Below are 56834 nucleotides of genomic sequence, written 5' to 3'. Positions count from 1 at the left end.
TCGGCGGGCAACGCCTTCGGATTGATGCTGCCTTTGTCGCTGGTGATCAGCGCCTGCGGCATCAGGCCGAGGATATTGCCTTCCAGCTCGCGCTCGAAGCCGTTCATCACCGATAACACGGTGACCAGCGCCAGCACGCCGAGCGTGATGCCGATAGTTGAGAGCCAGGAGACGAAGCGACCAAAGCGGTCTGAGGCACGTCCACGCATGTAGCGTAAACCGATGAATAACGCGACTGGTTGATACATGAGATCCGTCTTGGCAGTTGCCTGAAAATAAGTAGTGGGATGATAAAGGAGGCGTCCCCTTTATGAAACCTCTAACCCTCTGAGTCTGCGGCAAAGTTGTGTCAAAAACCGTCCCAGCCAACGCTTATGCATAAAATTGCGACAAATTAATGATGTTATTTGTACGTTTATTCGTCATTGGCTGGCGTAGACTTAAAGGTGAATTACCGTAGGCGACGAGGAGTACACCATGTTCAAGTTCCCCAAAAGCAGCATTGTTAAGCATAAATCGGGTGAAATTAAAGGCGAGATCGTCAACGTTTTTGAACAGGGAGATGCGCCAACCGGCTATTACGTGAAGTGGGACGACGGCAACCACAGCTACCATCTGGAGAAAGAGCTGTCCTGGGCCAATGTCGACCGCCCACGTATGCACTACACACAGCAATCGAGTAAGTAGCTCAACCGGCAAAAGTGTGAGAAATCGCACCACGACAGATGATCCTCAGGGCGGATTATGGAATGATGACGCCCTGTAATCCAAGGAGAGAATGTCGAGATCCCATGTCGGAACAGAGTCGTTATACCCTGCCAGTCAAAGCCGGCGACCATCGCCAGCTCGGCCAGCTCGTCGGCGCCGCGCAAGCGCTTGAGTGCGCCAGCATCACCGAACGCCACAGCGGTCCGGTGTTGATGATTACCCCGGATATGCAATCTGCCCTGCGTCTGCAGGAGGAGATTCGCCAGTTCACCGATCTGCCGGTTACCCATCTCGCTGACTGGGAAACGCTGCCCTACGACAGCTTCTCGCCGCATCAGGACATCATCTCAGCTCGCCTCTCCACGCTGTATCAACTGCCCAACTTAACGCGCGGTATGCTGATTATGCCGGTCAACACGCTGATGCAGCGCGTATGTCCGCACAGCTTCCTGCACGGCCATGCGCTGGTGATGCAGCAAGGGCAAAAGCTGTCGCGCGATGCGCTGCGCGATCAGCTGGAGCAGGCCGGTTATCGCCACGTCGATCAGGTGATGGAGCACGGTGAATACGCCACGCGCGGTGCGCTGCTCGATCTGTTCCCGATGGGCAGCGACCAACCTTATCGCATCGACTTCTTTGACGATGAGATCGACAGCCTGCGTCTGTTTGACGTCGATACGCAGCGCACGCTGGAGGCGGTCAACGCCATCAACCTGTTGCCGGCGCATGAATTCCCCACGGATAAAGCCGCCATCGAGCTGTTCCGCAGCCGCTGGCGCGAAACCTTTGACGTACGGCGCGAGCCGGAGCATGTCTATCAGCAGGTGAGCAAAGGCACGCTGCCCGCCGGTATCGAATACTGGCAGCCGCTGTTCTTTGAGCAGGCGTTGCCGACGCTGTTCAGCTATCTGCCCGCCAATACGCTGCTGCTCAACAGCGGCGATTTGCTGGCCAGCGCCGAGCGCTTCTGGCTTGACGCCAACGCGCGCTTTGAGAATCGCCGTATCGATCCGATGCGCCCGCTGCTGGAGCCGGTCACGCTGTGGCTGCGTCCCGACACGCTGATGAGCGAACTGAAAGCCTGGCCGCGCATGCAGTTAAGCAGCGAGACGCTGCCAGAAAAAGCAGCGAATACCAATCTCGGTTATCAGCCGCTGCCGGAATTGACGGTGCAGGCGCAGGCCAAAGCGCCACTCGATCTGCTGCGTCAGTTCCTTGAACAATTCAGCGGTCAGGTGATTTTCTCGGTTGAGAGTGAAGGCCGGCGTGAAAGCCTGCAAGAGCTGTTGGCGCGCATTAAACTGCGTCCACAGGCTATCGATCACTTTGATCAGGCCGCCAATCAGCCGCTTAGCCTGATGATTGGCGCCAGCGAGCGCGGCTTTATCGATACGCAACGCCAGCTGGCGTTGATTTGCGAAAGCGATCTGCTTGGCGAGCGCGTCAGTCGTCGTCGCCAGGATAATCGCCGCACCATCAATCCTGATGTGCTGATCCGCAACCTCGCCGAGCTGCATCCCGGCCAGCCGGTGGTGCATCTGGAGCACGGCGTGGGGCGTTATATCGGCCTGACCACGCTGGAAGCTGGCGGCATCGTCGCTGAATATCTGATGCTCTCCTATGCGGGCGACGCCAAGCTGTACGTGCCGGTTTCATCACTGCATCTGATTAGCCGCTATGCCGGTGGCGCGGATGAAAACGCGCCGCTGCATAAACTTGGCAGCGATGCCTGGTCACGCGCGCGGCAGAAAGCCGCTGAGAAAGTGCGCGACGTGGCGGCAGAGCTGCTGGATATTTACGCTCAGCGCGCAGCCAAAACCGGCTTTGCCTTTAAGCACGATCGCGATCAGTATCAGCTGTTCTGCGAAGGCTTCCCGTTTGAAACCACGCCGGATCAAGGCCAGGCGATCAACGCGGTGCTGAGCGACATGTGTCAGCCGCTGGCGATGGATCGTCTGGTGTGCGGCGACGTCGGCTTTGGTAAAACCGAAGTGGCGATGCGCGCTGCGTTTCTGGCGGTTGAGAACGCCAAACAGGTCGCGGTGCTGGTGCCCACCACGCTGCTGGCGCAGCAGCATTACGACAACTTCCGCGATCGTTTCGCTAACTGGCCGGTGCGCATTGAAATGCTGTCGCGCTTCCGCACCGCCAAAGAGCAGAGTCAGGTGCTGGAACAGGCGCGCGAGGGCAAAGTCGATATTCTGATTGGCACCCATAAGCTGCTGTCGAGCGACCTGAAGTGGCACGATCTCGGCCTGCTAATTGTCGATGAAGAGCACCGCTTTGGCGTGCGTCATAAAGAGCGGATCAAGGCGATGCGCGCCGATGTCGATATCCTGACGCTCACCGCCACCCCGATTCCGCGTACCCTGAATATGGCGATGAGCGGCATGCGCGATCTGTCGATTATTGCCACGCCACCGGCACGACGCATGGCGGTGAAAACCTTTGTGCGTGAGTACGACAGCCTGGTGGTGCGCGAGGCAATCCTGCGTGAAGTGCTGCGCGGCGGCCAGGTTTACTATCTCTACAATGACGTAGAGAACATCGAGAAAGCGGCGCAGCGATTGGCCGATCTGGTGCCGGAAGCGCGCATTGCCATTGGTCACGGTCAGATGCGCGAACGCGATCTCGAGCGGGTGATGAATGATTTCCACCATCAGCGCTTTAACGTGCTGGTGTGTACCACCATCATCGAAACCGGTATCGACGTACCCAGCGCCAACACCATTATCATCGAACGCGCTGACCACTTTGGTCTGGCGCAGCTGCATCAGCTGCGTGGCCGCGTGGGACGTTCGCACCATCAGGCCTATGCGTGGCTGCTGACGCCGCATCCAAAAGCGATGACCACTGATGCGCAAAAACGTCTGGAAGCTATCGCGTCGCTGGAAGATCTTGGCGCCGGTTTTGCGCTGGCAACCCACGATCTGGAGATCCGCGGCGCGGGTGAGCTGCTCGGCGAGGATCAGAGCGGCCAAATGGAAACCATCGGCTTCACGCTGTATATGGAGCTGCTGGAGAACGCGGTCGATGCGCTGAAGGCGGGCCGCGAGCCGTCGCTGGAAGATCTCACCAGCAATCAAACCGAAATTGAACTGCGTATGCCTGCCCTGCTGCCAGATGATTTTATCCCGGATGTGAATACTCGCTTGTCGCTCTACAAGCGCGTGGCCAGCGCCGCCGATGAGCAGGATTTGGCGGAACTGAAGGTTGAGATGATTGACCGCTTCGGCAAGCTGCCGGATGCAGCGCGTAATCTGCTGGATGTTGCCGGGCTGCGTTTAGTGGCACGCGAGTTGGGGATTCGTAAGATTGAAGCCAGCGACAAAGGCGGATTCTTCGAGTTTGCGCCGCAGAATCGGGTTAATCCGGGCTGGCTGATTGGCCTGCTGCAGAAAGATCCTCAGCAATGGAAGCTGGATGGCCCAACGCGATTGAAGTTCACCCGCGATATGGCGGACCGGAAAATACGTATGGAGTGGGTGCAGGGATTTGTCAGCGAGCTGGCGAAAAACCGGGTTTAGTGGATATCCGCACGGAATCGTAGCGGCGCGATTCATCGCGCGCCTTTGACTCCGTGCGCCATTGATGATGCGCAACAAATTGCGCCGCTACGAATCCATGCGCGTTGAGGATCTCACACATAAAAAAAGCGCCTTGCGGCGCTTTTTTCGTTACTGCTGCTGTGATGCATCTTTGCCCAATTAGGCCTGATTTGAATTGAGGATCAGCTGACCATTACGGTCGAGCGGAATGCGGGTACCAGGGTCGTTTTCCATGCGGATTTTGCCCTGCTGGTCGCCTATTTTATAGGTCACGTCATAACCCAGCATTTTTTCCTGTTTGTCATATACCGTTTTGCAACGCTGCTCGTTGGTGGTGTACGTGTCGCGATCCTGCAGCGCACCCTGCACCTGATTACCACCGTAACCGCCAGCTAACGCGCCCGCTACCGTAGCCACATCGCGTCCGCGTCCGCCACCAAACTGATGGCCCAACACGCCGCCGGCTACCGCGCCCAGCACCGAACCGGCAATGCGATTCTCATCCTGGACCGCACGACGATGGGTCAGCGTCACATTGCGACACTCCTGTCGCGGCTGCTTGATGCTCTCTTTAATCGGCGTCGCCGACAGAACTTGTGCAAACTGCGGGCCGCGATCGAAAACATCCATGCTGGCGACTGCGGCAACACCTAACGCTGCTGCCACGCCGATACCGATACCCGCTAACATTGATTTATTCACAGGAATATCCTCCTGAAGGTTGTTACCGCGCATTCCTGCCGCTACCAGATCCTGTGTAGCCGAGGCATAACCGGCGTGCGCGCCGCGCCGTGTTTGTTGGTGATAAGTTTTACAGATGGACCGTAATTGCAACATCAGATTAATGGAGGAAACGCAGCGGAAACCCATCAGGGCCAGCTTTTAGGAGAGTTCTGAGAGCGGGTGAAATAGTGCCGTAACCTTAAGCTGAACGTGCAGTTTTCAGCGGGTTACGGCAGCTGGTGTGGCGTAGGGCGGCATTCACCGCCCGAAAATTATTAGTGCAGCTTGAGGCGCGGACGCAGGACGCGGTTAAGACTGCCGACCAGCATCATAAGACCGGTCTTGAAGTATCCGTGGAGCGCAATCTGGTGCATACGATATAGAGAGATGTAGACAAAACGTGCAATGCGCCCTTCCACCATCATCGATCCGCGCATCAGGTTACCCATCAAGCTGCCGACGGTGCTGAAGCGCGACAGCGACACCAGCGAACCGTGATCTTTATAAACATAGGCTTTCAACGGTTTGTCTTTACGCTGTGCAAGGATGTTCTCCAGCGCGCGCGACGCCATTTGATGCGCTGACTGCGCGCGCGGCGGTACAAATCCGCCCCCCGGCAGCGCACAGGAGGCGCAATCACCAATGGCGTAGATGTCGTCATCCAGCGTGGTTTGCAGCGTCTCTTTTACCACCAGCTGATTGATGCGGTTGGTTTCCAGACCGCCAATCTCTTTCAGGAAGTCTGGCGCCTTGATACCGGCCGCCCACACCATCAGATCGGCATCAATGAATTCGCCGCCTTTGGTATTCAAGCCGTTTTCGGTGGCGCTGGTGACCATGGTTTGCGTCAACACGCGTACGCCAAGTTTGGTCAGCTCCTGATGCGCCGCCGCCGAGATACGCGGTGGCAGCGCCGGCAGAATGCGTTCACCGGCTTCCACAAGCGTGACGTTCAGCGAGCTGCTATCAAGACCTTTGTAGCCGTAGCTGTGCAGCTGTTTCACCGCGTTATACAGCTCTGCAGAGAGTTCCACGCCGGTGGCGCCGCCGCCGACAATGGCGATGTTGACTTTTTCCAGGCTGCCTTCGCTGGCCGAGAAACGCAGGAACAGGTTGAGCATTTCGTTGTGGAAACGACGCGCCTGATGCGGGTTGTCGAGGAAGATGCAGTGATCTTTTACGCCCGGCGTGCCGAAGTCATTTGAGGTGCTGCCAAGCGCGATGACCAGGCGGTCGTAGGCCAGCTCACGCTGCGGCACTAACAGTGCGCCTTCCGCATCGCGGATTTCGGCCAGCTCAAGGGTTTTGTTTTCACGATTGATTTGCGTCAGCGATCCCAGCTGGAACTGGAAACCGTGATTACGCGCGTGCGCCAGATAGCTTAGCGCATCAATCCCTTCGTCCATCGAACCGGTTGCCACTTCATGCAGCAGCGGTTTCCACAGATGACTGTGGTTACGATCGACCAGGATGATCTCGGCTTTCTTCTTGCGTCCCAGCTTGTGACCGAGCTGCGTTGCCAGCTCTAAGCCGCCAGCACCACCGCCGATGATAACGATTTTTTCCATAGATGTAGTCAACAAAGACCCCCTCAAAGTTGTAAACCAATAGTTAATTAATGGTTAATAAAAACCTTAATAAACATAGGGTTGGCGACGTTAAATCGCGAGCTGAGGGCAGAATATCACGGCGTCAGAGACATCACATAAGAAAATTGATGTACATCAATCTTTCAGCTGCATTATCAGAATGTTACACATTTTATGCGCCGCATCACACGGCGCGCGGACGGTCAGGCGAGGAGTTTGAAGGCTTTGATGCGCTGCAAATGCGGCGCGATGTTCTTGAATTTGTGGCTGGCTGCGTCATCCCAGATGATTTCATAGAACGGCTGCAGGTACGTCGCGCTGCGCTGATTATCCAGCGCTTCGTCCTGACGAGACAAAATCGCCAGACACTTTTCGCGGTTCTTTTCGCGGAAATCGTTGACGCACTTAGTGGCGATATCGAGATACTCTTCCGGGCGATCGATTTTGCCTTCCATGTTCTCAAACGGGAACAGATTTGGATTGAAGATCACCTGACGCATGCCGCACAGGAAGCCAATGCGTTCGGCCCAATAACCCCCCAGCCCAACCCCGCAAATCAGCGGATGCCATCGTCGCCCTGTTGCAGCAGCTTGTCGCACTCTTTCAGCAGAAACTGCATGTCGTGTTTGGGGTGGCGGGTGCTGTAGCTGACTAATCTGACGTCCGGGTCAATAAACTGCAGCTGCAGCACCTTTTCATGGTTGCCCGGACTGTTGGAATCAAAACCGTGCAGATAGATGATCATGATTATCCTCAGCGTGGAGTGAAATCCGGGCAGCGATGCTTATCTGCCCGAGGCTTTGTGCGCCAGCCAGCGCTCTTGCAACGCGCTTAACTGACGCTGATTTTGCCGCCAGCGCTCGCTTGCCAGCAGGCTTTGACGGGTAAAACGCCCTTGATGGTATAACTGAGTCACGCGCTCTGCCCCGATCGGCGTCAAGTTATCCAGCACGCTCACCGCGCCCGCGCGTTGATTGCACACCAGGATCATATCGCAACCGGCATTCAGCGACTGCTGCGCGCGTTCGGCGTAGCTGCCCATCACCGCGGCACCTTCCATCGACAGGTCGTCGGAGAAAATCACGCCGTTAAAGCTGAGCTCCTCGCGCAATACGGTTTGCAGCCAATACGGCGAACCGCTGGCAGGTAACGGATCCACCTCAGTATAGATAACGTGCGCCGGCATCACCGCATCAAGCAGCTGCTCGTCGATCAACTGCTTAAAGATCGCCATGTCATGCTGACGCAGCGTGGCGGCATCGCGGTTGTCGCGCGGCGTCTCTTTATGCGAATCGGCACAGACCGCACCGTGACCGGGGAAGTGTTTGCCGGTAGTTTTCATGCCGGCTTCATGCATGCCGTTGATAAAACGTCGCGCGACCTGTAGGGCGATGGCCGGATCTTCATGGAATGAACGATCGCCGATCGCCGCGCTGATGTGGCCAATATCGAGCACCGGCGCGAAACTGATGTCGATGTCCATGGCGATCATTTCCGACGCCATCTGCCAGCCCGCCTGCTGCGCCAGTTCACCCGCGCTATTGAGATCGTGCAGCGCGGCGAAGGATTGCATCGCCGGCAGCTGCGTGAAGCCGTCGCGGAAACGCTGCACGCGACCGCCTTCCTGATCCACCGCTACCACCAGACGATTGCGCGAAGCGGCGCGAATCTGGCGCACCAGCTCTGCCAACTGCTCGACATCGTGGAAGTTGCGGGCAAACAGAATCAGTCCGCCCACCAGCGGATGCTGCAGAATTTCGCGTTCTTCGGCGTCCAGCTCATAGCTTTCGACGTCGAGCATCAGCGGTCCGGGTGTGTTCATGGTCATGATTAAAATCCTGAGTTAAAGGTCGTGCCAGCTAGCCTGCGCCAGCTGCAGTAAGGTGTCATCCTGGCTCTGCTCGGCACGCAGCTGATACCAGCTGGCCATCAACAGCTGCAGCCACGGTTGCCAGCGCTGCATCTGGCATGCCAGTGATGGCTCATCAAGCTGCGCGCGCGCGGCGTAATCGGCAATCCACGCGGAACGCGTATCGCCATCAACCGCACACACCGCCGCCAGCTCCAGCGCCACATCGCCGTCGGCGGCATATTCCCAGTCGATCAGGCGTAACCCTTCCGGCGTGGCAATCAGGTTGCCGGCGTGGACATCCATATGCAGCGGCGCCAGGCGCAGCGGCTGCGGTTCGCCCTGCTGTAATAAGCGTTGCAGACGACGCTGCCAGCGCCAGTGACGCTGCCGGCAAAGCTGCCAATAGCGCTGTAGCAGCGGGGCGAATTGTAAACGGTAGCCGGTGAGCGGCTGTTGATGCAGACGCTGCAGCAGCGCCACAATCGCCTGCCGCTGCGCGTTAAACTGCGCGGAGGTGAGCACCTCGCCCGGCAGCCAGCTTTGCAGCAGCCAGGGATAGCGCCACGCCAGCGGCTGCGGCCCCAGCTGTGCATGCCGGAACTGCTGCAGAATGCGGTATTCGCGCTGGCGATCGACAAACGGGATCGGCTGCGGCGGCGCTCGTCGCGCCAGCATTTCGCCCTGCGGCATCTGCACGCGCACGCTTTGCCCGCTCAGTCCCGGCAGCGCGAAAAAATGACCGGCAGCTTGCGCCGTCGGCCATTGTTGCTGAAGCAGGTTTTGCAGCTGGGGATCAGGGTTGAGCAACACCGTTTCCTGACCAGATGATTTCACCGGTTTGTACCAGCATCAGCTGCATTTGCAGCGTCGGTGATTTCACATCGCCCTGCGCATTGCTGTAGAGCACATACTGCGCGTTAACGTTGCGCGCCAGGCCAATCGCTTTACTGCGCGAGTTGAGGCTGTCATCCGGCGACAAGCCCAGCGTTTGCTTGGCCTGCGCCAGCTGTTCTGGGGTGATCAGCGTGAACTTGCCGTTGTTAGCCAGCGCATTCTGAATTGCATCGGTGGCTTTGTCGGTTTGCAGCGCGCCATTAGTACTGTTCTTGATGCGATCCACCAGCAGCACGCTGCCCGGATTCACGCCTGAAGATTGCACCATCTTGCCGACCAACGGCTGGACGCTGGCATCCCAGTTAATGGTTTTCAGCTTTGGTGGCTGCGGCACGGTTTGCGGCGGCGGCACTGGCTGCGGCGTAGGTTCAACCGGCTGAGTGGGCGTAGTCGGCTGCGTGGGTTCTACCGGTGCCGGCGTCTGTTGTTGCACCACACAACCGGTGAGCATTAGCGCAAATAACAACGCGCCCGAACGTTTTACACTGCGAATCACAGCTTACTCCTCAAAGATAAAGATAGAGACGCACCTTACTGGCGGTCGGATTGCCCATTTGTGAGGCCACTTCTACGCTGCCGTGCGCCGGAACGATTTGGCTTTGCGCCGGCTCTTCCGGCGTGATTTCCAATCCTTTGTCGTCGTACCAATAGAAACGATAGTGCACTTTCACCGGCGTTTCACGCTGGTTGTACAACATGCTCATGGCACGCTGCTGACCATCTTGTTCGGTCAACTTCGGATCATCGGTAATAATGCCCGCGGATAACACCGCCGATTCCATCACCAGCGACTGCGAGGTATTAATCATCGGCTTATCGCTGCTGCAACCTGCAAGGGTCAGCAACAGCAAGCCACTCAGCCATTGACGCATCACGTTGTCCGCCTGAGTTAGCTGGCCAGCATCGGGCCCAGCGGCTGACCGCCAACCAAATGCATATGGATGTGATAAACCTCCTGACCGCCATGGCTGTTGCAGTTGATGATCAGACGATAGCCATCTTCGGCAATGCCTTCTTCACGGGCAATTTTGGCGGCCACGATGATCATCCGGCCCAGCGCCTGCTCGTGTGCGGGCTGCGCATCATTGGCGGTGGGAATCAATACGTTGGGGATGATCAAGATATGGGTAGGCGCTTTGGGCGCGATATCACGGAAGGCGGTGACCAGTTCGTCCTGATAAACCACGTCGGCGGGAATCTCGCGACGGATGATTTTACTGAAAATGGTTTCTTCAGCCATGGTGCATTTCCTTAAGCCTGAGTTCAGTCAGGCAGTATGCGTGAGGAATTCCATTTCTTTCAACCTCAGGACCACAATTCCTGCATTAAATGGCTGCCTTTAAGCCGTTTTCTCACTTCGCCACGCATTGTGCTGCAGCTCGCATTTCTAACCTCTCATTAACCACAAAAATGAAACGCTGTTTTATAAATTAGAGATATCACGCCTTTTTCTTTGTGATTTTGCCACTCACCTGCAGGTCATTGCGAAATCACGAAGGTTTGCCAGCTTAAGCCGCTCTACTTTCAATCCAATCCGCGCAAGTTGTACGGAGTGATGAGGGATGTGTTTACCGACTAATTCAAGGAGAACCTGCCATGCGCTCTCGTAAGATTGGCCTGGGCCATTATCTGGCCTATGGGTCCGGGGATTTCCTCGGTGCAGGCACCACGGCGCTAACCGCCGCCTGGCTGCTCTACTTTTACACCACCTTTTGTGGGCTCTCGCCGATTCAGGCGACCTTCATTTTCGCCGCCGCCCGCGTGCTGGATGCGGTGGTGAGCCCGCTAATGGGTTTCCTGACCGATAACTTCGGTTCGACCTGGCTCGGCAAGCGCTTTGGCCGCCGCAAATTTTTTATCCTGCTCGGTATTCCGTGCGTGTTCAGCTACAGCCTGATGTGGGTTGGCGACATGAGTTTTTGGTGGTATCTGCTGACTTATCTGCTGTTCGATATGGTCTACACCATGATTCTGGTGCCTTACGAAACGCTGGTGCCGGAGATGACCGATGATTTCAAACAGAAAACCCGCTTCTCTGGCGCGCGTATTGGCCTGGCGCAGCTGTCGGCCATTCTGGCAGCGTTCCTGCCGGGCATACTGATTGGCTGGTTTGGCAAAGAGAATCCGATCTCCTTCTTCTACGCCAGCCTGGTGTTCTCGGTGATTTGTGCGCTGGTGTTAACGTTGGTGTGGCTGTTTACCTGGGAACGCGATCCCGACGATTTCTCTGCCGAATCGCGCCGCGCCGAGCAGGAAAAATCACAGCTGACCTTGCTGCAGAGCCTGAAGCGCCTCTACACCGAGCTGGCCTCAACGCTGCGCATTCGTATTTTCCGCCAGCATCTGGGCATGTATCTCGGCGGCTATATCGCGCAGGACGTGTTTAACGCGGTGTTCACCTGGTATGTGGTGTTTGTGCTGATGCAAAGCGCGCAGATCGCCTCCAGCCTGATGGGCACCATGGCGGTGATGCAGTTTATTGCGGTGATGGCGATGATTCCGCTGTGTATCCGCCTTGGACCAGCACCCGCGTATCGTATGGTGGTGGTGCTGTTTGGTCTTAGCGCCCTCTCCTACGCCGGATTGTGGTACACCAGCATGAACGATAATTTCGCCCTGCTGGTACTGATTTCTGGCCTTGCTGGACTCGGTCGCGGCGGCATCAACTATGTGCCGTGGAATACTTACACCTATATCGCTGACGTCGATGAAGTGATTACCGGCCAACGTCGCGAAGGCATTTTTGCCGGCATCATGACGCTGACGCGCAAAGCCTCGCAAGCGGGTGCGGTGATGTTCGTCGGTATCGTGTTGCAGCTGGCGGGCTTCTCTTCCGGCCAGGCCACGCAGGTGCCGGCTGTCGGCCATACCATTCTGGCGATCCTCAGCGTGGGCACGCTCTGTGTGCTGGCCTGCGGCTTCATTATTTCACTGCGCTTTAAACTCAATCTGCAAACCCACACCGTGCTGCGCGAAGAGACGTTGAAAATGCGCGAAGCCGGACGCGTGGTGCCAGAGCGTATTTCGCCACAGGCGCGTGAAGTGGTCGAAATGCTGGCGGGCATGCCGTATGAAAATCTGTGGGGCAATAACAACGTCGGCTATCTCAACCGTCATAAGCCTGCCGCACCGCCGCTGCCGACGCAGCGACGATCTTTACCTTCTCTCTCTACCCTGATTAACGATAGGAATGAACCATGACTGTATTTCCTGTAAAGCACAGCGCGTTACTGCGCCAGCCTGAATATCTGTTGCCACGTACTGAGCTGGTGCAGTTGATTAAGCGGCTAACCCATAATCTGGTGAATATTACCGATCACAGCGGCGAGTTTTTGCTGCGCCTTGATGATGGCCGCGTGATCGATACCAAAGGCTGGGCCGGTTGGGAGTGGACGCACGGCATCGGCCTGTACGGCATGCTGCACTACTATCAGCAAACCGGCGATCAAGCGACGCTGAAGATTATCGATGACTGGTTCAGCACGCGCCTGGCGGAAGGTACGCCAACCAAGAACGTCAATACCGTCTGCCCGTTCCTGACGCTGGCGTATCGCTATGAAGAGACGCGCAATGCCGCATGGCGACCGGTGCTGGAGCGTTGGGCTGAATGGGTGATGTATGAGATGCCGCGCACCGAGCAAGGCGGCTTGCAGCATATCGTCTACAACAACGAAAACACCCAACAGCTGTGGGATGACACCTTGATGATGAGCGTGATGGCGCTGGCGAAGATTGGCCAGCTGCTGGATCGTCCTGAGTTTGTCGAAGAAGCCAGTTATCAGTTCCTGATTCATACCCAATATTTGATGGATCGCCAAACCGGTTTGTGGTTCCACGGCTGGACGTTTGAGGGGCGGCACAATTTTGCCAATGCACGTTGGGCGCGCGGCAACAGCTGGCTGACTATCGTTATTCCTGATTTCCTCGAGATGATGAACTGGCCGGAACAGCACGCCACGCGGCGTTTCCTGCAGCAGGTGCTGGAGAGTCAGGTGAAGGCGCTGAGCGCCTGTCAGCATAGTAGCGGTTTGTGGCACACCTTGCTCGACGATCCCAACAGTTATCCGGAAGCCTCCGCCACCGCCGGTTTCGCCTATGGCATTCTTAAAGCGGTGCGCAAACATTATCTTTCGCCCGAATATTTGCCGCTGGCGGAGAAAGCGTTGCGCGGCGTGATCGGCAATATCGATGAGGATGGGGAATTGAAGCAGGTGTCGTTCGGAACAGCGATGGGCAGCGATCTCGAGTATTACCGCCAAATCCCGCTCACCTCAATGCCGTATGGTCAGGCCATGGCGCTGCTGTGTTTGACGGAGTATTTGCGGGTTTATCTGTAAATAAAAAAATGCCCTCATTTGAGGGCATTTTTACGCACAGTAAGTAATGTGCGTTGAAGCGGCGGCAGAGGAGTAAAGCGTCCCAAGCCATGGATGGCTTGGGCCGAGCCCCAGGGATGATTTATGGCGTCTTTACGATCTGACGCCGCTTCATCGCACCGGCTCTGCCCGCCTTTTTCCGTTACATGCTGCGGATATAATCATCCATTTCGGTTTTCAGGTTATCGGACTTGGTGCCGAAAATCGCCTGAACGCCTGAACCTGCTACCACCACACCACGTGCGCCGAGGCTTTTCAGTTCAGCCTGATCAACCTTGCCGACATCCGCCACGCTGACACGCAGACGCGTGATACAGGCATCAAGGTTAGTGATGTTCTCTTTACCACCAAACGCGGTAACCAGTTTACCCGCCATTTCGCTGCCGGTTGCGCTGCTCTGCTCCATCGCGGTCTCCTCACGGCCAGGGGTTTTCAGATTCAGTTTCACAATCAGGAAACGGAATACGGTGTAGTAAATCAGGCCGTAGATGATACCCACAATCGGGAACAACCAGATTTTGCTGCTGTTACCGCTCAGCACGATAAAGTCGATCAAACCGTGTGAGAAGCTGGTGCCATCACGCATACCCAGCAGAATACAGATTGGGAAGGCCAGACCTGCCAGAATCGCGTGGATCACATACAGAATCGGCGCCACGAACATAAAGGCAAACTCGATTGGCTCGGTGATACCGGTCAGGAACGAGGTCAATGCGGCGGAGATCATAATACCGCCCACTTTGGCGCGGTTTTCTGGTTTAGCTGTATGCCAAATCGCAATCGCTGCCGCTGGCAAACCGTACATTTTGAACAGGAAGCCGCCAGACAGTTTACCTGCGGTTGGGTCGCCTGCCATGTAACGTGGGATATCACCGTGGAATACCTGACCTGCGGCATTGGTGAACTCACCAATTTGCATCTGGAAAGGGACGTTCCAGATATGGTGCAGACCAAACGGCACCAGCGAACGCTCAATCAGACCGTACAGTCCAAAGGCGACGACGGGGTTTTGATAAGCTGCCCACTGTGAGAATTCCTGAATCGCGGTACCGATTGGCGGCCAAATGAATGACAGCACCACACCGGTGAAAATCGCCGCCAGACCGGAGATGATCGGCACAAAGCGCTTGCCGGCAAAAAAGCCGAGATACTCAGGCAGTTTGATGCGATAGAAGCGGTTAAACATATACGCCGCGATGGAACCGGCGATGATTCCGCCGAGCACACCGGTATCTGCAAGATGCTTAGCCTCAATTTCTCCGGCAGGCATATGCAGCACCAGCGGTGCAACCACCGCCATGGTTTTAACCATGATGCCGTAGGCAACCACGGCCGCCAGCGCGGAAACGCCGTCGTTATTGGTAAAGCCAAGCGCCACACCGATCGCAAAGATCAGCGGCATATTGGCAAACACCGAACCACCCGCTTCGGCCATGACGTGGGAAACCACTTCCGGCAGCCAGCTGAAGTTTGCAGAACCAACACCTAACAAAATACCGGCAATCGGCAGAACCGATACCGGCAACATCAGCGATTTACCTACTTTCTGCAGGTTCGCAAATGCGTTCTTGAACATAGAAACTCCTGAGTATGAGTGCAATTTTTTTGCGCAGTGCGCATGGCTTAGGGGGAGGATCCTTCGCCGGGGTGACGCTGAGCGTCTTTTGATTTATTACGAAGAGTAAAATAAATCGCTAATTGTTAAATTGACGGCCATCACATTTCGCTAAGGAGGCCCCTTTCCTTTCAGTCATTTCTTACTGACTTGCGCTAATAAACAGCAATAAATCACTGCCTGCGTCCCGTAAGACGCAGTGCAGTTGAATGATTTCTGATTAATTACAGCGTTTGAAATAAAGCGTTTAGCCGCCGAGAAGACTCATCGGGATGTGGAACAGGCGGGAGAAATTTTCGGTGGTAGTAGCGGCGAGGGTTTCGATATCAACGCCTTTTAACACTGCCATGTAATCCGCCACATCACGCGTAAACGCTGGCTGATTCTCTTTACCACGGTGCGGTACCGGCGCCAGATACGGCGAATCGGTTTCCACCAGCATACGATCAAGCGGCACGTAGCGCGCCGCATCGCGGATCTGTTCGGCGTTGCGGAAAGTCAGAATGCCGGAGAAAGAGATATAAAAACCGAGATCGAGCAATTTGGCTGCGGTCTCTTTATCTTCGGTAAAACAGTGCAGCACGCCGCCGCACTTCTCTACCTGCTCTTCGCGCAGAATCGCCAGCGTGTCTTCACGCGCATCACGCGTGTGCACGATGATCGGTTTATTCAACGCAATGCCGGTAAGAATGTGCTCACGAAACGAAGCTTGTTGCTGCGCTTTGGTTTCCTGCTGATAGAAATAGTCCAGCCCGGTTTCACCCAGCGCGACCACGCGATCCTCTGCGGCCAGACGGCGGAACTCCTCGACATCGTACGGCGCTTCCTGATTAAGCGGATGGACGCCACAAGCCAGCGCGACGTTTTCACGATCGCCCACCAGCTGCTTGATTTTGTAGTAATCCGGCAAGGTGGTGGCAATCGCCAGCATAAACTTCACATCGCGCGCTGCCGCTTTGGCGATGACATCATCCAGATCGCGATGGTGCTTTTCATAATCGAGGCCATCGAGATGGCAGTGGGAATCGACAATAAACATAGAGTTCTCTTTTGCTTAGCCGACCGTTGCCGGAGTCAGTAAACGTCCCCAGGCGAGTAAACGATCGGTCAACATTAATTCACGGTTGAGTGCGGCGACATGCAACAGCTGTTCGCGACACTGCATCCATTGCTGCGCGCTGCTGTTAAGCGCACTGCTGTTCATTCTTTGCGCCAACTGTGTGACCACATCCGGATGATCACCGTTGCTCAGCCACTGACTTGCGCCCTGCTGCACTTTCATCGCATCCACCAGCAGTGAAATCAGCCAGCTGAGACGTACGGCCACATCTTCGCTGTTTAGCGCGGGTAACAGCTGCAGCACATCGCCGTTGAGCGCTTTAATCAGCGTTTCGCACAACGTTTCACGCGCCTGCCAGCGCTCGGGCTGCAACAGCGTCAAGGCGGCGGCAGGTGCGCCATTACTCAAACGCAAGGCAGCGCGCAGCTTCTCTTCCGGCTGCGGTTGCTGTTTCTGCAGCCATTGCAGGCTATGCGCCTCTTCCGGCGGCGACAGATGCCACGTCATGCAGCGACTGCGCAACGTAGGCAGCAGGCGTGAAGGTTCGCGCACGCTGAGGAAAAACCAGCAATTGGCCGGTGGTTCTTCCAGCGTTTTCAATAATGCGTTGGCGGCGGCTTCCGTCAGCTGCGCGGCATCGGGCAACCAAACGATTTTTGCGCCGCCCTGCTGGGCAAAGTGATACAGCTTTTCAGTGACGTCACGCACCGCATCAATACCGAGCGAAGATTTCCCCTTTTCGGCTTCCAGGCGATACCAATCGGGATGCGTGTGCGCCTGCATCAACTGGCAGCCGTGGCAATGGCCGCAACTTTTCAATCCTTCCAGCTGTAAACACATCAACCAACGGCTCACGCCCCAAATCAGCGCATCGTCACCCATGCCTGCAATGGCTTGTACCAGCAAGGCGTGATGCGCCTGGCCGCTTTGATGACGGGCGATGATTTGTCGATAAGGCTGATTCAACCACGGATACCAATTCATGCGGATTGGCCTGCCAGCCAGCTACGCAAGGTGCGTTGAAGTGACGATGTCACGTTTGCAATGTTTTGCGTCGCATCAATGGTGAGTATCGAGGGATCCTGAGCGGCTAAGGTCAGATAGCGTTCACGCGTGCGCTCGAAGAAGCGCAATGATTCCTGCTCAATGCGATCCAGCTCACCGCGTGCGCGGGCGCGCTGCAATCCAATTTCTGGCGTGACGTCGAGATAGAGTGTGAGATCGGGACGGAAATCGCCCAGCACCGCATCACGCAGCGTGGTCATCAGTTGCGCATCCAGTCCGCGTCCGCCGCCCTGATAGGCTTGGGAAGAGAGATCGTGACGATCGCCCACCACCCAGGCACCGCGTGCCAGCGCCGGTTTAATGACGTTCTCTACCAGCTGCACGCGTGCCGCGTACAGCATCAGCAGCTCGGCTTTATCGGTCACCTGCTCGCCATCTATGCCCTGCTTGACCAATATACGCAATTGTTCCGCCAGCGGCGTACCGCCGGGCTCGCGCGTGAAGACGACATCATTAATGCCGTGCTCATACAGCACGGCAACCAGCGCATCGCGCGCAGTGGTTTTGCCTGCACCTTCCAGGCCTTCAATGACGATAAACTTACTTTTCATTTTTTTCCTTCATTGCCAGCCGGTAAACCTGCACCGCTTTGTTGTGGCTGGCCAGATTGGTGGTAAAGGTGTGTCCACCTTTGCCATCCGCGACAAAATAGAGGTAATTGGTTTTTTCCGGATGCGCAGCCGCTTCCAGTGAAGCACGGCCCGGCATCGCGATCGGCCCCGGCGGTAAACCGCTAATGGTGTAAGTGTTATAGTCGGTCGGCGTTTCCAGATTTTTACGCGTTAGCGTGCCGGTGTAGCTGTCGCCCATGCCGTAAATCACCGTGGGATCGGTCTGCAGCTTCATTCCGGTCCGCAGTCGATTGATGAACACCGACGCCACGCGCGCGCGCTCTTCGCTCACGCCGGTCTCTTTCTCAATGATCGACGCCATGGTGACCATGTCCTGCTCTTTCTTATAAGGCAGATTTTCCATGCGTCCTTGCCAAATCTCATCGACCAGCTTGTTCATGCGCGCGTGGGCACGCTCCAGCAGCGCCACATCGCTGGTATTGGCGGTATAGAGATAGGTATCCGGATAGAAACCGCCTTCCAGCTGGCTAACATCAAGCTTAAGCGCGGCGGCAACGGTGGCAAATTGATCGTCGCTCAGCGTGTGTTTCAGGTATGGCGCTTTGCGTAGCTCGGCTAACCACTCGGTAAGACGCGAACCTTCAATAAAACGCACCGGGAACTGCGCTTCTTTACCGCTGGCCAACAGTTGCAGTAGCTGGCGCACCGTCATGCCGGTTTCCAGGCGATAGGTACCGGCTTTGAAACGTGCCAGTTCCGGTTCCAGTTTCAGCAGCGGCCCAAACCAGATACTTTGCGGAATGATCTTCTGATTTTCCAGTTGCGCTTCCAGTACCACGCGACCGCTGCCAGCGGGCAAGGTGTAAATGGTTTCTTGCTGCAGTGTTAAGGGCGTATCAGCTAAACGTTCAATCTGCCAATAGCCAAAGGCGGCGGTGAGTCCTGCGACAATTACAACGCCTGCGAGAATTTTTTTCATTCGAGTCATGATACTTCCATCGTCGGGCAACTGGCGCGCAGTTGCTGATACAGCGAGCGTGCGGTAAATGAAACGTCGTCAATTTGTCGCACGGGTAAAACGGGCATCAGGGCGTTACATATCACCACTTCATCGGCGTTCAATACGTCGTCCCTGCTGCCATCAATCAGCTGACAAGTCTGGCCATTTGCGGCCATCTGCGCCATCAGATAACGACGCATAATGCCATCCACGCCAGCCTGATCAAGCTGCGGCGTAAAAACATTGTTGCCCTTACGCCAGAACAAATTGGCCGCACAGCATTCCACCACCGTCCCGCCAGTGTCAAGCACCAGCGCCTCGTCACCGCCCGTCTGGTCAAGATGCTGGCGAATCAGCACTTGCTCAAGGCGATTTAGGTGTTTTACGCCGGCCAGCAACGGATTGCGCGCCAGACGTATTGGGCTGGTGTGGAGCACAGCGCCCTGCTGTTGCAACGTGGCGTAATGCTGCGGCCACGGCGAGAGCGAAAGAATGCGCGTAGGTGAGTGGCAGCCTGCACGGCTGTAACCGCGTCCGCCTGCGCCCGGCGTCACGATCACCTTCAGCACCGCCTGTGTGTGTCCCGCAGCGGCATTATGCATTTCTGTAGCGAGCTGAACTAAATCCGGCGCATCCATCATTAGCCTTGCACAGCCCTCTTTGAGCCGCTGCAGATGCGCATCCAGCATCACAACATGGCCGTTAATCACCGCGGCGGTGGTAAAGCAGCCATCACCAAATTGCACTGCGCGATCGCGTGCTGAAAGCTCGGTTTGCGGTATGCCGTTTATCCACATGCTGGCCGCCTTGATTAGCCCGGTAGAAAATATAAAAAAGGCCCGCATTGCGGGCCTCTGTATGGCTGAGGAGCGATTAAACCTTGCGGAAGATCAGCGAGCCGTTAGTGCCGCCAAATCCGAAGGAGTTACACAAGGTGTACTCCAGTCCGCTGACCTGGCGCGCCGTATGCGGCACGAAGTCCAGATCGCAACCTTCGTCAGGATTGTCGAGGTTGATGGTCGGTGGAATCGCCTGGTCGCGCAGCGCCAGAATCGAATAAATCGCTTCTACTGCACCCGCCGCACCCAACAGGTGGCCAGTCATCGACTTGGTAGAGCTGACCATCACACTGTGAGCTGCCGCACCAAACACCGATTTCACCGCCTGCGCTTCCGCTTTGTCACCGGCTGGCGTCGAGGTGCCATGCGCGTTGACATAACCGATCTGCTCAGCGTTCAGCTGCGCGTCACGTAGCGCGTTAACCATCGCCGCGGCTGCACCTGAACCGTCTTCCGGAGGTGACGTCATGTGGTAAGCATCGCTGCTCATGCCGAAACCAATGATCTCAGCATAAATCTTCGCACCACGTTTCTTAGCGTGTTCGTACTCTTCCAGTACGACAATGCCAGCACCGTCACCCAACACGAAACCGTCACGATCTTTATCCCACGGACGGCTTGCCGCCTGAGGATTGTCATTACGCGTGGAGAGCGCACGAGCAGCACCAAAACCACCGACACCAAGTGGCGTACTGGCTTTCTCCGCACCACCGGCCAACATTACATCAGCATCGTTATACGCAATGATACGCGCTGCATGACCAATGTTATGCACACCGGACGTACAGGCAGTTGCGATAGAGATGCTTGGACCTTTCAGGCCGTACATGATGGTGAGATGACCAGCAACCATGTTGACGATGGTTGAAGGCACGAAGAATGGGCTGATTTTGCGCGGTCCACCGTTGACCAGCGAGCTGTGGTTATCTTCGATTAAACCCAGTCCGCCAATACCAGAACCGATTGCCGCACCAATGCGACCAGCATTCTCATCGGTTACGACCAGACCGGAGTCTGCCATAGCCTGAATACCAGCAACGATGCCGTATTGGATGAAGTCATCCATCTTGCGCTGATCTTTGCGCGAGATGAAATCATCGCAATTAAAATCTCTTACTAAGCCCGCAAAACGCGTTGCGTAGGCACTAGTATCAAAATGGTCGATCAGGCTAATGCCGCTCTGACCGGCAAGGAGAGCACTCCAGGTAGACTCTACGGTATTGCCGACAGGAGACAACATGCCAAGACCAGTCACAACTACACGACGCTTAGACACGCACGTCCTCCAGGGAGGGAAAAAATAACGCTATGTGGGGCAAACATAAAACTCAGGCGGTCGAGGTGACCGCCTGAAGATATTCATTAACCTTGATGGCTAGTGATGTAGTCGATCGCTGCCTGAACGGTAGTGATTTTCTCAGCTTCTTCGTCTGGAATTTCAGTATCAAACTCTTCTTCCAGAGCCATTACCAGCTCAACGGTGTCAAGAGAATCTGCACCAAGGTCTTCAACGAAAGAAGCAGTGTTAATCACTTCGTCTTCTTTAACACCCAGCTGCTCAGCTACGATTTTCTTAACGCGTTGTTCGATATCGCTCATACTATTTAATTTCCTATCAAAACTCGCTTTCGCGATGGTTTTCGTAGTGTATAAAATGTTGAAAAAGATGCAACAAAATCCCGGCTGGTCGAACCACGATTTTGCGTTATTCTGCGGTGTTTACCGTAGATAAAGCAAATGTTTTCGTGATTATCAGACCATGTACATGCCGCCATTGACATGAAGCGTTTCACCCGTGATGTAGGCTGCTTCGTCAGAGGCTAAGAATGCAACAGCATTGGCAATCTCCTGCGGGTCACCTAAACGACCTGCGGGAACTTCTGCCAAAATACCCGAACGTTGATCTTCGTTCAGTGCACGCGTCATGTCCGTCTCGATAAAGCCCGGGGCCACGACGTTTACAGTAATGCCACGTGACGCAATTTCTCGCGCCAGTGATTTGCTAAAGCCAATCAAACCTGCTTTTGCTGCCGCATAGTTTGCCTGACCCGCGTTACCCATGGTCCCAACTACAGAACCGATGGTAATGATACGGCCCACGCGTTTTTTCATCATGGCACGCATAACCGCCTTAGAAAGACGGAAGACAGATGTCAGGTTGGTATCAAGGATATCCGCCCACTCATCGTCTTTCATGCGCATCAACAGATTGTCACGCGTAATGCCTGCATTATTGACTAAAATGTCCACTTCGCCAAATTCGGCGCGAACTTGTTCGAGGACGCTCTCAATTGAGGCGGCATCAGTAACGTTCAGCAGTAGGCCTTTGCCCTTGTCGCCGAGGTAAGCACTGATTGCTTCCGCACCGCTTGCACTGGTGGCGGTTCCCACCACTTTGGCACCGCGCGCAGCCAGCGTTTCCGCAATGGCGCGCCCAATTCCACGGCTTGCACCGGTAACCAGCGCTACTTTACCTTCAAAGCTCATGTTTTTCCTCTTATTCCTGGGTAAGTGCAGCGCTCAGTGAAGCAGAATCGTTCACCGCAGCGGCACTCAGGCTATCCACAATACGTTTGGTCAGACCGGTCAGAACTTTACCTGGACCGACTTCCAGCAGCTGCTCAACGCCCTGCGCAGCAATAAATTCGACCGATTCGGTCCAGCGCACGGGGCTATACAGCTGACGGACCAGCGCACTTCGAATCGCAGCACCTTCAGTTTCACACTTCACGTCGACGTTATTCACAACCGGCACCGAAGGCGCACTAAAGGTGATCGCTTCGAGCGCTACTGCCAGCTTATCGGCAGCAGGTTTCATCAACGCACAGTGCGATGGCACGCTGACTGGCAGCGGCAATGCACGTTTGGCACCGGCAGCTTTACAGGCTGCACCGGCACGCTCAACCGCTTCTTTGTTGCCCGCGATAACCACCTGACCCGGCGAGTTGAAGTTAACCGGTGAAACCACCTGGCCTTGAGCGCTCTCTTCGCAGGCTTTACGGATGGATGCATCATCCAGACCGATAATCGCCTGCATAGCGCCAGTACCTTCCGGTACCGCTTCCTGCATCAGTTTGCCGCGCAGCTCAACCAATTTAATGGCGTCAGCGAAATTCAGCACACCGGCACAAACCAGCGCCGAGTATTCACCAAGGCTGTGACCGGCCATCATGGTTGGCTGCACCGCATTTTGGCTCTGCAATACGCGATAGATGGCAACAGAAGCCGCCAGCAGCGCAGGCTGTGTCTGCCAGGTTTTATTCAATTCTTCAACCGGTCCCTGCTGGACCAGCTGCCATAAGTCATAGCCCAGTGCGTCAGAAGCTTCACGGAAAGTGGCTTCAACCTGCGGGTTTTCAGCGGCCAGCTCGGCTAACATGCCGACGGTCTGCGATCCCTGTCCTGGGAAAACATAAGCAAATTGCGTCATCTTTCGTTCCTGTCAATCAAAAGCGAACCAGCGCAGAACCCCAGGTGAAACCGCCACCAAAGGCTTCCAGCAGAATCAGTTGTCCCGGCTTGATACGGCCATCGCGCACCGCTTCGTCAAGTGCACTTGGCACTGACGCGGCCGAGGTATTACCGTGACGATCCAGCGTGACCACAACTTTCTCCATGCCCATACCGAGCTTTTTGGCGGTTGCGCTAATAATGCGCAGATTCGCCTGATGCGGCACCAGCCAGTCGAGCATTTCACGATCAAGATTGTTGGCTTGCAGAGTTTCATCCACAATGTGCGCCAGTTCAGTCACGGCCACTTTGAAGACTTCATTCCCCGCCATCGTCAGATAAGCAGGCTCATCCTGATGGGCACGATCCTGATACGGCAGCGTCAGCAGTTTGCTGTAACGGCCGTCGGCGTGCAGATGGGTAGAAAGGATGCCTGGCTCTTCGCTTTGACTCAGCACCACCGCGCCCGCGCCATCACCAAACAGAATGATGGTGCCGCGATCGTTAGGATCGAGCGTACGTGCCAGCACGTCTGCACCGATCACCAGCGCATGTTTTACCGCACCATTTTTGATGTATTGATCGGCAACGCTCAGTGCATAGGTGAAGCCCGCACAAGCAGCGGCCAAATCGAAGGCAGCGCAATCGTTAATCTCCAGCATTTGCTGGATCATGCATGCTGAACTTGGGAAGGCATGGCTGGAAGAGGTGGTCGCCACAATGATCAGGCCAATGTCGCTCGCATTCACACCCGCCATTTCCAACGCGCGCTGTGCTGCGGTGAAGCCCATAGTAGCAACGGTTTCTTCCGGAGCGGCAATACGACGCTCACGGATGCCGGTACGGGTGACAATCCACTCGTCCGTCGTCTCGACCATTTTTTCCAGATCCGCATTGGAGCGAATCTGCTCAGGCAAATAGCTGCCCGTACCGATAATTTTGGTAAACATCTACGCTTTGTCACTCCTGGCTAATACAGTGTCAAGGCGCGCCGCAATCCTTTCAGGGACTTGCTTTCGCACCGTCTGCTCTGCCTGCTCTATCGCCACGGCAAATGCACGTTGATTCGCCGCACCGTGGCTTTTGATCACTGTCCCGCGCAATCCTAACAGACAAGCGCCATTGTACTGGTCGGGGTTGAGATGGCCGAAACGCTTCGCCAGACGCTTTTGAATCCAGCGTCCCAGCAATGTTAGCCACCAGGCCCGTTTTTTTCCTTCCTCTGACGATTTAATCAGAGAGAGGAACATTCTTACCACGCCTTCCATGGTCTTCAACGTGACATTACCAACGAAGCCATCACAAACCAGCACATCCGTCTTGCCGGTGAGGAGATCGTTCCCCTCAAGATATCCAATATAGTTGATTTGCGGTGACGCTCGCAGCACCGCAGATGCGGCGCGGATTGTTTCCAATCCCTTGGTCTCTTCCTGGCCAATATTCAGCAGCGCAACACGCGGCTGGGCGATCTCTAACACTTCTTCGGCCATCACTGCGCCCATGATCGCAAACTGCACCAGCATGGCGCTGTCGGATTCAACGTTAGCGCCGAGATCCAGCACCACCGTTTTGCCATGCTGCTGATGCGGCAACACCGTCATCAACGCCGGACGCTCAATGCCATCCAGCGGTTTTAATAGCATTTTCGCCAGGCCCATCAGTGCGCCGGTATTTCCCGCACTGACACAGGCTTGTGCTTTCCCCTCTTTGACCAACTCTAACGCCACACGCATGGAACTGCCGCGGCTGTTACGAATCGCCTGAGAAGGTTTGGCATCACTTGCAATAACCGATTCGGCAGGAATAACCTGCACACGCCTCTGTAACGAGGAATCCGCTTTGGCAAGAAATGACGAGATGATGTCGGGATCGCCGACCAGAAGAAGAACCAGCTCCGAATGAGAGGCCAGTGCCTGCAAGGCTGCAGGCACTGTCACGCAAGGACCGAAGTCCCCGCCCATGGCATCAACTGCCAGGGTCAAACGTGTCAAGGTATCGCCTTGTGTAATCGCGAGGATTACTTGGTGATAACCTTGCGACCGCGGTAGTAACCATCCGCAGTGATATGGTGACGCAGATGAGTTTCGCCAGAAACTTTATCTACTGACAGAGCAGCAGTGGTCAGCGCATCGTGTGAACGACGCATACCACGCTTAGAACGGGTTGGTTTATTCTGTTGTACGGCCATGGACCTTACTCCTATTACTTACGCTTTAAACTGGCTAATACGGCAAAGGGATTTGGTTTTTCTGCCTCTGGAGGCAATTGACCAAATACCATGTCCGCGTCGGACACTTCACAGTGTTCAGAATCATGCACCGGAACCACGGGCAGCGCGAGGATGAGCTCATCTTCGATCACTGCCAGCAAGTCGATCTCACCAAAATCATTGACATCAACTGGCTCGTAGGCTTCCGGTAGTGCCTCGGCCTGTTCATCAGAAGAGACAGGACTGAAGCAATAGCTTACGTGAACATGACGTGGAAACGACTGGTTGCAGCGTTGACATGACAGAGTCACCTGCACTTCGGCTGTTCCTTGCAGAACGGCGAGGCGCTGGTTATCAACCGCAAACGACATATCGCATTCAACTTCACTGTCCACACTCACGACCGTTTCGGCCAAGCGCGCCACCAATTCAGGTGCATAAACACCATGATAATCAAGGCGTTTTTGCGCGGCGCGGACCGGATCGAGCGTCAGGGGTAATTTTACCTTTTGCATAGGGCGCGCATATTAACTTTGTAACGTCATAGAGTCAAAGAAAAAGGCCGGTTTACGGCATCTTTCACCCGTTAGTCGCATCCAGTGCGGCGCATAGTTTAAAATGACTGTCATCTTTACGCTATCTATTCTGAAAAAAAATGACGACACCTTTGGTTTTAGCTTCTACCTCCCCTTTTCGTCAGGCGCTGCTAAGCAAACTGGGCCTGCCTTTTATTACCGCCGCTCCCGATTGCGACGAATCCCCGCTGCCGCATGAATCAGCCTCCGAGCTGGTGCAGCGGCTGGCATTAGCCAAAGCGCAGGCGCTGGCCGCACGTTACCCGGACCGCTGGATTATCGGTTCCGATCAGGTTTGTGTATTGAATGGCGAGATAACCGGTAAACCGCATACCGTGGAGAAGGCCTGCCAGCAACTTGCGGCCGCCAGCGGTAACGCCATCACCTTTTATACCGGCCTGGCGCTTCTGCAACCGCAGAGCGGCACCCAATCGGTTATTTGCGAACCCTTTACCGTGCATTTCCGCGAGTTGAGTGCCGAAGAGATTCGCGGCTACGTCGAAAAGGAACAACCGCTACAATGCGCCGGCAGCTTCAAAAGCGAAGGATTGGGGATTTGTTTATTTGACAAGCTAGAGGGTCGCGATCCTAATGCCTTGATTGGCTTACCGCTGATCGCGCTAAATGAGATGTTAAGAGCGGTGGGCATCAACGCATTGTGTTGATGCCCCTTCAATCAGTCTTTCTTCTGACGCAGCTGTGCAAGACAGTGTTTCAGTGCGCCATCCAGTGGCGCTTCCATGCGCAGCACTTCTCCGGTATTGGGATGGGTAAAGGTCAACGCAGCCGCATGCAAGAATAGACGCGACAAGCCCGTCGAACCCAGCTGTGCATCAAAGTCACGGTCACCGTAACGATCGTCAAAAGCTATCGGGTGGCCACCGTGCAGCGTATGCACACGAATCTGATGGGTACGGCCCGTCACCGGGCTGGCTTTCACTAAGGTCGCGAAACCAAAACGCTCTTCTACTTTAAAGCGCGTCTCGGAAGGTTTGCCCTCCGCACTCACGCGTACCACGCGTTCGCCGCTCTGCAAAATGTTCTTTAACAGCGGAGCCTGCACCACTTTCAGATGCGACGGCCAGTCACCGCGCACCAGCGCCAGGTAATCCTTCTGCATGCCCTTCTCGCGCAGTTGTTCATGCAGCGAGCGCAAAGCAGAACGCTTCTTCGCCACCAGCAGAATGCCAGAAGTATCACGATCCAGACGATGGACTAACTCAAGGAAACGCGCTTCCGGACGCAACGCACGCAGCCCTTCAATCACGCCAAAACTCAATCCGCTGCCACCGTGCACCGCAGTGCCCGACGGTTTATTCAGCACCATCAGGTAATCATCTTCATACAGAATGGCATTGGTGAGCGCCGCCACTTTATCCAGTTTCGGTGAAACCGTATTCTCTTCGCGCTCGGCAACCCGCACCGGCGGAATACGCAGCTCGTCGCCCTCCTCCAGCTTATATTCCGGTTTAACGCGCTTTTTATTTACCCGTACTTCGCCTTTACGCAAAATGCGATAAATCATGCTTTTCGGCACGCCCTTGAGCTGGGTGCGCAAAAAGTTATCAATTCGTTGTCCGGCATTTTCAGCCGTGATGGCGACATACTGTACGCCGGGATTCTCTGTTTTCATGGCGGCGATTCTAATTAGTGTCCCTGGATAGCGCCACCCCTTTTTCTGTGCTTAACTCTCTCTTTGTCGCGTATTGAAACGGTGAAAATGGCGACATTTTCAGCGATGCGATGATTAGCCCTGCAAATGAACAGGTTATGGATGAATAAACTTCTCAGCTTGGCAAAAGTCGCCTTGCTTAATGTGAGTTAGCAATGGAATAATGCAGGGGTTTCTGCCCTGGAAAGATTCAGGCAGGAAAAAGAGCGAAATAAGTCATTTTGCCGGATTTAACGGACACGCAGCAATGGCGTAAGACGTAATGTTAAATCAGGCACTTAGCGGGCTGCGGGTTGCGGCCTGGACGACAGACCAGGATGTGTGGATTTTTGAATACTCTGTAACATTTCCACCTTCAGGCGCTGGATTTCCTTATGAAAAACAGGCCACCGACAAGATTTGCGCCCCTTTAGCCGCCGACAACCGTGAGGTTGACGTCAGTGCATTAAGACACGGGGCCATCGGTTGATTCTCGTCCAGGGTAACGATGCCCGCAGCTAGATCACTCATGTGAGAATAACGAGTAAGTCACGATGAAAAGAATGTTAATTAACGCAACTCAGCAGGAGGAGTTGCGCGTTGCCCTGGTTGATGGACAACGTCTGTACGATCTGGATATTGAAAGTCCTGGACACGAACAGAAAAAAGCCAACATATACAAAGGTAAAATCACCCGCGTTGAACCCAGCCTTGAAGCTGCATTTGTCGATTATGGTGCAGAACGTCACGGTTTCCTCCCTCTGAAAGAAATTTCCCGCGAATACTTCCCCGCCAATTACAACGCACATGGTCGTCCGAATATCAAAGATGTGCTGCGTGAAGGCCAGGAAGTTATCGTTCAAATTGATAAAGAGGAACGCGGTAATAAAGGTGCAGCACTCACCACCTTTATTTCTCTGGCCGGTAGCTATCTGGTATTGATGCCGAACAACCCACGTGCCGGTGGTATTTCACGCCGCATTGAGGGCGACGACCGTACCGAATTAAAAGAAGCACTTTCCGCACTGGAACTTCCAGACGGCATGGGATTGATCGTCCGCACTGCGGGCGTGGGTAAATCTGCCGAATCACTGCAGTGGGATCTCAGCTTCCGTATGAAGCACTGGGAAGCCATTAAGAAAGCCGCAGACAGCCGCCCAGCGCCTTTCCTGATCCATCAGGAAAGTAACGTTATCGTGCGCGCCTTCCGCGACTATCTGCGTCAGGATATCGGTGAAATCCTTATCGATAATCCAAAAGTACTGGAACTGGCCCGTCAGCACATTGCTGCACTGGGTCGTCCGGACTTCAGCAGCAAAATCAAACTCTACACCGGTGAAATCCCGCTGTTCAGCCACTACCAAATCGAATCGCAGATTGAATCCGCCTTCCAGCGTGAAGTGCGTCTGCCATCAGGCGGATCGATTGTTATCGATAGCACCGAAGCCCTGACGGCGATTGATATCAACTCCGCACGCGCTACCCGCGGCGGTGATATCGAAGAAACCGCGTACAACACCAACCTGGAAGCGGCCGATGAGATTGCTCGCCAATTGCGTCTGCGCGATCTCGGCGGCCTGATCGTTATTGACTTCATCGACATGACGCCAGTGCGCCACCAGCGCGCGGTAGAAAACCGCCTGCGTGAAGCGGTACGTCAGGATCGTGCGCGTATTCAGATTAGCCACATTTCACGCTTCGGCTTGCTGGAGATGTCGCGTCAGCGTCTGAGCCCGTCACTGGGTGAATCCAGCCATCACGTCTGCCCACGCTGCAGCGGAACCGGCACCATCCGTGATAACGAATCGCTGTCGCTGTCTATTCTGCGTCTGATTGAAGAAGAAGCGCTGAAAGACAACACCAAAGAAGTGCATGCCATTGTTCCGGTTCAGGTCGCCTCTTACCTGCTGAACGAAAAGCGTGATGCCGTTAGCGCCATCGAAAAACGCCAGGGCGGTGTGCGTGCCATCATCGTGCCAAACGATCAGATGGAAACGCCACACTACTCGGTACTGCGTGTTCGTACTGGCGAAGAGACGCAAACGCTGAGCTATCACTTACCGAAACTGCACGAAGCGGAAATGGCGCTGCCTTCTGAAGAAGAGCACGCTGAGCGTCGTCGTCCGGAGCAGCCAGCACTGGCCGCCTTCGCGATGCCTGATGCGCCGCCTGCGCCGGTTGAAGTGGTGAAAGAGTCTCAGCCAGCAGCAGAAGTGAAAACCAAACCATCAGTTGCTGCGCCTGCAGTAACCAACACTGGTTTCGTGGCTCGCCTGCTGAGTGGCTTGAAGAAACTGTTTGCCGGTGATGCGCCTGCTGCGGCGCCTGCTGAAACTAAGCAGGAAACCCCAGCCGTTGTTGCCGCTGAATCTGAAAACACCCAGCAGCGTGGCGAACGTCGTAACAATAACAACCGTCGCAACAACCGTCGTGAACGTACGCCGCGTAATGGCGAGAACGGTCAGGTGCGCGAAGGTCGTGAACCGCGCGAGCCGCGTGAAGCACGTGAGCCACGTGAAGCCCGCGAACCGCGTGATAATCAGGACAACCGTCGTAACAAGCGTCAGAACGAGCCGCGTGAAGCGCGTCCAGTGCTGAGCGATGAAGCGCTTGAGCAACGTGATGAGCAGCAGCAACAGCGCCGCGAACAGCGTGCCGATCGCCAGCGTCGTCGTCAGGAAGAAAAACGTGCTCAGCAGCAGGATCAGAAAGCCGCTGAACCGGTTGTTCAGGCGCCTGCGGTTGACGAAAACGTTGAGCACGAAGAAGAACGCGTTCAGGTCATGCCGCGTCGTAAGCAGCGTCAGCTGTCACAGCGCGTGCGTGTTGGCGAAACGCCTGACATCACTGTCGAAGCGCCGGTGGTTCATGATGCTGCCGTTGAAACTGCGCCGCGTGCTCAGTACAAAGAGCATCCTGAAGCCAGCAATGACGAGCAAGATGATAGCGATAACCGTGATAGCGCCAATATGCCGCGCCGTTCACGTCGTTCACCGCGTCATCTGCGCGTAAGCGGTCAGCGTCGTCGTCGCTATCGTGACGAGCGTTACCCAACGCAGTCTGCAATGCCGCTGGAATCTGCTGCTGCTTCACCAGAAATGGCGTCAGGCAAAGTGTGGATCTCTTACCCGGTTGCGCAAGCGCAGGAAGAGTACAGCACGCAAGATGCGATGCATGAAGTGTCGGATTACGGTTACCAGCAAACACCGGATGCCGAGACTCAACCCGCTGCCGCTGTTGAACCGGCCGTTGAGCAGGTTGCCGCTGAAGAAGCCGTACATCAGGTTGAACCGCAGGCGCACACCGATGTGCCCGTGGTGAATACGGATGACGTCACGCCGATTGCCGTGCCCGTTAACGAAGAGCCATCAGTGATCTCTGCTGCTGACGAACAGGTTGCCCAGGAAACCGCGGCTGAAGCGGAACCGGCTGCCGTGGCTGAAGAAGCGAAGCCTGAAGTAAGCGAAGTGGCTGCAGTTGTTGAACAGGCGCCGGTGGATGTATCGCCAGCCGTTGAAGCTCAGGTTGAAGACGTGCTGGCTGCGCCAGTCGCGGCTGAAGCCGAAGTCACGCCAGTCACTGAACCTCATGCGCCGGTTGCGGCACGTGATACCGCAGTGACCACGGTTGAGACGCGCTTCAAGCATCACGCGACTGCACCGATGACCAAAGCACCAGCACCGGCGTGGGAACCAGAACCGGTTCGCAACAGCGACTGGGTCCGTCCAGCCTTTGGCTTCGAGGGCCGCGGCTCAGCCGGTGGTCACAGCGCGACGCATCAGGCAACCGCACCGGCAACCCGTCCGGAAAGCGCGTAAGCTCTGGCAAGTCAGTCAACATCAAACCCCGGCCAGTCCGGGGTTTTTTATTGCCTGCAGGCGGCATTTATAGCGACCTGAATAACAGGCAAAAAAAATCCCACAGCCCCGAAAGGCAGTGGGAGAAACTAAGCGCACCCGGTTAAAGTACGCTCAAAGGTTCAGGTCAATTACGAATTAAGCTGGAACAGTGACAGCTTCGACATATCGGTAAAGGTCTTATACGAAGCTTGCAAGGCGGTTTGTTGCATGGTGTAGCTTGAAATGGCTTGGGTGTAATCAACCTGCACCAGATCCGTCATTTGCGATGCCATAATGGTGTCACGGTCATCACCCTGCGCGTCCAGCGTATCGAGTTCAGCCAGCTGTGAGCCCACGGCTGAACGCACTGCCAGCACGTTGTTCAAGGAGTTGCTCAAGCCACGGTTGGTTTTATCCATGGCATCCTGGAAAACCTGCTTGGTTGCATCATCGGCATCATCCTGCGGCGTTTTTAACGCTGCAATTGCGCTATCGAGCATGTTAAACAGATTGGTCTCGCTGGCACTGCCGTCCGGCTCGGCTTTCGCGTTGCTGGTTATCGACATAAACACTGACGATCCTGTGCTACTCACCGCCATCGTGCGACCATCATCGACTTTCTGCGTAATGGCATCCGCGCCACCCACATAAGTGACACCGGCCGGCGCACCGGCATCGCTGAAAGGCGCGACATCAGTCTGATAGCCCGCAAAAATGTATCGTCCATTACCATCACGGCTATTGGCCTGGTTAAGTAATTGCGAGCGAATGCCTTCTAATTTGGTGGCAATGGAAGCACGGTCATCGTCGCTCAGCGTACCGGTAGAACCATACACAATCATGGTTTGCGCATCCTGGATGCTGCTGGTCACGCTGGAGAGTGCGTTCTCTTCCATCGACAAGCTCTGATCGGCAAAGCTGCGTGCCGTGGCATATTGGGTACTTTTCGCCTGCGATTGCGAAAGCACGACGGCACGTGAGGCGGCGATAGGATCATCTGAAGGATTGCTGACGCGCAGTCCGCTAGAGAGTTGCTCACCTACTTTTAACCAGGAAGCTTGCGAATCGGTGATGCCGCGCACCTGCTGGTTGAAAATCATATTGGTACTAAGACGCATGGTTTTTATCCTCTATGCTTAGCCGCGGATGCCCATCAGCGCATTAAAAATGGTACTCGCTGTTTGCAGCACTTGCGCGTTCGCCATATAGAACTGCTGATACTTAGTCAGATTCGAATACTCTTCATCAAGGTTGACCCCGGATACTGACTGCTGGCGATCGCTGAGCTGTGTCACCACGTTCTCCTGGGTGGTGCTGGCGGTTTTTAATGTACTGGTTTTATTACCGACGGTGCTGACAATGCTGGCGTAAGCCTGGGCGATGGTCGCATTACCATTCACCAGCTTGCTATCCTGCAGATCCAACAATTTCTGCGCGTTACGGTTATCACTTTCACCGCTGGTTGCGCTGGATGCCGCAGCAATTTGCGACTCATCGGTGATCGCGACCGACATGCCCGCAATGACGTTCTGGACCGGTTTGACCAGGAAACTGTCTTTCGCGTTAGGCGCGGGTGAGGTGCTCACCGTCAGTTTCAGGCCATCAAAGTTGAGGGTGCCGTCGGTCGCGTCTGGCGTAACGCTAAACTTCACGTTGTCAGACATGCGGGTCACCGACCAGTTGCTGCCATCATAACTTACGGTGTAGTTAGAGGCTTTCATCGCGCTGGTGTCTGACCATGCCGCCGTAACGGTAGCCGCTGAGGTATTTTTGCTGTTACCCACCACGGTTGGCGAACCGATATTAAAGAAGTTGCCCCCCTGGTCGCCGTTGCTGTCATAACCTTCGCTGTGCACGGTATTGAAGCTGGTGGTGAACGCTGCCGCTAACTGGCCGAGCTGATTCTGCGCGGTATCCAGATCCTGGGTGCGGAACGCCAGCAAACCGCCGAGTGAACCGGTGGTTAGCGTCTTCTCAGGGATTTCAACGTTACCCGCCTGCTTATCGACATAACCGACAGTGGTACGTGTTGAATCGCTGCTGGACGGCATCGCCACTAAGCTGGTGGAGTTTTTACCATTCACCAACGTCACACTGCCCATCGAGACAATATAGCTGCCGTCCTGCTGGGATACGTTCACGCCCACCACATTGTTCAGGCTATTCACCAGCTGATCGCGCTGATCCAGCAAATTGTTCGGCGCCGCGCCACCGCCGGTGGTCAGCTTGGCGATCTGGCTGTTCAGGTCGGCAATCTGGCTGGTGAAGGTGTTGATCTGATCGACGTTCGAGGCAATATCCGTGTTAACGCTATTTTGCATATTGTTGAGATATTGCGCGGTGGTCTGGAATTGGTTCACCAGGCCTTGGGCGTAGCTCAGCATTGACTGACGCGCCGACGGATCGTTGGCGTTACTCACCACGTTCTGCACGTTGGTGAAGAAGCTTTGGATTGAGGTCGACAAGCTGGTGGTCGACGTCGACAGCAGATCGTCAATGTTGGAAATTTGGTTGTATTGCGTGTTCACCGCGCTGTAGTTGGCGCTGGAGCCACGCAATTGCGCAGTAATGAACTCATCGTATTCACGCTGTACGCCGGAGAGCGTGACACCGTTGCCGTAATAGCTGTTGCCCTGCAAGGTGCTGTTCGACTGCGACAAAATCGCCGTCTGACGCGAATAGCCCGCTACCGTGTAATTACTGATGTTGTTACTGGTGGTGCTTAATGCAGCCTGTGCGGCGCTCAGCCCACTCATCGCTGAGTTAATTATGCTGGACATCTCGGTTCCTTAATTTCCCGTTAACCGGGCTGGCAGTCATCAGTGCGATTGCGCGGACGAGAACGCCCGCGGCATGTGATTGTTATCGGCGTGCTTAAGTGAAACTTGAGAGCAAAAATCAGAACAAATCGGTGATGTCGTTGCTGTACGCCTTCACCACTTTTTCGCCCATGTTTTTGAATTGCTGGATCATTCCCACCAGTTTCTGCGCATACTTTGGATCGGTGGCGTAACCGGCGGCCTGCAAGGCACGCGCGCCCTGCTCGGCACTCGGTGCGTTGGCAACGGCGGCATAACGAGGATTATTGGACAGCAGTTTGACGTAATCGCTGAGCGCTTCCATATAGGAACCATACACACGGAAACTGGCGCGCACTTTCTTCGCTGCCCCGCCTTCATATTCGGTGGTCATGATATCGGTGGTTTCGCCCTTCCAGTCGCCGCTCGCCTTGATGCCAAACACGTTGTAACTCGGCTTGCCGTCACGCGTCAGAATCTGTCGCTGGCCCCAGCCGGATTCCAGCGCGGCCTGCGCCAGAATCAGGTGATGCGGAATACCGCTCTGCTGGCTGGCGACCTGCGCCGGCTGCGCCAGCTGCGCGATAAAGTCGTTGCTGTCGCTCGGCAAACTGCTGGGCGAGACCGGCAAACGCGGCACCGCTTTACGCACCATCTGCTCCAGCTGATTCGACGGCAGATTGCTATAGATGAAGCTGTTATCCAGCTTCATCGGCACCGTACCGGCGGCTTCGTCCGGCTCCTGAGCGGGCTGCATCTGCTTAACGATGATATCGGCCATGCCGAGACCGCGTTTGCCAATGTCCTGCGCAATCTGCTGATCGTACATCGAGGTGAAAAGCCGCGTCTGATCGTTGCTCAGCAGGCCATCCTGCGGCAGCGCTGCACGCATGCTTTTCATCATCATCTGCACGAACATCCCTTCCACCTGTTTGGCCACCTGCATCGCCTTCCCTTTCGGGTCGGCGGCGGCTTCGCGTTTCAGGTCGTTCAGCGAGCGGCTGTCATACGCCGCATTCACCAGCGATTGCGTATCGTTCATCAGATAATTTCCAGTTTGGCGCGCAAGCAGCCTGCGCTTTCCATCGATTGCAAAATCGACATCAGCTCAATCGGTGACGCACCCAGCGCATTCAGTGCACGCACCACGTTATTGAGGTTGGCGCTGGCGTTAACCCGTTGCAGCGCGCCGCCACTCTGACGCAGATCGATCTGGGTATTGTTGGTGGTCACAGTCTGCCCACCCGCCAACGGCGTATCCGGCTGACTGACGTTCTGCTGCTGATTGACGGTAACCGACAGATTGCCCTGCGCCACCGCACAGGTGTTCAGCGTCACTTCGCGGTTCATCACCACCGAACCGGTACGTGAGTTGATAATCACCTTGGCATCTTCGAGCGGCACCGCAACATCAAGGTTCTGAATTTCGGCCAGCAGACGCACCTGAGAACTGTTATTCGGCGACACGCGAATCTGCACAGTACGGGCATCCAGCGGCTGCGCCGAACCAATCCCACGGCTGTTGATAGCGTCGGCAATGCGCTGCGCCATGCTGAAATCTTCATTATTCAGCTGCAGGTTAATGGTGTTCTGGCTACCAAAGTTGCTCTGCAGTTCACGCTCTACCGTGGCGCCGCCGGTAATGCGGCCACCGTTCAGCTGGTTAACTTGCACGCTGCTGCCACCGGCTGAAGCGCCGGCACCGCCGACCAGAATGTTACCCTGCGCCAGCGCATAAACCTGGTTATCGACGCCTTTCATCGGCGTCATCAGCAGCGTACCGCCGCGCAAACTCTTGGCGTTACCCAGCGAAGAAACCACCACATCAACGGTTTGCCCCTGACGCGCAAAGGTTGGCAGCTTAGCGGTCACCATCACGGCCGCCACGTTTTTCAGCTGCATATTGGTGCCAGCCGGCACAGTAATGCCGAGCTGGGAGAGCATATTGCTCACGGTTTGGGTGGTGAACGGCGTTTGGGTGGTCTGGTCACCGGTACCATCAAGGCCCACCACCAAACCGTAACCGATCAGCTGGTTGTCGCGCACGCCCTGCACGGAGGTCAAATCGCGGATGCGGTCAGCATGCGCCAGTAAGCTGAAACCGAGCAGCATGCCAAGGCTCAGGCGGAGCAGAGTCGTCATATTCATTGTTACTACCTCTTACATCGGCGAGACGTTCAGGAAGAAACGCTGGAACCAGCCCATCGTCTGCGCTTCATTGATATAACCATTTCCGACGTACTCAATACGTGCATCGGCCACCTGCGTTGACAGCACCGCGTTGCTGGCGCTGATGGTGCGTGGGTTAACCACGCCCGAGAACCGGATAAATTCGGTGCCCTGGTTAATTTCGATCTGTTTCTCACCCACCACGCGCAGGTTGCCGTTCGACAACACCTGATTGACGGTGACGGTGATGGTGCCCGTAAAGGTGTTGTTGGCCGTCGCGCCACCTTTACCAGCGAAGTCATTTTTGCCATTGGCATCCAGCGTGGCTTTTTCGCCACCAGCACCCACCAGACCGCTCAGGCCGGTTGGTACACCCGTCACACCAAAACTGTTGCTGCCATCGCGGCTGGCATTGGCCGAAGAACTTTTGCTGGCGCTGACGTTTTCCTGCAAGGTGATCGTCAATGTATCGCCAATGTTGCGTGGACGACGATCCTCAAACAGCGGCTGATAGCCGTAGTTCAGCGGTGCGACGCCCTGAAAAATGGAACCGTTCACCACCGGCGGTGCGGATGGCGTCGGCTCTGCCGTAGTCGATCCCTGTACCAGTGGAGTGCGCGGAACCAGCGCACAACCGTTAAGCGTGAGTAGCAGCGTGGCTACCAACCAATGACCAGGCTTGAGAATCACTTGCTTCGCCACTTTTTGACCTTCTTCATGTTGCTTAATCAGGCCAGCGGAGCTGGCCCAACGACACCAGCATTACAGCTGGGTTAACTTCGCCAGCATCTGATCGGAGGTGCTGATCGCTTTACTGTTGATCTCGTAGGCACGCTGCGTCTGAATCATGGTGACCAGCTCTTCCGCCACGTTGACGTTCGAGGTTTCGACATAACCCTGATACAGCAGACCCGCGCCGTTCTGGCCTGGCGTACTCTGCGTCGCCGCACCGGATGCCTGCGTCTCCTGATAGAGGTTTTCACCCTGGCTGTTCAGGCCCGCATCGTTCATGAAGGTGCTCAGCGTCAGCTGACCGACCTGCGCCGGATTGGTCTGGCCCTGCTGCGTCACGCTCACCACGCCATCGCGCGAGATCGTGATGCTGGTGGCGTTGGCCGGAATAGTGATGCCTGGCTGTACCGGATAACCGGCGTTAGTCACCAGCTGACCGTTCTGGTCAACCTGGAATGAACCATCACGGGTATACGCCGAGGTACCGTCCGGCATCTGCACTTCGAAATAACCCTGGCCGTTGATCGCCACGTCTTTCGAGTTGCTGGTCTGCGACAGGTTACCCTGCTGATGCAGACGTTCAGTGGTGACAGGACGCACACCGGTACCGATCTGCAAACCAGACGGCAGCGTGGTTTGCTCTGACGACTGCGTGCCCGGCTGACGCAGGGTTTGGTACATCAAATCTTCGAATACCGCGCGCGAACGTTTAAAGCCGTTGGTGCTTACGTTCGCGAGGTTGTTGGAGATGACGTCCATGTTGGTTTGCTGAGCGTCAAGACCGGTTTTGGCGATCCATAAAGAACGAATCATGGTGTTTTCCTTACGCCTTAGCTGCTCATGTTGAGCAAGCTGTTAGCTTTTTGTTCGTTTTCATCGACGTTGGAGATCACTTTCATCTGCATCTCAAAACGTCGGGCGTTGGCGATCATATCGACCATGGTTTCCACCGGCTTGACGTTACTGCCTTCCAGCACGCCGGGCATCACCGTCATGGTGGCATCATTTGCCAGCGCAGCGCCGCGCGTCGCCTGGGTTTGCTGATTAGGACGGAACATGCCGTCATCACCGCGTTGCATCTCTTTACCGGTGGCGCGCACCAGCTTCAGGCGACCAATCTGCACCGTGGCATTGGGTGCATCACCGGCGTTACGCGAGGTGATGGTCCCGTCTGCCGCGATGGTCAATTCAGCGCCTTGCGGGATGGCGATCGGACCCCCATCGCCCATTACGGGATTGCCCTGAATAGTCAAAATACCGGTCGCGCTGATCTGCATATTGCCGTTGCGGGTATAAGCTTCGGTACCGTCAGCGGCACGCACTGCCAACCAGCCGTCCTGCGCAACGCCCACATCCAGCGTGCGGCCGGTGTTGTCCATCGAGCCCAGTGACATATCGGCGCCCGGCGTGGAAGCGGCAACCAGCGTACGCGTCGGCAGCGACCAGCCGCTGACCGGCACCGCGCGCAACGCGTTGAGCTGAGCACGAAAGCCCGGCGTTGAGGCGTTGGCGAGGTTGCTGGCCGTTACCGACTGCTGATCCAACGTCTGACTGGCCGCGCCCATGGCGGTATATATTGCGTGATCCATAAAGCAATCCCGTTAGCGAATTAACGTAAGTTAACCAGGGTGTTAAGAATCTGGTCCTGAGTTTTGATGGTCTGGCTGTTGGCCTGATAGTTACGCTGCGCAACGATCATGTTCACCAGCTCTTTGCTCATATCGACGTTGGACGCTTCCAGCGCACCTGAAGTCAGGTTGCCGTAAGTACCGGTGCCTGCCAGACCAGTGGCGGCCTGACCTGATGAGCTGGTGGCAGACCAGACGTTGTCACCTTCAGACTTCAGACCTTCCGGGTTAGAGAAACTCGACAAGACAATTTGTCCCAGAAGTTGGGTTTTCTGGTTGGAGTAGGTGCCAGTAATGGTGCCGTCATCATTGATGGTGTAGCTGGTGAGATCGCCAGGCTGATAACCGTCTTGCGTTGGGTTACCAAAAGTGGTCGCACCGGTGTTTTGCTGCAGGCTACCCAACATGCTCAGGCTGATGTTCATGCCATTCGCCCCGTTGGTGCCGTCCACAACCAGGTTTGCCAGGGAAGCGCTGGTGTCAGCAACACCCGCTGCAGTGATTTTCCCCACCTGCGTCAGTTTACCGTTAGCATCAAATTGCATCTGATAACCCAGGTTGTCACCGCCCGCAGTATTACCAACTTCATTACCGGTGGTGGAGTCAACCATATGCACGGTCCAGGTGTTATCCGCCGTTTTGATGTAGTACATGTCTAACTGGTGATCGTTACCCTGCGTGTCGTACACCGTCATGGTGGTTTTCGCGTTGTAGCTATCAACGTTGGACTTATCAAACGGGGTGACGGTCGGGGTGGTGCTGGTGGAGTTCAGGTTGGCAACCTGGGTAGCTGTTGTTGTTGCACGTGCCCCCATCTGCGTGGTTGGAATACTCAGCGCCACTGGGTTGGCACCGGTCTGAATGGTTGGCGGTGTGCCGCTGGCCGGATAGCCGGTGACATTCAGACCTTGGGTGTTCACCAGGTTACGGTTGGCATCCAGCGTGAACTGGCCGTTACGGGAATAGAACACGCCGCCGCTGGCGTCGGTCATGCGGAAGAAACCGTTGCCGCTCAGTGCCACATCCAGTCCACGACTGGTTGACGTTGTGCTTCCATCACCAAAGTCCTGAATGACGGCGGCAACTTTGGTACCCAAACCCACGTTAGAGCCGGCAAACATATCGGCAAAAGCAATGGTGCTGGATTTAAAACCGGCTGTGGCGGAGTTGGCGATGTTGTTACCAATCACATCCAGATTGCTGGAGGCAGCATTGAGGCCGCTCACCGCTTGTGAAAAAGACATGTAATCTCTCCTGCTAAAAGGTTAATCAGAGAATCTGACGAATTTCATCGAGGGTTGCGGAGCCCATGGTGCCGAGATCCAGTTTTGTGGTGCCATCAGTGGTGCTGACGCCATTGACGTAGGCATAGTTCAGCGGCTGCGCCACCAGTTGCGTGCTGCCATTGCTGGCGGCCAGCGAAACAGAATATTTGCCATCCGCGGCGGTAGAACCGTCATCCAGCTTGCCGTCCCACGAGAAGGTGTGGACGCCAGAGCTCAGTTTGCCGAGGTCAATGGTGCGGACCGTGGCGCCGTTACTGTCTTTAATCGTGACACTGGTGGCCGTGGACGCTGTCGCCAGCTCAATGCCAAACGGCGTAGTCGTACCGCTGCCCACCAATACCTGCGAACCATTGACCATCACACCGTGGCCAATCAGCGTTGAACTCTGCAGCGACTGGCTGGTAGTGATCTGGCCGGAGATGGATCCCAGCGTGGTATTCAGCTTTTCAATACCGCTCAGGGTGTTGATCTGTGCCAACTGCGTGGTGAGCTGGCTGTTATCCATAGGATTAGTGGGATCCTGGTTTTTCAGCTGCGCCACCAGCATGTTCAGGAACTGATTCTGCAGGTCGGCGGAAGAGTTACCGCTCGAAGCGCTACTAGAAGTCAGGACCGTTGGGTCCAGACTGTCTTTAATTCCTACTGCTACGCTCATATTCGTTCTCCGTTACTGACCGATAGTGAGAGTTTTCATCATCATTGACTTCACCGTGTTCAGCACTTCAACGTTGGCCTGGTAGCTGCGCGACGCGGACATGGTGTTAACGGTTTCGGACACCACATCAACGTTTGGCATCTTGACGTAGCCCTTCTGATCCGCCAGCGGATTGCCCGGGTCGTACACCAGTTTTGCCGGGGTAGGATCGTTCACCACGCCAGCGACCTTCACGCCGCCGGTGGCTGCACCTTGTGCGGCGTCGGTCTGGAAAATCACCTGCTTCGCCACGTAAGGCTGGCCATCTGGGCCGGTTACGCTGTCGGCGTTGGCCAGGTTACTGGCGCTGACGTTGAGGCGCTGTGATTGCGCTGTCATCGCAGAACCGGCGATATCAAAGATATTCAGCAATGCCATGCTTATTGCCCCTGCAGAACGCTCATCATGCCTTTGATCTGGCTACTGATGAGGGTGAGATCGGTTTGGTATTTCAGGCTGTTATCAGCAAACTGCGTACGTTCGCGATCCATATCCACGGTGTTGCCATCCGCGGCGGGTTGATCGGGAATGCGGTACAGCAGATCCAGTGACGGCTGAGAGTTGGTTTGCGCTTCAATGTGGCGTGAGGACGTCACATTCAGCGCCAGACTGCTGCCTTCGGCGCGACCGTTTTGCATCACCTTGCTCAGCTGGCTGGCAAAGTCGATATCCCGCGCCTGGTAGCCCGGGGTATCGGCGTTGGCAATGTTTGACGCCAGGATTTCCTGACGCTGAGCACGTAGGTTTAACGCTTCAGTACCAAATCGCAGCGCGGCATCGAGTTTGTCGAGCATGCTTCCTCCGCGAATGAGAATTTCGAGCTGACAGCTTAATTGGACAAATGCAAGGGTGATCGTCTGAATAGCAGCAAAAATGACGGCTATTTTTGACATTGATTTTTTTACGCGAGGCGTAGACTCAGTGCCATCTTCTCGTCAGGAGGCGTTATGCGCAGATATTCCACCTTGCTAGCCACACTTTTGCTGGCACTGGCGCTACCCAGTTCTGCTGCGGACCTTACCGCGCAGTTAACCCAATTTTTTAAAGCGCGCGACCCACAACATGCCGCGGGCATGACGGTGGTGGTGCGTACGCCACAGGCGCAGTGGCCAAACTGCGAAACCCCTGAACTGCAGCTGCCGGGCAATAGCCGTCAGTGGGGCAACATCAGCATCGCCGCCAACTGCGATCAAAATCGTCGTTTCCTGCAGGTTCAGGTGCAGGTCACCGGGCAATATCTGGTGGCGAGCCGTCAGGTGGCGCGCGGCAGCAATCTCAGCCCGACGGACGTGCGTCTGACAACCGGACGCCTCGATGAACTGCCAGCACGCGCATTGATGGATAGCAGCGGCGTCATCGATGCGATCGCGCTACGCGATATCCCGCCAGGACAGCCGGTCACCGCCACCATGGTGCGTCAGCCGTGGCGCGTAAAAGCCGGTCAAAATGTGATGGTAGTCGCCAGTGGAAACGGGTTTAATGCCAGCAGCGAAGGACGTGCGCTGAACAACGCCAGCGCGGCACAAATGGTGCGCGTAAGAATGGGAAATGGTCAGGTTGTCAGTGGTCGCGTCGACGCGGATGGGAATATTCTGATATCGCTATAAAGCGTTAAAGAACCCTGTTGTTCTGCCGATAGAGATATCAACAAAGACATTACCCTATGCTGACTCAGTTGGCTGACCCCCAACTGACCTTACAGGAGCCTTACCATGAGCATCGACAGAACGCAGCCTACGAATCCGGTTAGCACTGTTCAAACACGCGACAATAACGATAACAGCAGCAAAGTGCGTCAGAGCGCGACGCCAGCAGCCAGCACCACCAGCGAAAGCGGTGCGGAAGTGAAGTTGAGTACCGCGCAGGCGCAACTGATGCAGCCTGGCAGCAAAGATATTAATACAGCGCGCGTTGAGCAGCTGAAGACGGCCATTCGTAATGGCGAATTGAAAATGGATACCGGTAAGATCGCCGACGCGCTGATCGCCGATACCAAGGCGTATTTAGAGGGTAACTAATCCCAATGGACCATCTGCTGATCACCTTAGACAAAATGCAGGACGTGCTGACATCCCTTGCGGTGGTAATGGATGAAGAACAACAGCAACTTTCTGCCGGCCAGATCAATGGCAACCTGCTGCAGCGTATTTCTGAAGATAAAAGCGCGCTGCTGACGACGTTGAATTATCTGGACGAGATGCGCCGCACCACCGAGAAAACGCTCGGCACGCAGGCGCCCTATGGTGATCACAGCGATCGCGAAAGCCGCTGGATGCGTATTCAGCAGCACACGCGCCGCTTGCGCGATGCCAATACGCATAACGGGATTTTGTTGCAGCATCAAATTGGCTACACCAATGAAGCATTGGCGGTGTTGCGCCCCCACCAAACCCAGGCGTTTTATGGCCCGGATGGTTTGGGTAAAGGTCAGGCGACGCTAAGTCGTAAAGGGTAGAAAAAAGTGGGTTTGAAGAGGCTGCTATCTTTTGGGATGGCGGCCTTTTTGTTGTGCTTTTAAGCACAGCGCACCAGTGATAAGCAGCAGACGGAAGTTTGTTTTGGGCAGGCATCCGCAGCGCTGAACGGAGAAAGGAAGCCAGGATTTGCCCGCAGGACGCGGGCGAAAGGCTCAGCCGGGACAAGGAAGTCCCGTCTGAGCCGGTCCGTCAGGCTGACGTACGCAGTGAAGGTACCGCGAAGCGGCGCGAGGACCGCCGGACCAAAACAAACTTCCGTCTGCGTGGGAGCATAATTTTATACCAGCGTGCGGCGCGCGAAGTCGCGCGGGCGGAAGCCGAGCAGACCAAGCATCACAAAGTATGCGCCGCCGCCAATGGCGCAGACCGCCGCCAGACGAATCAGGCGCCACCACATCTGCCCCTCTTCCCATGCCGGCATCACCTGCAGAATGCCAAACAGCGCTGCGGCCATCACCACTACGGCAATCAGCAAACGGGTCAGGAAACTGAACCAGCCAGGCTGCGGCTGGAAGATATCCTGCTTACGCAGTTGCCAGTACAGCAGCGCAGCATTCAGGCAAGCGGCCAGACCGATCGACAGCGACAAACCGGCATGTTTGAGCGGGCCGATAAACGCCAGGTTCATCAGCTGCGTCACAATCAGTGTCACGATGGCAATTTTCACCGGAGTTTTGATGTCCTGACGAGAATAGAAGCCGGGTGCCAGCACTTTCACCACGATCAGCCCCATCAAACCCACTGAATAGGCAATCAGCGCGCGCTGCGTCATTAGGGCATCAAACGCGGTGAACTTGCCGTACTGGAACAGCGCGACCGTCAGCGGCCCGGACAAAATGCCCAACGCCACTGCGCTCGGCAACGCCAGCAGGAAGCATAGACGCAGGCCCCAATCCATCAACCGTGAATACTCTTCCTGATTACCGCTGGCAAAACTCTTCGCCAGCGAGGGTAGCAAAATGGTGCCCAGCGCCACGCCCAGCACGCCGGAAGGAAACTCCATCAGGCGATCGGCGTAGTACATCCACGAAACCGAACCGGAAACCAAAAAGGAGGCGAAAATGGTGTTGATGATCAGTGAAATCTGGCTCACCGACACGCCGAGAATCGCCGGCCCCATTTGACGCATTACGCGCCATACGCCCGCATCGCGCAGATTCAGGCGCGGCAAAACCAGCATGCCAATCTTTTTCAGATGCGGCAGCTGATAAAACAGCTGCAACACGCCGCCGACCACCACGGCCCACGCCAGCGCCATCACCGGCGGATTAAAATGCGGCGCAGCGAAGACAGCAAAACCAATCATGCTGATGTTCAGCAGCGTCGGCGCAAACGCCGGCACGGAAAACCGGTTCCAGGTATTGAGGATCGCGCCCGCCAGCGAGGCCAGCGAGATCAGCAGAATATAGGGAAAGGTGACGCGCAGCAGTGCGCTGGTTAAGGCAAATTTATCGGCGGTATCGGCAAAGCCTGGCGCCGTCACCACAATCACCCAGGGCGCAGCGATCATCCCTAACACGGTTACCACCGCCAGCACCAGCGTCAGTAAACCGGAGACGTAAGCGACAAACACGCGCGTGGCATCTTCGCCCTGCTTGCTTTTATATTCCGCAAGGATCGGCACGAACGCCTGAGAAAACGCGCCTTCAGCGAAGATACGGCGCAGCAGGTTCGGCAGTTTGAAGGCAACAAAGAAGGCATCGGTTGCCATTCCTGCGCCGAAAACGCGCGCCACAATGGCATCGCGGGCAAAGCCCAGTACGCGGGAAAACAAGGTCATCGAACTGACCGCAGCCAGCGATTTCAACAAATTCATATTGAGTGGCGCATCCTGAAAAGTGTCGGAGAAATGAGCGACTTAGCGCGGACATCCCGTGATGTCCGGCGATAGTCTACTGCCACGGCGGGAAATGACCAGCATTGAGTGTTACAAGGAATTATTCACGTTCGGCATCGCGCCACAATTTTTCCACCAGACGCTGCGCCGCCAGCGCCTGTTCGCCACTGGTTTCAGGCATCGTCTGATTTTCAACACACTGGATGAAATGGTGCGCTGCGCCGCTGAAACCGCGCTGAGTAAGGTGGCTTTGCCACGCGGGCGGCACATCACGCACCATGCCGCCGCGGTTTTCCTGCTGCCAGTCGCGCATCTCGTTAATTTCGATGTAATCACCGTCGCAGATGGCGCTGACGACTTCGCGTTGCGTCCCGGCGCGACGATGCATGCTGGTGGTGATTTGCAGCGATCCAGCGGAGAAATGGTGTTCGGCGTACAGCATCGCGCCATCATCATTGGTCTCGATATGCCCTAACTCGCGCGTCAGGCTGCCGCCCGCCAGCCACAGCGCGGTGTCCACCACGTGCAGATAATCGTCCAGCAGGGTAAAACGCAAATCCTGTGGACCCACGCTATCCGCGCGGTGCTTCTCAATACGCAGCGAGGCGGCGCGTGGCATGTCACTTTTCAGCTGCTGATAACGCGGCGCAAAGCGGCGGTTAAATGCCACCATCAGCTTGCGCTTCTGCTTGTCCGCCAGCGCCACCAGCGCTTCGGCCTGTTGCAGCGTTTCGGCTAACGGTTTATCGACGCACACATCTTTGCCCGCCAGCAGCAGCGCTTTAACCACTTCGTAATGGCTGGCGGTGCTGCTGTGAACAAACACCGCATCACTGGCGGCGGCCAGCGCATCCAGTTGACCAAAATAAGGTATGCGATAGCTATCGCAGATCGGTTGCGCCTTTGCCTGATTGGGCGAAAACGCACCCGCTAATTGCCAGCCGCTGGCTTGCGATAAAACCGGCAGCCATGCTTTCTGCGCGATACCGCCCAATCCTACAATGCCAATACGCAGCGTCATATTAGTGCTCCTTTTGCAGCAGCTGCTGCAGTTGCGACTGCAACTCAGCAACCGTTTCTTCAAGTTGCGCGACACGCGCGGTTAAATCGCCGTTGTCACTGACGCTTTCTGCGCTGGCCGCGTCTTCCTCTACTTCGCCACCAAAAAGATGCATATAGCGGCTTTCACGTTTGCCCGGTTCGCGCGCCAGTCGCACCACCATTGGGCCATCCTCGCGCGTGCTTAAACCATTAAGCGTCTGCTCGACTTCATTCATATCGCTGAATTCATGCAGACGACCGCTGCGGGTGCGCAGTTCGCCCGGCGTCTGTGCACCGCGCAGGAACAGCAGCGTCAGTACGGCGACTTCAGCACTGCTCAACTGCAGATTGCCGAAAGCGGAATTGCAGAAGCGCTGTTCATACTTGCTGACGCGCTGACCGAAGCCGTTATTGGCGGTCACCAGATGCTTTTTCACCAGCTCATCAAGCTGCGCTTGCACCTCCATCTCGCTGAGATTGAGCACCGGTTCGCGGTTGGATTTCTGATTACAGGCGGTAACAACGCCATTAAGGGAGAGCGGATATTGATCCGGCGTGGTGACCTGCTTCTCCAGCAGGCATCCAATCACGCGCAATGCCTGCGCGGATAAGGCCATTTTCATTGAGGTGATCCTTTATTATTGTCCACGACGATCCGGAGTCCACTCCCGGCAGGTCAACGCGGTGAGTACATGATCCTGCCAGCGCCCATCGATCAACAAGTAATCTTTGGCGTAACCCTCTTTTTCAAATCCAAGACGCGCCAGCAGATCGCCACTGCGCTGATTGTGCGGCATATAATTAGCCATAATGCGGTGAATACGTTGCTGGCGTTGCATATAGCGAAGGGTGGTAGTGAGCGCTTCAAACATCAGCCCCTGACCTTGCCACTTCTCGCCCAGTGAATAGCCGAGATAGCAGGCGTGAAACGATCCGCGCAGCACGTTGCTGTAATTCGCCACACCACGCACTTCGGTCTCTTCCGGGTCCATCAGCACAAAATAGTAGGCTGAGCCCTGTTTATGCATGTCGGCGATCAGTCCGAGGCGCGCTTGCCAGCCCGAAGGATAACAATGGCTCTCGTCGCGCACCGGTTCCCACGGCTTGAGAAACGCACGATTTTCAGCGTAATAATCCGCTAATCGCCAGGCATCGCGTTCGTGTACTAAACGCACCACTAAGCGATCGGTAGTGAGGCGCACGCGTGGGCCAGCAGAACGATAGCCAAACATCATGACTCCTGAAATCCATAACTTAAGAAAGATGTACGCCAGCGGCGATACTTCTCACTATAACCGTCACCCCGCTTGCGGTAAAACCCTTGAACGCGTTCCTCAGGATTCATCCTGATTTAGGATTAATATTTCTGTGGAATCGATGAAAAAATATCATCCTGAGAAAGCTGTTTTTCGCCGCTGAGCAGGCGGAAAATAGACCAATTGGTCTCTTATCTCCTCTCATTTGCTCAGGAATTAGCATGTCTCGGGTTGCGCGGGCACGACGCCTCGGTAAAACATTTCTTTTAGTGGATAACATGCTGGTTGTGATGGGCTTTTTCGTGGTGTTTCCCCTCATTTCCATCCATTTTGTCGAACAGCTGGGCTGGGCCGCGTTGATGGTCGGTATTGCGCTTGGCTTGCGCCAGTTCGTCCAGCAGGGATTCGGCATCTTCGGCGGTGCGATTGCCGACCGTTTTGGCGCGCGTCCGCTGATCGTCACCGGCATGCTGATGCGCGCGGCGGGTTTTGCCTGCATGGCGCTGGCGCATGAACCCTGGCTGTTGTGGTTTGCCTGTTTGCTTTCCGGCCTTGGCGGCACGCTGTTTGATCCGCCACGCAGCGCGCTGGTGATGAAACTGGTGCGCGCACGCGATCGCGGCCGCTTCTTCTCCCTGCTGATGATGCAGGACAGCGCCGGTGCGGTGCTGGGCGCGCTGATTGGTAGCTGGCTGCTGGCGTGGGATTTCCGTCTGGTGTGCTGGGTTGGCGCGGCGGTGTTTGTCACTGCTGCGCTGTTTAACGCCGTTTGGTTACCGGCGTGGCGCATCTCAACCGAACGCATTGCGATGCGTGAAGGGATGCAACGCGTCTGGCAGGACAAGCGTTTTCGCCTGTACGTGCTGACTTTGACCGGCTACTACATTCTCGCCGTGCAGGTGATGTTGATGCTGCCAGTGATGGTGAATCAGGTGGCCGGGGCGCCTGCTGCGGTGAAGTGGATGTACGCGATTGAAGCGCTGCTGTCATTAAGCCTGCTCTATCCGCTGGCGCGCTGGAGCGAAAAACGCTTCCGCCTCGAAACGCGTTTGATGGCCGGCTTGTTCCTGATGACGTTCAGCCTGTTGCCGGTTGGCATGACCGATTCGCTGCCGTCGCTATTTATGCTGATCGCCCTCTTTTATCTGGGCTCAATCATCGCGGAACCGGCGCGAGAAACGCTCAGCGCTTCGCTGGCCAGTTCGCGTGCGCGCGGCAGCTATATGGGCTTCAGCCGACTCGGCCTCGCGATTGGCGGTTTGATCGGCTACTCCGGCGGCGGCTGGATGTTCGATATGGGCCAGCAATGGGCGCTGCCGGAACTGCCGTGGATGCTGCTGAGCAGCGTTGGCATGATCACCCTTTTGGCGCTTTGGTGGCAGTTCCAGCCGCGTTCGGTGGCACCAGCGATTTTCAGCAGCTAATTTGCCCCCCCCCAAAGATCTCTTCCATACTTCCCGCACGTCCGGAAAAAAGGGTGGCCTCCGTCACCCTTAGAACCACAGGAGAAACGGGATGAAACTCTACATCTACGATCACTGCCCTTTCTGCGTCAAAGCACGCATGATTTTCGGCTTAAAAAATCTGCCGTTAGAACTCATCGTTATGCTGAATGACGACGAGCAAACGCCGAAAAAATTGATCGGCCAGAAAATGGCGCCGATTCTGCAACAGGCCGATGGCAGCGCTGTACCGGAAAGTATGGATATTGTGCGCCTGGTTGATAAATACGACCACCAACCGCTGCTTAATGGCAAAAGCAATCCTGCGATCAGCGACTGGCTGCGCCACGTGAATAGCTACGTCAATAAGCTGCTGCTGCCGCGCATCGCCGATGCCTCCTTCGCCGAATTCGCCACGCCGGAAGCGCGTAGCTATTTCAGCGAGAAGAAGCAGGCCAGCGTGGGCGATTTCAGCGAGTTGCGTAAACACGCGCCGGGCTTAATCAAAAACATCAGCGATGATCTGCGTCAGCTCGACAAGCTGATCGTCAAACCCAATGCGGTAAATGGCGAACTGTCGGAAGATGATATTCATCTTTTCCCGCTGCTGCGCTCCTTAACGCTGGTCAACGGCATTGAATGGCCAAGTCGCGTTGCCGATTATCGCGACAACATGGCGAAACAGACCCAGGTTAATCTGCTCTCCTCCATCGCCGCATAATCTTCATCCCTGAGAGGCGCTGCGGCGCTTCTCATCTCTCTCCTGGTGACACATGCCGCTGATTCAGGCAGGCTATCGCTGTTTTGCCGTTTCGATCAGGATGAGGACAATATGAAAATGGCGTTTACCGGGCTTTTCGCTCTGCTTTTTGCCGTGCTACTCAGCGGCTGTAACCAATTGACGCAATACACCATCAGCGAACAGGAAGTGAATCAGGCGCTGCAAAAGCGCAATAACTTCGAAAAAGATATCGGCGTTTCCGGGCTGGTGAATGCGCACATTGTGCTGAGCGATCTCAACAGTCAGATTGGCCGTGAAGAACCCGGCAAAATAACGCTCTCGGGTAAAGCCAATATCAATGTCAGCTCGCTGTTTGGTCCGCAGCAGGCCGAAATGCTGCTGAAGATGAAGGCGCAGCCGGTTTACAACGCACAGGAAGGCGCGATTTATCTGCATGACATGGAGATTGTCGATGCGCAGGTGCAGCCAGAGAAAATGGCGTCGATTATGAAAACCCTCACGCCGTATCTCAATGAGTCGCTGAAGCGCTACTTTAATGAGAGACCTGCTTATGTGCTGAGTGCAGACCGCAGCAAAGGCGAAGCGCTGGCGAAGAAACTTGCTAAAGGAATTGAAGTGAAACCGGGACAATTGGTGATTCCGTTTACTGATTAATCCGCGCAACCGCACCTTCCGGTGCGGTTTTTGTTTGTCACAATAAAATCCCGTGCAAACGGTTGCCCACATCCTTATGATTACTCCCCGGCCTAAACGTGCCTCTCGTTTTCTTCTCAGCCGGAGTCTTTTTGAATGACAGCCCAACCTCAGCACATTACCATCCGCCGCCCTGACGACTGGCACATCCATCTGCGCGATGGCGCGATGCTCAACGCCGTACTGCCTTATACCAGCGCAGTAAATGGTCGTGCGATTGTCATGCCAAACCTGGTTCCACCGGTTATCAGCGTGGCCGCTGCCGTGGCGTATCGCGAGCGCATCATGGCTGCGTTACCTGCTGAGCATGCTTTTACTCCGCTGATGACCTGCTATCTCACCGATTCACTTGATCCCGATGAGATCGAGCGCGGCTTCCTTGACGGCACTTTTACCGCCGCCAAACTCTATCCTGCGCACGCCACCACCAACTCCAGCCACGGCGTGACCAACATCGCCGCCATCGCTAAGGTGCTGGATCGCATGCAGCAGATCGGCATGCCAATGCTGGTGCACGGCGAAGTGACCGATTCTCACATCGATATTTTTGATCGCGAAGCGCGCTTTATTGAAACCGTGTTGGAACCGCTGCGTAAACAGTTCCCGGCGCTGAAAGTGGTGATGGAGCACATCACCACGAAAGAAGCGGCGGAGTATCTGGCAGCCGGTAATGATCTGCTGGGCGCCACCATTACGCCACAGCACCTGATGTTCAACCGTAACCACATGCTGGTGGGCGGCGTGCGTCCGCATCTTTACTGCCTGCCGATTCTGAAGCGCAATATCCATCAGGAAGCGCTGCGCAAGCTGGTCGCCAGCGGGAATCGTCGCGTATTCCTCGGTACCGATACCGCGCCACATCTGCGTCACCTCAAGGAAGCCAGCTGTGGCTGCGCCGGCGTGTTCAATGCGCCGACCTCATTGCCGGCGTACGCCACCGTGTTTGAGGAGCTGAATGCGCTGGATCATTTCGAAGCCTTCTGCTCGGAGAACGGCGCGAACTTCTACGGTCTGCCGCTGAATGAAGGCACGCTGACGCTGGTGCGAGAATCCTGGCAGGTTGAAGAGAGCATTGCGCTGGCGGATGACACGCTGGTGCCTTTCCTTGCTGGTGAAACGCTGAACTGGCGCATCAAAGAATAATGATCTGCTGCTTGCCTTCGGGAAATTTATACTGTACAAATAAACAGTATATTATCCCGGAGGCTTCTATGCGTGTTGAAATTACCGTAGCAAAAACTTCGCCCCTTCCTGCGGGTGCACTGGATGCACTCAGCGTCGAACTGGTTCGTCGCATTACGCAGGATTTCCCCGACGACGATCATCACGTCAAAGTGCGTTATGCCGGCGGCAACCAACTCAGCGTGTTTGGTGGCTGTAAAGAGTCTCGCGAACGCATCAGCGAACTGTTACAAGAAACCTGGGAAAGCGCTGACGACTGGTTTAATAACGATTAACTGCCACTGTGCCGTTTTTGCCGGGTATCGCTATCCGGCTTTTTTGTTTTTATTTCCCTCTCGCCAGAAAAACTTCCTGCATCTAGACTCATGTTAAACGATCCCCTATTCTTGCCTCGTCATGCTTACAGGAGGTGTTTTACATGACTACTGAAAAACCAGAAGAGGCGATGACCTTCGGAGAATTGCTGGCATTTATTGCTGAGCAACAACGCCGCTTAACCGTATTAGAAAATGCGTTTGCCACCTTGACCTTCTGTCTCGACGATCGCGCCAATCAGTTGCTGGTCCACAACCTGACGCTGGAAGCGCAAAACCAGAACCATGACGAGCAGTTACAGCAGCATTTTACCCGGCTGGCGGAAGAGATTCAGAAACGTCACGGCCTGCTGCCGGTCGAGCCACACTCATAAAAGTGCCCCCTTTTTCGGCCTAAAGTTTTCCCTTATAAAAGCCGATAACTTCGTCATTGTTGCCAGTAATAATTCCAATAAAATGCCTGACGCTGCGGGCATTTTATTATTCGATTAAACGGCAATGTTAACCGCGTTTATTTTTACTCTGTTTAGGTTCGTCATACCTTTTAACTATTGTACCCGCTATTTCATGTTATAATTGTTTCGCTAGTGCACGATACAGCCGCATTGAACCTCAAGAAGCACTTCGTTTAACGAGTAATACGGAGGTTATAATGGACAGAAATAAAGACGTCATCCAGACTCATCCGTTGGTAGGATGGGACATCAGCACCGTAGACAGTTATGACGCCATGATGATTCGCCTGCACTCGCTCTCCTCGCAGGGGCAGAAAGAAGAAGAAGCTGACGTGGGTCCGACCTACTGGCTGACTACCGACGTAGCCAGACAGTTCATCTCTCTACTCGAAGCTGGCATTGCAAAAATAGAGTCTACCGAGCAGTACCTACGCGACAATCAAAAGCATTAATTTCTACTATCGCGTGAAAGGGCACCCAACAGGGTGCCTTTTTCATGGGCGCTCTCTTTTGATATGCTGTTGAAAAATTTCGCTGTTTTGCTGGAGTGATGTCGTTATGGTTTATGATCTGATTGTGGTGGGAAGCGGTTCGGTCGGCGCAGCAGCCGGGTTTTACGCCACGCAGGCTGGCTTATCGGTGCTGATGATTGATAGCGCCCATCCGCCGCACAGCCAGGGCACACATCATGGGGAAACCCGCCTGATTCGCCATGCGTATGGTGAAGGTGAACGCTACGTGCCGCTGGTGCTACGCGCACAGAAACTCTGGGATGAGCTGGAACGCCAGAGCGGCGAGCGCATCATGCATCGCAGCGGCATCCTCAACTTAGCGCCCATCACCTCCTCCTTTATTCAAAATGTTATCGATAGCGCGAAAGCGTGGCAGCTGGATGTGAAAATCCTGCAAGCCGATGAAGTGCGCGCGCGCTGGCCGCAGTTCACAGTGCCGGATGGCTACATCGGCGTGTACGAACCCAACTCCGGCTTCCTCAAATGTGAGCAAGCGGTGCGCAGCTGGGTGCAGCTGGCGGAACAGGCCGGTTGCGCGCAGCTGTTTAACTGTCCGGTGACAGAGATAGGTCGTGACGGCGATCTGCAGCAAGTCACCACCAGCGATGGCATTTTCCGCGCGCGTAAACTGTTGGTCAGCGCCGGTACCTGGGTGAGCCAGTTGGTCGCCGATCTGCCGGTTGCGCCCGTGCGCAAAGTTTTCGCCTGGTATCAGGCAGATGGTCGCTACAGCGAGAACAATAAATTCCCCGGCTTTACCGTGGAGATGAGCGATGGCAGCCACTTTTACGGCTTCCCGGCGGATAACAACGCGCTGAAAGTGGGACGTCACGATGGCGGACAGCTGATGCAAACGCCGGCTGATCGCAAACCTTTTGGTAGCATCGCGGTAGACGGCAACGAATCATTTAACTTCCTGCGTAAATTCCTGCCGGGCGTGGGCGTCTGTTTGCATGGCGAAGCCTGCAGCTACGACAATACGCCGGACGAAGATTTCATTATCGATACGCTACCGGGCGAACCTAATCGTCTGATCATCACCGGCTTAAGCGGACACGGTTTCAAATTCGCCAGCGTGCTGGGTGAACTTGCCAGTGAATTTGCGCAGAACAAACCGTTCTCTTTCGATATTGCGCCTTTCTCGCTCGCGCGATTTAACTAAACCATACTTGCCGGTACTAATCCTGTGCCGGCGAAATTGACACAAACTGACAGTTAATTACCTATATCAACATTCAGTGCAGCGCTATGCCGCATTTGGTGTAGTGAATATGCAATACTTCGCAATAAGCCCCGCCTTTTAAGCTATCCCTTCAATTATTCTGACTGAGTTTTAATTAAATCCTCATTTATTCCGAAGATGATTTTCAACTTTATAGAAAAGTAAGGTTAATTGATCTTTCATTGCAAAATGTAGATGCTCATTACCACTTATTTCATTCCAGGTGATTTTAATGTGGCGTAATTCCACACAGCATTTCGGCGCTGTCTCGATTTTATTGCATTGGCTTATGGCGCTGGTTATTTATGGCATGTTCGCGCTGGGTTTGTGGATGGTCGGATTGGGCTATTACGATGGCTGGTATCACGATGCGCCCGAAATTCATAAAGGCATCGGCATTCTGCTGTTCGCTGCGCTGCTGCTGCGCCTCGGCTGGCGTTTTATTTCACCGCCGCCCAAACCGTTGGCGAGTTATTCGCCCGCCGTACGACGCAGCGCTACCGCCGCGCACTGGCTGTTATACGGCTTACTGTTGGTGCTGCTGTTCACCGGTTATCTCATCTCCACCGCCGATGGCAAACCGATCTCAGTATTTGGCTGGTTCGCGGTTCCCGCCCTGTTCAGCGGTGCCGCGCAACAAGCGGATCTGGCGGGTGACATTCATCTTTGGCTGGCGTGGGGTTTGGTGCTGATCTCAGCACTGCACGCGCTGGCAGCCCTGAAACACCATTTTATCGACCGTGATGTGACACTGAAAAGGATGTTGGGTTACCGCATCCCGTTAATCTCTGAAAAGGAAAAGTAACATGCTAAAGAAGACATTATTGGCAGTAGCAGCGGCCGGATTATTGAGCGCCAGCCTGACGGCCAGCGCGGCTGATTACAAATTTGATAAGGAAGGCCAGCACGCGTTTGTGCAGTTCCGCATTCAGCACCTGGGCTACAGCTGGTTGTACGGCACCTTTAAAGACTTTGATGGCAGCTTCACGTTTGATGAAGCCAATCCTGCGGCAGATAAAGTCAACGTGACCATCAACACCAACAGCCTCGATACCAACCATGCTGAGCGTGATAAACACCTGCGCAGCGCGGATTTCCTCAACACCGGTAAGTTCCCGCAGGCAACCTTTGCTTCTACCGCCGTGAAGAAAGAGGGTAAAGATTACAAGATCACCGGTGACCTGACGCTGAATGGCGTGACCAAGCCCGTCACGCTGGATGCAAAATTGATCGGTGAAGGCAAAGATCCGTGGGGCGGCTACCGTGCAGGATTTGAAGCCAGCGGTGAGATCGTGCTGAAAGAGTTCAACATCAGCAAAGATCTTGGCCCGGCATCGCAGAAAGCTGAACTGATTATTTCGGTGGAAGGCGTGCGTAAGTAAACGAAATACAGCCTGAAGTCCGCAGACCTCAGGCTGTTTGTCGCTTATTTTTTATCTGGCGCCGGAATCGCCATCGTCATGTTCAGCAAACCACGTGATTTGTTGAACACTTTGTTGCCATTTTCTCGTCCCGCACGGCGTGCGCGCTGCTCCTCTGGCGACAACGTTGACTCTTCCATGCAGATTGGGCTGCAGCAGTTGTTGTACTTTTCAGCGCAGCTTGGGCACTGAATAAACAGCAAATGACAGCCATCATTGATGCAGTTGGTGTGGCTATCGCAAGGCGTGCCGCACTGATGACAGCTGGAAAGAATATCGTCGGAAATACGCTCGCCCATGCGCTCGTCAAAGACAAAGTTTTTGCCCTTGAAACGCACCGGTAAGCCCTGTTCGCGCGCCCGGCGGGTGTATTCAATAATCCCGCCTTCGATGTGATAAACATCTTTGAAGCCGTTGTGCTTCATCCAGGCGCTGGCCTTTTCACAACGAATGCCACCGGTACAGTACATGACAATCTTTTTGTCTTTCTGATCCTGCAGCATATCAACGGCCATCGGCAGTTGATCGCGGAAGGTATCGGCCGGCACTTCCATGGCGTTATCGAAGCGCCCCACTTCATATTCGTAGTGGTTACGCATATCCACAAACAGCGCATCCGGATCGTCGAGCATCGCATTAACGTCCGCGGCTTTCAGGTAAGCACCCACATCGCTGGCATCAAAGCTATTGTCTTCAATCCCATCCGCTACAATGCGTTCACGCACTTTCAGGCGCAGCACCCAAAAAGATTTACCGTCATCATCCAGCGCTATGTTCATGCGCAAGTTATTTAGCGCCGCATCAAAGGCATACAAAGCGGCCTTCATCTTTTCGTAGCGGCTGGCGGGCACACTGATTTGTGCGTTGATGCCTTCGTGCGCAACATAGACGCGACCAAACACCTTGAGTTTGGTTAACTCAACGTAGAGGGCATCACGGAAGGCTTTAGGATCGGCAATCTGGAAGTATTTATAAAAAGAGACTGTGGTACGTGGTTCGGTTTCCGCCAACATACGTTCCTTCAGCTCTTTATTGGAAACAAGGTTATGTAACACTGGCATGGTGTTCGTCCTGTTAGCAATCAGAGAAATTTAGCGCGCGTATGATACCCGAATTCTGCCTGATACAAAAATTTTGGTTTGATAAGCCTGCCGGCTGAAATTACACACGCATTTGTGCGCCACAATTGCGTTTTCGTGCGCATCCCTGCTGTAGGAAAGCCGTCCTCGGTCTATGCTTGATTTCAGCCAGAATGAAAAAATGGCATAATGACAAAAAATTACAGAAACCGGACTCTCTGGCATAAGACGCAGGATACTGACATTTCCATGACTCAACTTCCCCAACTCACCCGTGAACTCTTCTATC

The 56834-nt window shown here is 55.2% G+C and carries 60 protein-coding genes and 1 pseudogene (2 of these 61 only partly in view); 21 read left to right on the top strand and 40 right to left on the bottom strand.

The features are described from left to right. A protein-coding gene (lolC, locus tag FCN45_RS07735; RefSeq protein WP_137385570.1) for a lipoprotein-releasing ABC transporter permease subunit LolC crosses the window boundary here: on the bottom strand, positions 1-248 show its start. Its footprint begins 952 nt before the window's first position; only the first 248 of its 1200 coding nucleotides appear in the window; its start codon is at positions 246-248; the stop codon falls past the left edge of the window. Between the two features lie 229 nt (positions 249-477). Here lolC and FCN45_RS07730 point away from each other — a divergent pair, with 229 nt between their 5' ends. Together FCN45_RS07730 and mfd are read left to right on the top strand one after the other, a co-directional pair. After that, the gene (locus FCN45_RS07730) at positions 478-687 is read left to right on the top strand and encodes a hypothetical protein (protein ID WP_008103029.1); all 210 of its coding nucleotides are present in this window, start codon (positions 478-480) and stop codon (positions 685-687) included. 104 nt (positions 688-791) lie between these two features. Continuing rightward, a complete protein-coding gene (mfd, locus tag FCN45_RS07725; protein ID WP_101760819.1) occupies positions 792-4235 on the top strand; it encodes a transcription-repair coupling factor in 3444 nt (1147 codons plus the stop codon). Between the two features lie 180 nt (positions 4236-4415). Here the strand turns inward: mfd and FCN45_RS07720 are convergent, their stop codons facing one another. From FCN45_RS07720 to hinT, 8 genes and pseudogenes are all read right to left on the bottom strand, one after another. Continuing rightward, the gene (locus FCN45_RS07720) at positions 4416-4958 is read right to left on the bottom strand and encodes a glycine zipper 2TM domain-containing protein (RefSeq protein ID WP_007885735.1); all 543 of its coding nucleotides are present in this window, start codon (positions 4956-4958) and stop codon (positions 4416-4418) included. Positions 4959-5254: 296 nt separating this feature from the next. Beyond that, entirely contained in the window at positions 5255-6559 is a 1305-nt protein-coding gene (locus FCN45_RS07715; RefSeq protein ID WP_085982480.1) for an NAD(P)/FAD-dependent oxidoreductase, read from the bottom strand. 212 nt (positions 6560-6771) lie between these two features. Then, positions 6772-7313: pseudogene (gene ycfP / locus FCN45_RS07710) on the bottom strand (alpha/beta hydrolase YcfP). 39 nt (positions 7314-7352) lie between these two features. Beyond that, positions 7353-8396 carry a beta-N-acetylhexosaminidase gene (gene nagZ, locus FCN45_RS07705; RefSeq protein WP_137385569.1) on the bottom strand — a complete coding sequence of 348 codons (1044 nt, stop codon included), beginning with the start codon at positions 8394-8396 and terminating at the stop codon, positions 7353-7355. Positions 8397-8411: 15 nt separating this feature from the next. Then, the gene (gene thiK, locus FCN45_RS07700) at positions 8412-9227 is read right to left on the bottom strand and encodes a thiamine kinase (protein ID WP_137386863.1); all 816 of its coding nucleotides are present in this window, start codon (positions 9225-9227) and stop codon (positions 8412-8414) included. After that, entirely contained in the window at positions 9214-9810 is a 597-nt protein-coding gene (gene lpoB / locus FCN45_RS07695) for a penicillin-binding protein activator LpoB (protein WP_101760823.1), read from the bottom strand. Before lpoB ends, thiK begins: the two co-directional genes overlap by 14 nt. 10 nt (positions 9811-9820) lie before the next feature. Next, on the bottom strand, positions 9821-10186 hold the full coding sequence (locus tag FCN45_RS07690; protein ID WP_110865934.1) for a YcfL family protein: 366 nt from the start codon (positions 10184-10186) through the stop codon (positions 9821-9823). A 17-nt stretch (positions 10187-10203) separates the two neighbouring features. Beyond that, positions 10204-10554 carry a purine nucleoside phosphoramidase gene (hinT, locus tag FCN45_RS07685; RefSeq protein ID WP_137385568.1) on the bottom strand — a complete coding sequence of 117 codons (351 nt, stop codon included), beginning with the start codon at positions 10552-10554 and terminating at the stop codon, positions 10204-10206. A gap of 356 nt (positions 10555-10910) precedes the next feature. On the opposite strand from hinT, the gene FCN45_RS07680 reads away from it, so the two are divergent. Both FCN45_RS07680 and FCN45_RS07675 read left to right on the top strand, forming a co-directional pair. Further along, a complete protein-coding gene (locus tag FCN45_RS07680; RefSeq protein ID WP_137385567.1) occupies positions 10911-12515 on the top strand; it encodes an MFS transporter in 1605 nt (534 codons plus the stop codon). Next, positions 12512-13651, top strand: a complete 1140-nt coding sequence (locus tag FCN45_RS07675; protein WP_137385566.1) for a glycoside hydrolase family 105 protein — start codon at positions 12512-12514, stop codon at positions 13649-13651. Before FCN45_RS07680 ends, FCN45_RS07675 begins: the two co-directional genes overlap by 4 nt. Positions 13652-13832: 181 nt before the next feature. Here FCN45_RS07675 and ptsG read toward each other — a convergent pair whose 3' ends face one another. From ptsG to yceD, 14 genes are all read right to left on the bottom strand, one after another. Further along, positions 13833-15266 carry a PTS glucose transporter subunit IIBC gene (ptsG, locus tag FCN45_RS07670; protein ID WP_101760828.1) on the bottom strand — a complete coding sequence of 478 codons (1434 nt, stop codon included), beginning with the start codon at positions 15264-15266 and terminating at the stop codon, positions 13833-13835. A 286-nt stretch (positions 15267-15552) separates the two neighbouring features. Further along, entirely contained in the window at positions 15553-16344 is a 792-nt protein-coding gene (locus FCN45_RS07665; RefSeq protein ID WP_137385565.1) for a metal-dependent hydrolase, read from the bottom strand. A gap of 15 nt (positions 16345-16359) precedes the next feature. Further along, a complete protein-coding gene (gene holB / locus FCN45_RS07660; protein WP_137385564.1) occupies positions 16360-17349 on the bottom strand; it encodes a DNA polymerase III subunit delta' in 990 nt (329 codons plus the stop codon). After that, the gene (gene tmk / locus FCN45_RS07655) at positions 17346-17981 is read right to left on the bottom strand and encodes a dTMP kinase (RefSeq protein WP_137385563.1); all 636 of its coding nucleotides are present in this window, start codon (positions 17979-17981) and stop codon (positions 17346-17348) included. Before tmk ends, holB begins: the two co-directional genes overlap by 4 nt. Then, the gene (gene mltG / locus FCN45_RS07650; RefSeq protein WP_137385562.1) at positions 17971-18990 is read right to left on the bottom strand and encodes an endolytic transglycosylase MltG; all 1020 of its coding nucleotides are present in this window, start codon (positions 18988-18990) and stop codon (positions 17971-17973) included. Before mltG ends, tmk begins: the two co-directional genes overlap by 11 nt. Beyond that, positions 18987-19799, bottom strand: coding sequence for an aminodeoxychorismate lyase (gene pabC / locus FCN45_RS07645; protein WP_137385561.1), 813 nt, complete (start codon positions 19797-19799; stop codon positions 18987-18989). The genes mltG and pabC overlap by 4 nt, the downstream gene beginning before the upstream one ends. Positions 19800-19875: 76 nt before the next feature. After that, the gene (fabF, locus tag FCN45_RS07640) at positions 19876-21117 is read right to left on the bottom strand and encodes a beta-ketoacyl-ACP synthase II (protein WP_101760834.1); all 1242 of its coding nucleotides are present in this window, start codon (positions 21115-21117) and stop codon (positions 19876-19878) included. An 86-nt stretch (positions 21118-21203) separates the two neighbouring features. Further along, on the bottom strand, positions 21204-21440 hold the full coding sequence (gene acpP, locus FCN45_RS07635; protein WP_101760835.1) for an acyl carrier protein: 237 nt from the start codon (positions 21438-21440) through the stop codon (positions 21204-21206). A gap of 153 nt (positions 21441-21593) precedes the next feature. Next, entirely contained in the window at positions 21594-22328 is a 735-nt protein-coding gene (fabG, locus tag FCN45_RS07630) for a 3-oxoacyl-ACP reductase FabG (protein ID WP_007885776.1), read from the bottom strand. Between the two features lie 10 nt (positions 22329-22338). Next, positions 22339-23271 (bottom strand): ACP S-malonyltransferase, encoded by a 933-nt coding sequence (fabD, locus tag FCN45_RS07625; protein ID WP_137385560.1) that lies wholly within the window; start codon positions 23269-23271, stop codon positions 22339-22341. A gap of 16 nt (positions 23272-23287) precedes the next feature. Then, entirely contained in the window at positions 23288-24241 is a 954-nt protein-coding gene (locus FCN45_RS07620) for a beta-ketoacyl-ACP synthase III (protein WP_101760837.1), read from the bottom strand. Next, complete coding sequence (gene plsX / locus FCN45_RS07615; RefSeq protein WP_008103068.1) at positions 24242-25282, bottom strand: phosphate acyltransferase PlsX; 1041 nt, start codon at positions 25280-25282, stop codon at positions 24242-24244. A 26-nt stretch (positions 25283-25308) separates the two neighbouring features. Continuing rightward, on the bottom strand, positions 25309-25479 hold the full coding sequence (gene rpmF / locus FCN45_RS07610) for a 50S ribosomal protein L32 (RefSeq protein WP_007885783.1): 171 nt from the start codon (positions 25477-25479) through the stop codon (positions 25309-25311). Between the two features lie 14 nt (positions 25480-25493). After that, positions 25494-26015 (bottom strand): 23S rRNA accumulation protein YceD, encoded by a 522-nt coding sequence (gene yceD / locus FCN45_RS07605; protein WP_007885785.1) that lies wholly within the window; start codon positions 26013-26015, stop codon positions 25494-25496. 140 nt (positions 26016-26155) lie between these two features. Here yceD and FCN45_RS07600 point away from each other — a divergent pair, with 140 nt between their 5' ends. Next, a complete protein-coding gene (locus tag FCN45_RS07600; RefSeq protein WP_137385559.1) occupies positions 26156-26740 on the top strand; it encodes a nucleoside triphosphate pyrophosphatase in 585 nt (194 codons plus the stop codon). Positions 26741-26751: 11 nt separating this feature from the next. Here the strand turns inward: FCN45_RS07600 and rluC are convergent, their stop codons facing one another. Beyond that, a complete protein-coding gene (rluC, locus tag FCN45_RS07595) occupies positions 26752-27708 on the bottom strand; it encodes a 23S rRNA pseudouridine(955/2504/2580) synthase RluC (protein ID WP_137385558.1) in 957 nt (318 codons plus the stop codon). A 301-nt stretch (positions 27709-28009) separates the two neighbouring features. Here rluC and FCN45_RS07590 point away from each other — a divergent pair, with 301 nt between their 5' ends. Both FCN45_RS07590 and rne read left to right on the top strand, forming a co-directional pair. After that, positions 28010-28216 (top strand): hypothetical protein, encoded by a 207-nt coding sequence (locus FCN45_RS07590; RefSeq protein WP_101760841.1) that lies wholly within the window; start codon positions 28010-28012, stop codon positions 28214-28216. A 64-nt stretch (positions 28217-28280) separates the two neighbouring features. Further along, the gene (rne, locus tag FCN45_RS07585; protein ID WP_137385557.1) at positions 28281-31544 is read left to right on the top strand and encodes a ribonuclease E; all 3264 of its coding nucleotides are present in this window, start codon (positions 28281-28283) and stop codon (positions 31542-31544) included. A gap of 170 nt (positions 31545-31714) precedes the next feature. Here the strand turns inward: rne and flgL are convergent, their stop codons facing one another. From flgL to flgB, 11 genes are all read right to left on the bottom strand, one after another. Next, positions 31715-32683, bottom strand: a complete 969-nt coding sequence (flgL, locus tag FCN45_RS07580; RefSeq protein WP_137385556.1) for a flagellar hook-associated protein FlgL — start codon at positions 32681-32683, stop codon at positions 31715-31717. Positions 32684-32701: 18 nt separating this feature from the next. Next, entirely contained in the window at positions 32702-34345 is a 1644-nt protein-coding gene (gene flgK / locus FCN45_RS07575; RefSeq protein ID WP_110865920.1) for a flagellar hook-associated protein FlgK, read from the bottom strand. Between the two features lie 118 nt (positions 34346-34463). Then, entirely contained in the window at positions 34464-35405 is a 942-nt protein-coding gene (flgJ, locus tag FCN45_RS07570; RefSeq protein ID WP_137385555.1) for a flagellar assembly peptidoglycan hydrolase FlgJ, read from the bottom strand. Continuing rightward, entirely contained in the window at positions 35405-36511 is a 1107-nt protein-coding gene (locus FCN45_RS07565) for a flagellar basal body P-ring protein FlgI (protein ID WP_101760846.1), read from the bottom strand. Before FCN45_RS07565 ends, flgJ begins: the two co-directional genes overlap by 1 nt. Positions 36512-36523: 12 nt before the next feature. Then, entirely contained in the window at positions 36524-37234 is a 711-nt protein-coding gene (locus FCN45_RS07560; protein WP_097094260.1) for a flagellar basal body L-ring protein FlgH, read from the bottom strand. A gap of 60 nt (positions 37235-37294) precedes the next feature. Then, positions 37295-38077 (bottom strand): flagellar basal-body rod protein FlgG, encoded by a 783-nt coding sequence (gene flgG / locus FCN45_RS07555; protein ID WP_007885801.1) that lies wholly within the window; start codon positions 38075-38077, stop codon positions 37295-37297. A gap of 17 nt (positions 38078-38094) precedes the next feature. Then, positions 38095-38853, bottom strand: coding sequence for a flagellar basal body rod protein FlgF (locus FCN45_RS07550; protein WP_137385554.1), 759 nt, complete (start codon positions 38851-38853; stop codon positions 38095-38097). Positions 38854-38873: 20 nt separating this feature from the next. Next, positions 38874-40136 carry a flagellar hook protein FlgE gene (flgE, locus tag FCN45_RS07545; RefSeq protein ID WP_137385553.1) on the bottom strand — a complete coding sequence of 421 codons (1263 nt, stop codon included), beginning with the start codon at positions 40134-40136 and terminating at the stop codon, positions 38874-38876. Between the two features lie 25 nt (positions 40137-40161). Beyond that, positions 40162-40833: a flagellar hook assembly protein FlgD gene (flgD, locus tag FCN45_RS07540; RefSeq protein ID WP_110865917.1), complete on the bottom strand. Its 672-nt coding sequence runs from the start codon at positions 40831-40833 to the stop codon at positions 40162-40164. Positions 40834-40845: 12 nt separating this feature from the next. Continuing rightward, complete coding sequence (gene flgC / locus FCN45_RS07535; protein ID WP_064740862.1) at positions 40846-41250, bottom strand: flagellar basal body rod protein FlgC; 405 nt, start codon at positions 41248-41250, stop codon at positions 40846-40848. 2 nt (positions 41251-41252) lie between these two features. Next, complete coding sequence (gene flgB / locus FCN45_RS07530; RefSeq protein ID WP_008103091.1) at positions 41253-41666, bottom strand: flagellar basal body rod protein FlgB; 414 nt, start codon at positions 41664-41666, stop codon at positions 41253-41255. Between the two features lie 153 nt (positions 41667-41819). On the opposite strand from flgB, the gene flgA reads away from it, so the two are divergent. The 3 genes from flgA to flgN all read left to right on the top strand — a co-directional run bounded on the left by flgA (position 41820) and on the right by flgN (position 43327). Beyond that, positions 41820-42479 carry a flagellar basal body P-ring formation chaperone FlgA gene (gene flgA / locus FCN45_RS07525; protein WP_137385552.1) on the top strand — a complete coding sequence of 220 codons (660 nt, stop codon included), beginning with the start codon at positions 41820-41822 and terminating at the stop codon, positions 42477-42479. Between the two features lie 105 nt (positions 42480-42584). Beyond that, positions 42585-42890, top strand: coding sequence for a flagellar biosynthesis anti-sigma factor FlgM (gene flgM / locus FCN45_RS07520; RefSeq protein WP_101760851.1), 306 nt, complete (start codon positions 42585-42587; stop codon positions 42888-42890). A 5-nt stretch (positions 42891-42895) separates the two neighbouring features. Continuing rightward, positions 42896-43327 (top strand): flagellar export chaperone FlgN, encoded by a 432-nt coding sequence (flgN, locus tag FCN45_RS07515; RefSeq protein ID WP_101760852.1) that lies wholly within the window; start codon positions 42896-42898, stop codon positions 43325-43327. Positions 43328-43626: 299 nt separating this feature from the next. Here flgN and murJ read toward each other — a convergent pair whose 3' ends face one another. The 4 genes from murJ to rimJ form a co-directional block, all read right to left on the bottom strand. After that, the gene (gene murJ, locus FCN45_RS07510) at positions 43627-45165 is read right to left on the bottom strand and encodes a murein biosynthesis integral membrane protein MurJ (protein ID WP_101760853.1); all 1539 of its coding nucleotides are present in this window, start codon (positions 45163-45165) and stop codon (positions 43627-43629) included. 121 nt (positions 45166-45286) lie between these two features. Next, positions 45287-46207 carry a Gfo/Idh/MocA family protein gene (locus FCN45_RS07505; protein ID WP_137385551.1) on the bottom strand — a complete coding sequence of 307 codons (921 nt, stop codon included), beginning with the start codon at positions 46205-46207 and terminating at the stop codon, positions 45287-45289. Position 46208: 1 nt separating this feature from the next. Continuing rightward, complete coding sequence (locus tag FCN45_RS07500) at positions 46209-46850, bottom strand: DUF480 domain-containing protein (RefSeq protein ID WP_137385550.1); 642 nt, start codon at positions 46848-46850, stop codon at positions 46209-46211. Positions 46851-46865: 15 nt separating this feature from the next. Next, entirely contained in the window at positions 46866-47459 is a 594-nt protein-coding gene (rimJ, locus tag FCN45_RS07495) for a ribosomal protein S5-alanine N-acetyltransferase (RefSeq protein WP_101760856.1), read from the bottom strand. A gap of 245 nt (positions 47460-47704) precedes the next feature. Between rimJ and mdtH the strand changes: the two genes are divergently transcribed. From mdtH to FCN45_RS07445, 10 genes are all read left to right on the top strand, one after another. After that, positions 47705-48907, top strand: a complete 1203-nt coding sequence (mdtH, locus tag FCN45_RS07490) for a multidrug efflux MFS transporter MdtH (RefSeq protein WP_101760857.1) — start codon at positions 47705-47707, stop codon at positions 48905-48907. 91 nt (positions 48908-48998) lie between these two features. Next, positions 48999-49646 (top strand): glutaredoxin 2, encoded by a 648-nt coding sequence (gene grxB, locus FCN45_RS07485; RefSeq protein ID WP_137385549.1) that lies wholly within the window; start codon positions 48999-49001, stop codon positions 49644-49646. 111 nt (positions 49647-49757) lie between these two features. Continuing rightward, complete coding sequence (locus tag FCN45_RS07480; protein ID WP_137385548.1) at positions 49758-50321, top strand: lipoprotein; 564 nt, start codon at positions 49758-49760, stop codon at positions 50319-50321. A 135-nt stretch (positions 50322-50456) separates the two neighbouring features. Further along, positions 50457-51503: a dihydroorotase gene (pyrC, locus tag FCN45_RS07475; RefSeq protein ID WP_137385547.1), complete on the top strand. Its 1047-nt coding sequence runs from the start codon at positions 50457-50459 to the stop codon at positions 51501-51503. Between the two features lie 68 nt (positions 51504-51571). Further along, the gene (gene dinI, locus FCN45_RS07470; RefSeq protein WP_101760861.1) at positions 51572-51817 is read left to right on the top strand and encodes a DNA damage-inducible protein I; all 246 of its coding nucleotides are present in this window, start codon (positions 51572-51574) and stop codon (positions 51815-51817) included. Positions 51818-51960: 143 nt separating this feature from the next. After that, positions 51961-52230 carry a hypothetical protein gene (locus tag FCN45_RS07465; RefSeq protein ID WP_101760862.1) on the top strand — a complete coding sequence of 90 codons (270 nt, stop codon included), beginning with the start codon at positions 51961-51963 and terminating at the stop codon, positions 52228-52230. Between the two features lie 278 nt (positions 52231-52508). Beyond that, complete coding sequence (bssS, locus tag FCN45_RS07460; RefSeq protein WP_008103119.1) at positions 52509-52763, top strand: biofilm formation regulator BssS; 255 nt, start codon at positions 52509-52511, stop codon at positions 52761-52763. 106 nt (positions 52764-52869) lie between these two features. Further along, on the top strand, positions 52870-53985 hold the full coding sequence (gene solA, locus FCN45_RS07455) for an N-methyl-L-tryptophan oxidase (RefSeq protein ID WP_137385546.1): 1116 nt from the start codon (positions 52870-52872) through the stop codon (positions 53983-53985). A 292-nt stretch (positions 53986-54277) separates the two neighbouring features. Beyond that, the gene (locus FCN45_RS07450) at positions 54278-54850 is read left to right on the top strand and encodes a cytochrome b (protein WP_110865908.1); all 573 of its coding nucleotides are present in this window, start codon (positions 54278-54280) and stop codon (positions 54848-54850) included. 1 nt (position 54851) lies between these two features. Continuing rightward, on the top strand, positions 54852-55427 hold the full coding sequence (locus FCN45_RS07445; RefSeq protein WP_101760864.1) for a YceI family protein: 576 nt from the start codon (positions 54852-54854) through the stop codon (positions 55425-55427). 44 nt (positions 55428-55471) lie between these two features. On the opposite strand, the gene FCN45_RS07440 is transcribed toward FCN45_RS07445, so the two are convergent. Further along, positions 55472-56527, bottom strand: coding sequence for a rhodanese-related sulfurtransferase (locus tag FCN45_RS07440; protein WP_101760865.1), 1056 nt, complete (start codon positions 56525-56527; stop codon positions 55472-55474). Positions 56528-56794: 267 nt separating this feature from the next. Here FCN45_RS07440 and FCN45_RS07435 point away from each other — a divergent pair, with 267 nt between their 5' ends. After that, on the top strand, positions 56795-56834 hold the beginning of the coding sequence (locus FCN45_RS07435) for a Kdo(2)-lipid IV(A) acyltransferase (RefSeq protein WP_101760866.1). The gene runs 884 nt beyond the window's last position; 40 of the gene's 924 nt are visible here — the first part of the coding sequence; the start codon lies at positions 56795-56797; the stop codon falls past the right edge of the window.

The sequence above is a fragment of the Pantoea sp. SO10 genome, assembly GCF_005281435.1.
In the GTDB taxonomy this organism is placed as follows: domain Bacteria; phylum Pseudomonadota; class Gammaproteobacteria; order Enterobacterales; family Enterobacteriaceae; genus Pantoea; species Pantoea leporis.
The sequence above is the reverse complement of the archived record's forward strand: the minus strand, read 5'-3'. Positions and strand labels throughout refer to the sequence as shown.

Coding starts and splice junctions, on each gene's coding strand:
- FCN45_RS07730 (WP_008103029.1), top strand. CDS start 478: ATGTTCAAGTTCCCCAAAAGCAGCATTGTTAAGCATAAATCGGGTGAA.
- mfd (WP_101760819.1), top strand. CDS start 792: ATGTCGGAACAGAGTCGTTATACCCTGCCAGTCAAAGCCGGCGACCAT.
- nagZ (WP_137385569.1), bottom strand. CDS start 8,396: ATGACCATGAACACACCCGGACCGCTGATGCTCGACGTCGAAAGCTAT.
- FCN45_RS07690 (WP_110865934.1), bottom strand. CDS start 10,186: ATGCGTCAATGGCTGAGTGGCTTGCTGTTGCTGACCCTTGCAGGTTGC.
- hinT (WP_137385568.1), bottom strand. CDS start 10,554: ATGGCTGAAGAAACCATTTTCAGTAAAATCATCCGTCGCGAGATTCCC.
- FCN45_RS07680 (WP_137385567.1), top strand. CDS start 10,911: ATGCGCTCTCGTAAGATTGGCCTGGGCCATTATCTGGCCTATGGGTCC.
- FCN45_RS07675 (WP_137385566.1), top strand. CDS start 12,512: ATGACTGTATTTCCTGTAAAGCACAGCGCGTTACTGCGCCAGCCTGAA.
- ptsG (WP_101760828.1), bottom strand. CDS start 15,266: ATGTTCAAGAACGCATTTGCGAACCTGCAGAAAGTAGGTAAATCGCTG.
- FCN45_RS07665 (WP_137385565.1), bottom strand. CDS start 16,344: ATGTTTATTGTCGATTCCCACTGCCATCTCGATGGCCTCGATTATGAA.
- holB (WP_137385564.1), bottom strand. CDS start 17,349: ATGAATTGGTATCCGTGGTTGAATCAGCCTTATCGACAAATCATCGCC.
- tmk (WP_137385563.1), bottom strand. CDS start 17,981: ATGAAAAGTAAGTTTATCGTCATTGAAGGCCTGGAAGGTGCAGGCAAA.
- mltG (WP_137385562.1), bottom strand. CDS start 18,990: ATGACTCGAATGAAAAAAATTCTCGCAGGCGTTGTAATTGTCGCAGGA.
- pabC (WP_137385561.1), bottom strand. CDS start 19,799: ATGTGGATAAACGGCATACCGCAAACCGAGCTTTCAGCACGCGATCGC.
- acpP (WP_101760835.1), bottom strand. CDS start 21,440: ATGAGCGATATCGAACAACGCGTTAAGAAAATCGTAGCTGAGCAGCTG.
- fabG (WP_007885776.1), bottom strand. CDS start 22,328: ATGAGCTTTGAAGGTAAAGTAGCGCTGGTTACCGGTGCAAGCCGTGGA.
- fabD (WP_137385560.1), bottom strand. CDS start 23,271: ATGACGCAATTTGCTTATGTTTTCCCAGGACAGGGATCGCAGACCGTC.
- FCN45_RS07620 (WP_101760837.1), bottom strand. CDS start 24,241: ATGTTTACCAAAATTATCGGTACGGGCAGCTATTTGCCTGAGCAGATT.
- rpmF (WP_007885783.1), bottom strand. CDS start 25,479: ATGGCCGTACAACAGAATAAACCAACCCGTTCTAAGCGTGGTATGCGT.
- yceD (WP_007885785.1), bottom strand. CDS start 26,015: ATGCAAAAGGTAAAATTACCCCTGACGCTCGATCCGGTCCGCGCCGCG.
- FCN45_RS07600 (WP_137385559.1), top strand. CDS start 26,156: ATGACGACACCTTTGGTTTTAGCTTCTACCTCCCCTTTTCGTCAGGCG.
- rluC (WP_137385558.1), bottom strand. CDS start 27,708: ATGAAAACAGAGAATCCCGGCGTACAGTATGTCGCCATCACGGCTGAA.
- FCN45_RS07590 (WP_101760841.1), top strand. CDS start 28,010: ATGTTAAATCAGGCACTTAGCGGGCTGCGGGTTGCGGCCTGGACGACA.
- rne (WP_137385557.1), top strand. CDS start 28,281: ATGAAAAGAATGTTAATTAACGCAACTCAGCAGGAGGAGTTGCGCGTT.
- flgL (WP_137385556.1), bottom strand. CDS start 32,683: ATGCGTCTTAGTACCAATATGATTTTCAACCAGCAGGTGCGCGGCATC.
- flgK (WP_110865920.1), bottom strand. CDS start 34,345: ATGTCCAGCATAATTAACTCAGCGATGAGTGGGCTGAGCGCCGCACAG.
- flgJ (WP_137385555.1), bottom strand. CDS start 35,405: ATGAACGATACGCAATCGCTGGTGAATGCGGCGTATGACAGCCGCTCG.
- FCN45_RS07565 (WP_101760846.1), bottom strand. CDS start 36,511: ATGAATATGACGACTCTGCTCCGCCTGAGCCTTGGCATGCTGCTCGGT.
- flgG (WP_007885801.1), bottom strand. CDS start 38,077: ATGATTCGTTCTTTATGGATCGCCAAAACCGGTCTTGACGCTCAGCAA.
- FCN45_RS07550 (WP_137385554.1), bottom strand. CDS start 38,853: ATGGATCACGCAATATATACCGCCATGGGCGCGGCCAGTCAGACGTTG.
- flgE (WP_137385553.1), bottom strand. CDS start 40,136: ATGTCTTTTTCACAAGCGGTGAGCGGCCTCAATGCTGCCTCCAGCAAT.
- flgD (WP_110865917.1), bottom strand. CDS start 40,833: ATGAGCGTAGCAGTAGGAATTAAAGACAGTCTGGACCCAACGGTCCTG.
- flgC (WP_064740862.1), bottom strand. CDS start 41,250: ATGGCATTGCTGAATATCTTTGATATCGCCGGTTCTGCGATGACAGCG.
- flgB (WP_008103091.1), bottom strand. CDS start 41,666: ATGCTCGACAAACTCGATGCCGCGCTGCGATTTGGTACTGAAGCGTTA.
- flgA (WP_137385552.1), top strand. CDS start 41,820: ATGCGCAGATATTCCACCTTGCTAGCCACACTTTTGCTGGCACTGGCG.
- flgM (WP_101760851.1), top strand. CDS start 42,585: ATGAGCATCGACAGAACGCAGCCTACGAATCCGGTTAGCACTGTTCAA.
- flgN (WP_101760852.1), top strand. CDS start 42,896: ATGGACCATCTGCTGATCACCTTAGACAAAATGCAGGACGTGCTGACA.
- murJ (WP_101760853.1), bottom strand. CDS start 45,165: ATGAATTTGTTGAAATCGCTGGCTGCGGTCAGTTCGATGACCTTGTTT.
- FCN45_RS07505 (WP_137385551.1), bottom strand. CDS start 46,207: ATGACGCTGCGTATTGGCATTGTAGGATTGGGCGGTATCGCGCAGAAA.
- FCN45_RS07500 (WP_137385550.1), bottom strand. CDS start 46,850: ATGAAAATGGCCTTATCCGCGCAGGCATTGCGCGTGATTGGATGCCTG.
- rimJ (WP_101760856.1), bottom strand. CDS start 47,459: ATGTTTGGCTATCGTTCTGCTGGCCCACGCGTGCGCCTCACTACCGAT.
- mdtH (WP_101760857.1), top strand. CDS start 47,705: ATGTCTCGGGTTGCGCGGGCACGACGCCTCGGTAAAACATTTCTTTTA.
- grxB (WP_137385549.1), top strand. CDS start 48,999: ATGAAACTCTACATCTACGATCACTGCCCTTTCTGCGTCAAAGCACGC.
- FCN45_RS07480 (WP_137385548.1), top strand. CDS start 49,758: ATGAAAATGGCGTTTACCGGGCTTTTCGCTCTGCTTTTTGCCGTGCTA.
- pyrC (WP_137385547.1), top strand. CDS start 50,457: ATGACAGCCCAACCTCAGCACATTACCATCCGCCGCCCTGACGACTGG.
- dinI (WP_101760861.1), top strand. CDS start 51,572: ATGCGTGTTGAAATTACCGTAGCAAAAACTTCGCCCCTTCCTGCGGGT.
- FCN45_RS07465 (WP_101760862.1), top strand. CDS start 51,961: ATGACTACTGAAAAACCAGAAGAGGCGATGACCTTCGGAGAATTGCTG.
- bssS (WP_008103119.1), top strand. CDS start 52,509: ATGGACAGAAATAAAGACGTCATCCAGACTCATCCGTTGGTAGGATGG.
- solA (WP_137385546.1), top strand. CDS start 52,870: ATGGTTTATGATCTGATTGTGGTGGGAAGCGGTTCGGTCGGCGCAGCA.
- FCN45_RS07450 (WP_110865908.1), top strand. CDS start 54,278: ATGTGGCGTAATTCCACACAGCATTTCGGCGCTGTCTCGATTTTATTG.
- FCN45_RS07445 (WP_101760864.1), top strand. CDS start 54,852: ATGCTAAAGAAGACATTATTGGCAGTAGCAGCGGCCGGATTATTGAGC.
- FCN45_RS07440 (WP_101760865.1), bottom strand. CDS start 56,527: ATGCCAGTGTTACATAACCTTGTTTCCAATAAAGAGCTGAAGGAACGT.